Annotated in this window: 62 protein-coding genes and 1 pseudogene (2 of these 63 running past the window's edge); 43 read left to right on the top strand and 20 right to left on the bottom strand. The window is 65.1% G+C overall.

Annotated features, from left to right (window positions below; genetic code table 11):
* From glp to FFS68_RS07635, 8 genes are all read right to left on the bottom strand, one after another.
* A protein-coding gene (glp, locus tag FFS68_RS07670; RefSeq protein WP_137752587.1) for a gephyrin-like molybdotransferase Glp crosses the window boundary here: on the bottom strand, window positions 1-359 show its beginning. It extends 832 nt beyond the left edge of the window; the window shows 359 of its 1,191 coding nt (coding positions 1-359); its start codon is at window positions 357-359; its stop codon lies beyond the left edge, outside the window.
* The gene (gene moaC, locus FFS68_RS07665) at window positions 359-826 is read right to left on the bottom strand and encodes a cyclic pyranopterin monophosphate synthase MoaC (protein ID WP_137752586.1); all 468 of its coding nucleotides are present in this window, start codon (window positions 824-826) and stop codon (window positions 359-361) included. The genes glp and moaC overlap by 1 nt, the downstream gene beginning before the upstream one ends.
* Window positions 823-1,617, bottom strand: coding sequence for an indole-3-glycerol phosphate synthase TrpC (gene trpC / locus FFS68_RS07660; RefSeq protein ID WP_137752585.1), 795 nt, complete (start codon window positions 1,615-1,617; stop codon window positions 823-825). The genes moaC and trpC overlap by 4 nt, the downstream gene beginning before the upstream one ends.
* A gap of 127 nt (window positions 1,618-1,744) precedes the next feature.
* Window positions 1,745-2,743 carry an anthranilate phosphoribosyltransferase gene (trpD, locus tag FFS68_RS07655; protein ID WP_137752584.1) on the bottom strand — a complete coding sequence of 333 codons (999 nt, stop codon included), beginning with the start codon at window positions 2,741-2,743 and terminating at the stop codon, window positions 1,745-1,747.
* The gene (locus FFS68_RS07650; protein ID WP_137752583.1) at window positions 2,740-3,330 is read right to left on the bottom strand and encodes an aminodeoxychorismate/anthranilate synthase component II; all 591 of its coding nucleotides are present in this window, start codon (window positions 3,328-3,330) and stop codon (window positions 2,740-2,742) included. The genes trpD and FFS68_RS07650 overlap by 4 nt, the downstream gene beginning before the upstream one ends.
* A 151-nt stretch (window positions 3,331-3,481) precedes the next feature.
* The gene (locus FFS68_RS07645) at window positions 3,482-4,543 is read right to left on the bottom strand and encodes an alpha/beta fold hydrolase (protein ID WP_137752582.1); all 1,062 of its coding nucleotides are present in this window, start codon (window positions 4,541-4,543) and stop codon (window positions 3,482-3,484) included.
* A 35-nt stretch (window positions 4,544-4,578) separates the two neighbouring features.
* Window positions 4,579-6,096, bottom strand: coding sequence for an anthranilate synthase component I (gene trpE, locus FFS68_RS07640; protein ID WP_137752581.1), 1,518 nt, complete (start codon window positions 6,094-6,096; stop codon window positions 4,579-4,581).
* A gap of 2 nt (window positions 6,097-6,098) precedes the next feature.
* Window positions 6,099-8,045 carry a peptidylprolyl isomerase gene (locus FFS68_RS07635; RefSeq protein ID WP_137752580.1) on the bottom strand — a complete coding sequence of 649 codons (1,947 nt, stop codon included), beginning with the start codon at window positions 8,043-8,045 and terminating at the stop codon, window positions 6,099-6,101.
* Between the two features lie 179 nt (window positions 8,046-8,224).
* On the opposite strand from FFS68_RS07635, the gene tpiA reads away from it, so the two are divergent.
* From tpiA to FFS68_RS07585, 9 genes and pseudogenes are all read left to right on the top strand, one after another.
* Window positions 8,225-8,974, top strand: a complete 750-nt coding sequence (gene tpiA, locus FFS68_RS07630; RefSeq protein ID WP_137752579.1) for a triose-phosphate isomerase — start codon at window positions 8,225-8,227, stop codon at window positions 8,972-8,974.
* A gap of 296 nt (window positions 8,975-9,270) precedes the next feature.
* Window positions 9,271-9,726 (top strand): preprotein translocase subunit SecG, encoded by a 456-nt coding sequence (gene secG, locus FFS68_RS07625; protein WP_137752578.1) that lies wholly within the window; start codon window positions 9,271-9,273, stop codon window positions 9,724-9,726.
* A 107-nt stretch (window positions 9,727-9,833) separates the two neighbouring features.
* Window positions 9,834-11,465, top strand: a complete 1,632-nt coding sequence (locus tag FFS68_RS07620) for a CTP synthase (protein ID WP_137752577.1) — start codon at window positions 9,834-9,836, stop codon at window positions 11,463-11,465.
* Between the two features lie 27 nt (window positions 11,466-11,492).
* Complete coding sequence (locus FFS68_RS07615) at window positions 11,493-12,176, top strand: Crp/Fnr family transcriptional regulator (protein ID WP_137752576.1); 684 nt, start codon at window positions 11,493-11,495, stop codon at window positions 12,174-12,176.
* Between the two features lie 511 nt (window positions 12,177-12,687).
* Window positions 12,688-13,938: a lipoprotein-releasing ABC transporter permease subunit gene (locus FFS68_RS07610; protein ID WP_137752575.1), complete on the top strand. Its 1,251-nt coding sequence runs from the start codon at window positions 12,688-12,690 to the stop codon at window positions 13,936-13,938.
* Window positions 13,931-14,608, top strand: coding sequence for an ABC transporter ATP-binding protein (locus FFS68_RS07605; RefSeq protein WP_137752574.1), 678 nt, complete (start codon window positions 13,931-13,933; stop codon window positions 14,606-14,608). Before FFS68_RS07610 ends, FFS68_RS07605 begins: the two co-directional genes overlap by 8 nt.
* A 24-nt stretch (window positions 14,609-14,632) precedes the next feature.
* Window positions 14,633-15,289 carry a hypothetical protein gene (locus FFS68_RS17840; protein WP_171003776.1) on the top strand — a complete coding sequence of 219 codons (657 nt, stop codon included), beginning with the start codon at window positions 14,633-14,635 and terminating at the stop codon, window positions 15,287-15,289.
* Entirely contained in the window at window positions 15,286-15,762 is a 477-nt protein-coding gene (locus FFS68_RS07590) for a glutathione peroxidase (protein ID WP_137752572.1), read from the top strand. The genes FFS68_RS17840 and FFS68_RS07590 overlap by 4 nt, the downstream gene beginning before the upstream one ends.
* A 170-nt stretch (window positions 15,763-15,932) precedes the next feature.
* Window positions 15,933-16,037 (top strand): annotated as a pseudogene (locus tag FFS68_RS07585) (IS481 family transposase); the annotation flags it as partial.
* A 482-nt stretch (window positions 16,038-16,519) separates the two neighbouring features.
* On the opposite strand, the gene FFS68_RS07580 reads toward FFS68_RS07585, so the two are convergent.
* Both FFS68_RS07580 and FFS68_RS07575 read right to left on the bottom strand, forming a co-directional pair.
* A complete protein-coding gene (locus FFS68_RS07580) occupies window positions 16,520-17,515 on the bottom strand; it encodes an aldo/keto reductase (RefSeq protein WP_137752571.1) in 996 nt (331 codons plus the stop codon).
* Window positions 17,512-18,765, bottom strand: a complete 1,254-nt coding sequence (locus FFS68_RS07575) for a dicarboxylate/amino acid:cation symporter (RefSeq protein ID WP_137752570.1) — start codon at window positions 18,763-18,765, stop codon at window positions 17,512-17,514. The genes FFS68_RS07580 and FFS68_RS07575 overlap by 4 nt, the downstream gene beginning before the upstream one ends.
* A 118-nt stretch (window positions 18,766-18,883) precedes the next feature.
* On the opposite strand from FFS68_RS07575, the gene glmM reads away from it, so the two are divergent.
* The 8 genes from glmM (at window position 18,884) to FFS68_RS07535 (ending at window position 26,507) form a co-directional block, all read left to right on the top strand.
* Window positions 18,884-20,221 carry a phosphoglucosamine mutase gene (gene glmM / locus FFS68_RS07570; RefSeq protein ID WP_137752569.1) on the top strand — a complete coding sequence of 446 codons (1,338 nt, stop codon included), beginning with the start codon at window positions 18,884-18,886 and terminating at the stop codon, window positions 20,219-20,221.
* A gap of 35 nt (window positions 20,222-20,256) precedes the next feature.
* Window positions 20,257-20,481, top strand: a complete 225-nt coding sequence (locus tag FFS68_RS07565) for a DUF1272 domain-containing protein (RefSeq protein WP_088441675.1) — start codon at window positions 20,257-20,259, stop codon at window positions 20,479-20,481.
* A 106-nt stretch (window positions 20,482-20,587) separates the two neighbouring features.
* Window positions 20,588-21,730: a bifunctional hydroxymethylpyrimidine kinase/phosphomethylpyrimidine kinase gene (thiD, locus tag FFS68_RS07560; protein ID WP_137752568.1), complete on the top strand. Its 1,143-nt coding sequence runs from the start codon at window positions 20,588-20,590 to the stop codon at window positions 21,728-21,730.
* Window positions 21,731-21,801: 71 nt separating this feature from the next.
* Complete coding sequence (locus tag FFS68_RS07555; RefSeq protein ID WP_137752567.1) at window positions 21,802-22,356, top strand: ribonuclease HII; 555 nt, start codon at window positions 21,802-21,804, stop codon at window positions 22,354-22,356.
* Between the two features lie 16 nt (window positions 22,357-22,372).
* Window positions 22,373-23,269 carry an oxidoreductase gene (locus FFS68_RS07550; RefSeq protein WP_137752566.1) on the top strand — a complete coding sequence of 299 codons (897 nt, stop codon included), beginning with the start codon at window positions 22,373-22,375 and terminating at the stop codon, window positions 23,267-23,269.
* Window positions 23,270-23,670: 401 nt separating this feature from the next.
* Window positions 23,671-24,810: a site-specific DNA-methyltransferase gene (locus FFS68_RS07545; RefSeq protein WP_137752565.1), complete on the top strand. Its 1,140-nt coding sequence runs from the start codon at window positions 23,671-23,673 to the stop codon at window positions 24,808-24,810.
* 95 nt (window positions 24,811-24,905) lie between these two features.
* Window positions 24,906-26,036: a dihydropteroate synthase gene (gene folP, locus FFS68_RS07540; RefSeq protein WP_137752564.1), complete on the top strand. Its 1,131-nt coding sequence runs from the start codon at window positions 24,906-24,908 to the stop codon at window positions 26,034-26,036.
* A gap of 87 nt (window positions 26,037-26,123) precedes the next feature.
* On the top strand, window positions 26,124-26,507 hold the full coding sequence (locus tag FFS68_RS07535) for a host attachment family protein (protein WP_137752563.1): 384 nt from the start codon (window positions 26,124-26,126) through the stop codon (window positions 26,505-26,507).
* 5 nt (window positions 26,508-26,512) lie between these two features.
* Here the strand turns inward: FFS68_RS07535 and FFS68_RS07530 are convergent, their stop codons facing one another.
* Window positions 26,513-27,226, bottom strand: coding sequence for an SDR family oxidoreductase (locus FFS68_RS07530; protein ID WP_137752617.1), 714 nt, complete (start codon window positions 27,224-27,226; stop codon window positions 26,513-26,515).
* Between the two features lie 22 nt (window positions 27,227-27,248).
* Window positions 27,249-28,682, bottom strand: coding sequence for a sigma-54 dependent transcriptional regulator (locus FFS68_RS07525; RefSeq protein ID WP_137752562.1), 1,434 nt, complete (start codon window positions 28,680-28,682; stop codon window positions 27,249-27,251).
* 234 nt (window positions 28,683-28,916) lie between these two features.
* Here FFS68_RS07525 and FFS68_RS07520 point away from each other — a divergent pair, with 234 nt between their 5' ends.
* The 7 genes from FFS68_RS07520 to FFS68_RS07490 all read left to right on the top strand — a co-directional run bounded on the left by FFS68_RS07520 (window position 28,917) and on the right by FFS68_RS07490 (window position 34,345).
* Window positions 28,917-29,039 carry an aa3-type cytochrome c oxidase subunit IV gene (locus tag FFS68_RS07520; protein WP_137752561.1) on the top strand — a complete coding sequence of 41 codons (123 nt, stop codon included), beginning with the start codon at window positions 28,917-28,919 and terminating at the stop codon, window positions 29,037-29,039.
* 13 nt (window positions 29,040-29,052) lie between these two features.
* Window positions 29,053-30,174, top strand: a complete 1,122-nt coding sequence (locus tag FFS68_RS07515) for an NAD(P) transhydrogenase subunit alpha (RefSeq protein WP_137752560.1) — start codon at window positions 29,053-29,055, stop codon at window positions 30,172-30,174.
* Window positions 30,175-30,280: 106 nt separating this feature from the next.
* The gene (locus FFS68_RS07510) at window positions 30,281-30,946 is read left to right on the top strand and encodes a fasciclin domain-containing protein (protein WP_137752559.1); all 666 of its coding nucleotides are present in this window, start codon (window positions 30,281-30,283) and stop codon (window positions 30,944-30,946) included.
* A gap of 23 nt (window positions 30,947-30,969) precedes the next feature.
* Complete coding sequence (locus tag FFS68_RS07505) at window positions 30,970-31,587, top strand: fasciclin domain-containing protein (RefSeq protein WP_137752558.1); 618 nt, start codon at window positions 30,970-30,972, stop codon at window positions 31,585-31,587.
* Between the two features lie 166 nt (window positions 31,588-31,753).
* A complete protein-coding gene (locus FFS68_RS07500) occupies window positions 31,754-32,035 on the top strand; it encodes a proton-translocating transhydrogenase family protein (RefSeq protein ID WP_039573456.1) in 282 nt (93 codons plus the stop codon).
* A 1-nt stretch (window position 32,036) separates the two neighbouring features.
* On the top strand, window positions 32,037-33,542 hold the full coding sequence (locus tag FFS68_RS07495; protein WP_137752557.1) for an NAD(P)(+) transhydrogenase (Re/Si-specific) subunit beta: 1,506 nt from the start codon (window positions 32,037-32,039) through the stop codon (window positions 33,540-33,542).
* A 104-nt stretch (window positions 33,543-33,646) separates the two neighbouring features.
* Window positions 33,647-34,345 carry an amino acid racemase gene (locus FFS68_RS07490; protein ID WP_137752556.1) on the top strand — a complete coding sequence of 233 codons (699 nt, stop codon included), beginning with the start codon at window positions 33,647-33,649 and terminating at the stop codon, window positions 34,343-34,345.
* Window positions 34,346-34,452: 107 nt separating this feature from the next.
* Here the strand turns inward: FFS68_RS07490 and FFS68_RS07485 are convergent, their stop codons facing one another.
* Window positions 34,453-34,848, bottom strand: coding sequence for a DUF2147 domain-containing protein (locus tag FFS68_RS07485; protein WP_137752555.1), 396 nt, complete (start codon window positions 34,846-34,848; stop codon window positions 34,453-34,455).
* Window positions 34,849-34,965: 117 nt separating this feature from the next.
* On the opposite strand from FFS68_RS07485, the gene FFS68_RS07480 reads away from it, so the two are divergent.
* The 8 genes from FFS68_RS07480 to FFS68_RS07445 are packed head-to-tail and all read left to right on the top strand — an operon-like array spanning window position 34,966 to window position 42,559.
* Complete coding sequence (locus FFS68_RS07480) at window positions 34,966-36,177, top strand: parallel beta-helix domain-containing protein (RefSeq protein ID WP_137752554.1); 1,212 nt, start codon at window positions 34,966-34,968, stop codon at window positions 36,175-36,177.
* A 56-nt stretch (window positions 36,178-36,233) separates the two neighbouring features.
* The gene (locus tag FFS68_RS07475; protein ID WP_249340066.1) at window positions 36,234-37,202 is read left to right on the top strand and encodes an SO2930 family diheme c-type cytochrome; all 969 of its coding nucleotides are present in this window, start codon (window positions 36,234-36,236) and stop codon (window positions 37,200-37,202) included.
* Window positions 37,203-37,209: 7 nt separating this feature from the next.
* Window positions 37,210-37,842 (top strand): maleylacetoacetate isomerase, encoded by a 633-nt coding sequence (gene maiA, locus FFS68_RS07470; RefSeq protein ID WP_137752552.1) that lies wholly within the window; start codon window positions 37,210-37,212, stop codon window positions 37,840-37,842.
* 20 nt (window positions 37,843-37,862) lie between these two features.
* Window positions 37,863-39,929, top strand: coding sequence for a TonB-dependent receptor (locus FFS68_RS07465; protein WP_249340065.1), 2,067 nt, complete (start codon window positions 37,863-37,865; stop codon window positions 39,927-39,929).
* 36 nt (window positions 39,930-39,965) lie between these two features.
* Window positions 39,966-40,412: a MarR family winged helix-turn-helix transcriptional regulator gene (locus FFS68_RS07460; RefSeq protein ID WP_137752550.1), complete on the top strand. Its 447-nt coding sequence runs from the start codon at window positions 39,966-39,968 to the stop codon at window positions 40,410-40,412.
* A complete protein-coding gene (locus FFS68_RS07455) occupies window positions 40,405-40,686 on the top strand; it encodes an HPr-rel-A system PqqD family peptide chaperone (protein WP_137752549.1) in 282 nt (93 codons plus the stop codon). Before FFS68_RS07460 ends, FFS68_RS07455 begins: the two co-directional genes overlap by 8 nt.
* Window positions 40,683-41,549 carry an HprK-related kinase A gene (locus FFS68_RS07450; protein WP_137752548.1) on the top strand — a complete coding sequence of 289 codons (867 nt, stop codon included), beginning with the start codon at window positions 40,683-40,685 and terminating at the stop codon, window positions 41,547-41,549. Before FFS68_RS07455 ends, FFS68_RS07450 begins: the two co-directional genes overlap by 4 nt.
* Window positions 41,546-42,559 (top strand): nucleotidyltransferase family protein, encoded by a 1,014-nt coding sequence (locus FFS68_RS07445; protein ID WP_137752547.1) that lies wholly within the window; start codon window positions 41,546-41,548, stop codon window positions 42,557-42,559. The genes FFS68_RS07450 and FFS68_RS07445 overlap by 4 nt, the downstream gene beginning before the upstream one ends.
* On the opposite strand, the gene FFS68_RS07440 is transcribed toward FFS68_RS07445, so the two are convergent.
* Window positions 42,556-43,224, bottom strand: coding sequence for an HAD-IA family hydrolase (locus FFS68_RS07440; RefSeq protein ID WP_137752546.1), 669 nt, complete (start codon window positions 43,222-43,224; stop codon window positions 42,556-42,558). The two genes, FFS68_RS07445 and FFS68_RS07440, sit on opposite strands and share 4 nt — an antisense overlap.
* Before the next feature lie 59 nt (window positions 43,225-43,283).
* On the opposite strand from FFS68_RS07440, the gene glmU reads away from it, so the two are divergent.
* From glmU to FFS68_RS07405, 7 genes are read left to right on the top strand one after another with little or no spacing between them, the layout of a single operon-like run.
* Window positions 43,284-44,648: a bifunctional UDP-N-acetylglucosamine diphosphorylase/glucosamine-1-phosphate N-acetyltransferase GlmU gene (glmU, locus tag FFS68_RS07435; RefSeq protein WP_137752545.1), complete on the top strand. Its 1,365-nt coding sequence runs from the start codon at window positions 43,284-43,286 to the stop codon at window positions 44,646-44,648.
* A gap of 5 nt (window positions 44,649-44,653) precedes the next feature.
* Window positions 44,654-45,193: a GNAT family protein gene (locus FFS68_RS07430; RefSeq protein WP_137752544.1), complete on the top strand. Its 540-nt coding sequence runs from the start codon at window positions 44,654-44,656 to the stop codon at window positions 45,191-45,193.
* Window positions 45,190-45,504 (top strand): hypothetical protein, encoded by a 315-nt coding sequence (locus tag FFS68_RS07425; RefSeq protein WP_137752543.1) that lies wholly within the window; start codon window positions 45,190-45,192, stop codon window positions 45,502-45,504. The genes FFS68_RS07430 and FFS68_RS07425 overlap by 4 nt, the downstream gene beginning before the upstream one ends.
* 31 nt (window positions 45,505-45,535) lie before the next feature.
* Window positions 45,536-45,910, top strand: coding sequence for a CopG family transcriptional regulator (locus FFS68_RS07420; protein ID WP_137752542.1), 375 nt, complete (start codon window positions 45,536-45,538; stop codon window positions 45,908-45,910).
* A complete protein-coding gene (locus FFS68_RS07415) occupies window positions 45,907-46,287 on the top strand; it encodes a PIN domain-containing protein (RefSeq protein ID WP_137752541.1) in 381 nt (126 codons plus the stop codon). The genes FFS68_RS07420 and FFS68_RS07415 overlap by 4 nt, the downstream gene beginning before the upstream one ends.
* 15 nt (window positions 46,288-46,302) lie before the next feature.
* Window positions 46,303-48,126: a glutamine--fructose-6-phosphate transaminase (isomerizing) gene (gene glmS / locus FFS68_RS07410; protein ID WP_137752540.1), complete on the top strand. Its 1,824-nt coding sequence runs from the start codon at window positions 46,303-46,305 to the stop codon at window positions 48,124-48,126.
* A gap of 5 nt (window positions 48,127-48,131) precedes the next feature.
* Entirely contained in the window at window positions 48,132-48,449 is a 318-nt protein-coding gene (locus FFS68_RS07405) for a hypothetical protein (protein ID WP_137752539.1), read from the top strand.
* A gap of 163 nt (window positions 48,450-48,612) precedes the next feature.
* On the opposite strand, the gene FFS68_RS07400 is transcribed toward FFS68_RS07405, so the two are convergent.
* Genes FFS68_RS07400 through FFS68_RS07390 form a run of 3 tightly spaced genes read right to left on the bottom strand, consistent with a single transcriptional unit; the run spans window position 48,613 to window position 49,516 of the window.
* On the bottom strand, window positions 48,613-48,957 hold the full coding sequence (locus FFS68_RS07400; protein ID WP_137752538.1) for a transcriptional regulator: 345 nt from the start codon (window positions 48,955-48,957) through the stop codon (window positions 48,613-48,615).
* Window positions 48,954-49,274, bottom strand: a complete 321-nt coding sequence (locus FFS68_RS07395; RefSeq protein WP_249340064.1) for a DUF6516 family protein — start codon at window positions 49,272-49,274, stop codon at window positions 48,954-48,956. Before FFS68_RS07395 ends, FFS68_RS07400 begins: the two co-directional genes overlap by 4 nt.
* A 53-nt stretch (window positions 49,275-49,327) precedes the next feature.
* Window positions 49,328-49,516 carry a hypothetical protein gene (locus FFS68_RS07390; protein ID WP_137752537.1) on the bottom strand — a complete coding sequence of 63 codons (189 nt, stop codon included), beginning with the start codon at window positions 49,514-49,516 and terminating at the stop codon, window positions 49,328-49,330.
* 59 nt (window positions 49,517-49,575) lie between these two features.
* Between FFS68_RS07390 and FFS68_RS07385 the strand changes: the two genes are divergently transcribed.
* Together FFS68_RS07385 and FFS68_RS07380 are read left to right on the top strand one after the other, a co-directional pair.
* On the top strand, window positions 49,576-50,247 hold the full coding sequence (locus FFS68_RS07385; protein WP_137752536.1) for an HAD family phosphatase: 672 nt from the start codon (window positions 49,576-49,578) through the stop codon (window positions 50,245-50,247).
* 177 nt (window positions 50,248-50,424) lie between these two features.
* Window positions 50,425-51,294 (top strand): dienelactone hydrolase family protein, encoded by an 870-nt coding sequence (locus tag FFS68_RS07380; protein WP_137752535.1) that lies wholly within the window; start codon window positions 50,425-50,427, stop codon window positions 51,292-51,294.
* 118 nt (window positions 51,295-51,412) lie between these two features.
* On the opposite strand, the gene FFS68_RS07375 is transcribed toward FFS68_RS07380, so the two are convergent.
* The 3 genes from FFS68_RS07375 to FFS68_RS07365 all read right to left on the bottom strand — a co-directional run bounded on the left by FFS68_RS07375 (window position 51,413) and on the right by FFS68_RS07365 (window position 53,669).
* Window positions 51,413-51,880 (bottom strand): DUF411 domain-containing protein, encoded by a 468-nt coding sequence (locus tag FFS68_RS07375; protein WP_137752534.1) that lies wholly within the window; start codon window positions 51,878-51,880, stop codon window positions 51,413-51,415.
* Between the two features lie 64 nt (window positions 51,881-51,944).
* Complete coding sequence (locus tag FFS68_RS07370; RefSeq protein ID WP_137752533.1) at window positions 51,945-52,961, bottom strand: aldo/keto reductase; 1,017 nt, start codon at window positions 52,959-52,961, stop codon at window positions 51,945-51,947.
* 63 nt (window positions 52,962-53,024) lie between these two features.
* Window positions 53,025-53,669, bottom strand: a complete 645-nt coding sequence (locus FFS68_RS07365; RefSeq protein ID WP_249340063.1) for a LysE family translocator — start codon at window positions 53,667-53,669, stop codon at window positions 53,025-53,027.
* A 19-nt stretch (window positions 53,670-53,688) separates the two neighbouring features.
* On the opposite strand from FFS68_RS07365, the gene FFS68_RS07360 reads away from it, so the two are divergent.
* Both FFS68_RS07360 and FFS68_RS07355 read left to right on the top strand, forming a co-directional pair.
* Entirely contained in the window at window positions 53,689-54,141 is a 453-nt protein-coding gene (locus tag FFS68_RS07360; RefSeq protein WP_249340062.1) for an Lrp/AsnC family transcriptional regulator, read from the top strand.
* Between the two features lie 67 nt (window positions 54,142-54,208).
* A protein-coding gene (locus FFS68_RS07355; protein ID WP_137752532.1) for an LLM class flavin-dependent oxidoreductase crosses the window boundary here: on the top strand, window positions 54,209-54,760 show its 5' portion. The gene runs 435 nt beyond the window's last position; the window shows 552 of its 987 coding nt (coding positions 1-552); the start codon lies at window positions 54,209-54,211; the stop codon falls past the right edge of the window.

Below are 54,760 nucleotides of genomic sequence, written 5' to 3'. Positions count from 1 at the left end.
ATCGTCAGCGCGGCGCCATCGATCGCGACATCCTCCTGAACGATCACGGTGTCGGCGCCGTCGGGAAGCATCGCGCCGGTAAAGATCCGCATCGCCTGGCCCGCGCCCACCGCGCGATCGGGCGCGGCGCCCGCAGCGCTTTCGCCGATGACGGTCCAAGGCCCGGGCAGGTCGACGAACCGAATTGCATAGCCGTCCATCGCCGACAAGGGCGCCGCGGGCTGGTCGCGCTGCGCGATAACATCGTCTGAAATATAGCAGCCAAAGCATTCGGAAAAGGCGATTTTGTTGGAAGGCAACGCCCCCTGCAGCGCCAGTAAGCGGGCCTGTGCATCCTCGACCGGCAGCAGCGCCGCCATCAGGCGCGCCAGTCGCCCGAACGGCCGCCACTCTTTTCGAGCAAACGGATGTCGCCGAGCACCATCGCGCGATCGAGCGCCTTGGCCATGTCGTAGAGGGTAAGCAGCGCGACCGACGCGGCGGTCAGCGCCTCCATCTCGACCCCGGTCGGACCATTGGTCGCGGCGGTCGCGCGGACCGAAATGCCATCGGCTTCCCATTCAAAGTCGATGCCGACCTTGGTCAGCGCCAGCGGATGGCAGAGTGGGATGAGGTCGGCGGTGCGTTTGGCGGCCATGATGCCCGCGATCCGCGCGGTCGACAGCACATCGCCCTTGGGCACGTTGCCGCCGCGAATTGCGTCCAACGCGGCCGCCGACATGGTGATCCGCCCGCCCGCGACCGCGCGACGCTGGGTCGCGGGCTTGGCGCCGACATCGACCATCGACGCAGCCCCGGTTTCGTCGAGGTGCGTCGGGCGGGTCATGCGACTTTGCCTGTCAGTAGCGCCCTGGTTGCCGCCGTGACGTCAGCCTGTCGCATCAGGCTTTCCCCGACGAGGAAGGTGCGGACGCCGCTTTGCGCCAGTTTTTCGCAGTCGGCATGGCGCGTTATGCCGCTCTCGCCGACCAGCAACGTCCCCGGCGGGACGAGTTTGGCGAGGCGTTCGGTCACCCCAAGATCGGTCTCGAACGTGCGCAGATCGCGGTTGTTGACGCCGATCAGGCGCGATTTGAGCTGGGTCAGCGCGCGGTCGAGTTCGGCTTCGTCGTGGACCTCGACGAGGACATCCATGCCGCGGTCGGTCGCCGCCGCCTCGATCTCGCGCATCGCGCCGTCGGTCAGCGCGGCGACGATGATCAGGATCGCGTCGGCGCCGATGGCGCGGGCTTCGGCGACCTGCCAGGGGTCGATCATGAAATCCTTGCGCAGCGCGGGCAGGGGGCAGGCGGCGCGCGCGGCGACGAGATAATCCTCATGGCCCTGAAAATACGGCGCATCGGTCAGCACTGACAGGCAGGCGGCGCCCCCCGCGGCGTAGGCGCGGGCGTGATCGGCGGGATCGAAGTCGTTGCGGATCAACCCCTTGGATGGCGATGCCTTCTTGATCTCGGCGATCAGGGCATAGCCGCCCGCGTCGATTTTCGCCTGCAAGGCGGCGTAAAATCCGCGCACCGGGCCGGCGTCGATCGCGTCGAGGTCGGTGAACGAGCGCAGCGCGCGGCGCGCGGCGACCTCTTCGGCTTTGGTGGCGAGGATTTGGGTTAGTTTGTTCATTTCGGGCTCAACATCATCGTCATTGCGAGCGTAGCGAAGCAATCTCCAGCTAGCGATCTTGATGGACGAAAGCTGGAGTTTGCCGCGTCGCCTCCGGCTCCTCGCAATGACGTGGAACGCGCGGCGCTCATTTATAGGCGATCCAGCAGTTGAGCAGCGCGTTGGCGAGCCCCTTGTCGATCGCTTCGGCGGCGTCCTCGACCCCTGCGGTCAGCGTTTCAGCGGCGCCCGCGATGACGAGCGCCTCGGCGGCATTGTACAAAACTGCGTCGCGGTAGGCGCCGGGGGCGCCCTGCAGCAGTTCGCGCAGCGCCTTGGCGTTGTCGGCAGCGTCGCCGCCGCGGATCGCGGAAATGGGATGGGTGGGCAGCCCGGCGTCGCTCGCCTGGCTGCGCTGCATGAACACCCCCTCGGCGTTGACCACCGCGACCTCGTTGCCGCCCGCGAGCGAGAGTTCGTCGATGCCTTCGTCGCCCGACACGACGCGCGAATGATCAGTGCCCAGCCGGTGCAGCGCCTCGGCATAGACGGGGACATAGCCGGGGCGCGCGATGCCGATCAGCTGGCGGGTGACGCGCGCCGGGTTGGCGAGCGGTCCCATCAGGTTGAAGATGGTGCGGCGGGCGAGGCGGGTGCGGATCGGCTGGATGCGCTTCATCGCCGGATGATGGTTGGCGGCGAAGAGAAAGCAGATACCAAGATCGGCGAGCGTCGCTTCGGCAAGTCGCCCGGCGCGCTCCATGTCGAGGCCGAGGACTTCGAGCGTGTCGGCGGCGCCGGATTTTGAGGAGGCAGCCCGATTTCCGTGCTTTGCGACGGGAACCTCACATGCCGCGACGACAATGGCGACGGCGGTCGAGACGTTGAGGGTGTGATGGCCGTCGCCGCCGGTGCCGCACACATCGATCGCGCCGACCGGGGCGTCGATGGGGATCAGCCGGTCGCGCAGCGCCTGCGCCGCGGCGGCGATTTCGACCATGGTTTCGCCGCGATCGGACAGCGCGATGAGAAACTCGGCAATCTCATCCTCGCTGGTTCGCGCGTCGAGGATATCGGCAAACGCCTGCGCCGCCTCGTCATGGTCGAGCAGATGCGCGGGATCGGGGAGCGGGCCGAAACGGTTCATGCGGCCTGGCGCGCGCCGACTGACAGGCCCGCGGCGGTCATGAAATTGGCCAGCATCGCATGGCCATGCTCGGTCGCGATGCTTTCGGGATGGAATTGGACGCCATGGATCGGCAGCTCGACGTGACGGAACCCCATGACCGCGCCGTCGTCGCTGGTCGCGTTGATGATCAGGCAATCCGGAATGTCGACGACTTCGAGGCTGTGGTAGCGCGTCGCCTGAAACGGCGAGGGCAGGCCGGCGTACAGCCCGCTGCCGTCGTGGCACACCGGCGAGGTTTTGCCGTGCATCAAATGGCCGCGCTGGACGGTGCCGCCGAAATGCTGGCCGATCGCCTGATGACCAAGGCAGACACCGAGCAGCGGGCGCCGGGCTGCGGCGCAGGCGGCGACCAGGTCGAGGCTGATCCCGGCCTCGTTCGGGGTGCAGGGGCCGGGCGAGATCAGGATCGCATCGGCGCCGGTCGCCAGCGCCTCGGCGGCGGTCAGCGCATCATTGCGCTCGACGCGCACGTCGGCGCCTAGCTCGATCAGATAATGAACGAGGTTGAAGGTGAAGCTGTCATAATTGTCGATGACGAGGATCATGGGGGTCGCCGTAACGATTTTGCGCGAAAGGGGGAAGGGATAGAAGCTATTCGAGAAGCAAACTCACCTTCGTCATTCCCGCGAAAGCGGGAACCCAGTTGCCACGCCGGCTCGCTGGGCTCCCGCTTTCGCGGGAATGACGATGGCGGTTCTATTGCGCCATCAGCTTTGCCAGATCGGCTTTCCAGAATTTCGCCCAGGTGTGGGTGCTGTGGCCCTTGGTTTCCGGGCTTGCGGGGATGAGAATGAATTTCGTTGTCGGCATCCGTGCTGCCGCCTTTTCGGTGATGCCATAGGCGGGCGGGTTGATGAAATCGTCGGCCGAGTTGATCCACAAGGTCGGGACATCGATCTTTTCGAGCAGTGGCCACGGATTATAGGTTCGCGAGCTATCGAGTTGATAAATAGTGTCATTGGCATCGTTGCGACCGAACATACGGGCAAAGGCCTCGTCCTTATAGGCCTCGGCGGCGGCGCGGGTCGGATATTGTGCCTGTAGCGCATAGGGGTTGGCGCCCGCGATCAGCGTCAGCGATGCCGCGGTGCGCAGCCCGCCGCGCGGCGGATCGGTGTAATTGCCGTCCTGCCACAGCGGGTCGGCCTTGATCGCGTCGATCGTCAGCGTCCGCCACATGCGGTTTTGCCCCGCGATCTCGACCGGCAGGCAGGCGAAGGGGGCGAGCTTTTCGGCAAAGCCGGGGCGGGTGGTGCCCCAGACAAAGGCGTGCATGCAGCCCATCGAGGTGCCGAGGATCAGCTTGAGTTTATGCACCCCCAGCTTTTCGGTGAGCATCCGGTGCTGCGCGCTGACCATGTCGTCATAGTCATATTTCGGGAATTTCATCCGCAGGCCATCGCTCGGCTTCGACGAGCCGCCATGGCCGATATTGTCGGGCAGGATGATGTAATATTTCGCGGTGTCGAGCAGCTGGCCGGGGCCGAACAGCTCGCTGGCAAATTGCGGCTGAAAGAACTGCTTGCCGGTGCCGCCGGTGCCGTGGAGGATCATCACGGCGTTGGTGACATGGCCCTTTTTGTCGCGCTGTGGGGTGCCGAGCGTGGTGTAGTGCAGCTTGAGCTCGGGCAGTTTTTCGCCGCTGGCGAAGGCAAAATCCTTTAGGATGGCGTCGCCTTCGACGGCGCCCGCAGGGGTTTGAGCGTGGGCGGGAAGGCTGGCGAGCAGCAGGGCGAGCGGGGCGAGGATTTTGTGCATGGCGGGACGCTAGCGGACGTCCCGATCAGGTCAAGCTATTGCCCATATCCTGGCGTTCCCGCCAGCCGCACCGCTTCGCGCGCGGCGGCGAACAGCGCGCCGGCCTTGGCCTCGCATTCGCGCTGTTCATAGGCGGGGTCGCTGTCGGCGACGATGCCCGCCCCCGCCTGCACATGCATTTCGCCATCCTTGACGATCGCGGTGCGCAGCACGATGCAGCTGTCCATGTTGCCGTCGGGGGCGAAATAGCCGACGCCGCCCGCATAAGGCCCGCGCGCGTCGGCCTCGAGCTCGGCGATGATCTGGCAGGCGCGGACTTTCGGGGCGCCGCTGACGGTGCCCGCGGGGAAGCCCGCGAACAGCGCGTCGATCGCGTCCTTGTCGGGGGCGATGCGGCCGACCACGTTCGACACGATGTGCATGACGTGGCTGTAAAATTCGACCGTGTAGCTGTCGGTGACGGCGACGCTGCCGCCCACCGCGGCGCGCCCCACGTCGTTGCGGCCAAGGTCGAGCAACATCAGATGTTCGGCGCGTTCCTTGGGGTCGGCGAGCAGGCTTTCACGATTCTCGACATCCTCGGCGCTGGTGCGGCCGCGCGGGCGGGTGCCGGCGATGGGCCGGATCGTGATTTCGCCGTCGCGCACACGCACCAGGATTTCGGGCGACGAGCCGATCAGCGCAAAGCCAGGCAGGTCGAGGAAATACAGAAAGGGCGACGGGTTGATGCGGCGCAGCGCGCGGTAGAGATCGAACGGCGGCAAGTCGAAGGGGGTCGAGAAACGCTGCGACAGCACGACCTGAAAAATGTCGCCCGCGGCGATATAATCCTTGGCGGCGGCAACCATCGCGGCGAACTGCGCGGGGGTGGTTGCGGCGTGCGGTCCGATGTCGGCGGGCAGCGCGGCGGTGGCGGCGCGGTCGGCGTGGGCGCTGACGCTCGACAGGCGCGCGGCGATGGTTTCGACCCGGTCCTGCGCCGCCTCGATCATCCGGTCGATCGCGCCGCTCGCGTCGGGCCAGATTGGCGCGATCAGGAACAATTCGTCCGTCAGGCGGTCGAAGACAAGGATCGTCGTCGGGCGCACGAAGATCATGTCGGGCAGACCAAGCCCGGTTCCCGGCGCGCGCGGGATGCGCTCGACCAGGCCGATCGTTTCATAGGCGAAGAAGCCGACGAGCGTCGCGAGCGCCTTGGGCAAGCCCTCCGGCACGTCGAAGCGGCATTCGGCGACAAGGTCGCGCAGCGCCTGGAGCGCGGGGGCGGCCAGCGGCGCGAAAGCATCGCGGTTGCGGCGCCAGTCGCGGTTGATCCGCGCCGCATCGCCAGTGACCTCGAACATCAGGTCAGGGTCGAGCCCGATCAGGCTGTAGCGCCCGCGCGTTTCGCCGCTTTCGACCGATTCGAGCACCCAGTCGCCGCGTCCCGGCTCGATCAGCTTGAGCGCTGCCGACACCGGGGTTTCGACATCGGCGATCAGCCGCTGCCACACGACCGCGCCGCGCCCCTGGGCCAGCGCCTCGAGCGCGGCTGCTCTGCCTTCGAGGCTCACCCCTATTCGGCGACCGGCGCGGTGCCGGTGAGTTCTTTGCGCAGCTGGTCGACGAGTTCCTTGTTGATCGTCACCCCGGCGCGGCGCTTGGCTTCACCGGCGAGCTGTTCGATCAGCTCGTTGCCAAAGGCGGGGGCGAGCGGCTGGGCGATGCCGGCGACGCGCGCCGGGTCGATCGATTTGGGATCGGGGCGCTGGACGTCGGCGAGCGCGATCACCATCCACCCGCGATTGCCGGGGATTTCGAGCGTCTTGACGCTGTCCTTGGCCATCGAAAAGAGCAGCGCGAGTTCGGGCGGAACCGGCTTGCCGCCAGCGCCAAGTTCGGCGCGGCGACCACCGATCGTCTGGACGTTGCCAATGTTCGGCCCCGCCGCCGCGACGGCGTCGGGCAGGCTCTTGCCACCCTCGACCGCCTTGACGATGGCGCGCGCCTTGTCGCGGGCGATCTTTTGCCCCTGCGCGAACCGCCAGTCGGTCAGCAGGTCGGCGCGGATCTGCGCGAAGGGCGGCGGCGCGGCGGCGACGATCGATTTCACCGCATAGACGGCGAATTTTTCGTTCTCAACCAACGTCGCGAGCTGGCCTTCGCCCTCCGATCCGCCCTGGAATGCCTGGCCGACCAGCGGGGCGAGTTCGGGCGCCAGAGTGAAGCCGGGCTGACCGGGAACGCGGCCGCTGGGCAGCAACGCCGGCGTCGTCGCCAGCGTGAGCTTGCGGTCGGTGGTAATTTCTTCGATCGACGCGCCGCTGTTCACCGCATCCTGAATCGCATTGTAATAATCGACGATCGCCTCATTCGCCTTGTTCTTGGCAAGTTCGGTGCGAATTTCGGCGCTGGCGTCGGCAAGGCCGCGCGCCGGACGCGTCGTGACATCCTCGACCCGCGCCACGCTCCAGCCAAGGCCGGTCTGGATCGGGCCGATCAGGTCGCCGCGCTTGGCGGCAAAGGCGGCCTTGGCGGCGGCGGCGGTGCTGGTTGCGGCATAGGCCGATTGGGTGAGGTCGCCGGTCGTCGACGCCGACAGGCCGGCAGCCTGCGCCGCGGCGGTCAGCGCGGTCCCGCCGCGTACCTTGGCGGCAAGCGCATTCGCCGTCGCCCGATCGGGAACGATCACCTGGGCGAAACGGCGCGTTTCACTGGCGGTGAACTGGCTGGCATTGTCCTTGTAGACCTTGGCGATTTCGGCGTCGGTGACCGCCGGGACCGGCACCGCGGCGCGGTCGAACACGGCATATTGGATCACGCGCCGTTCGGGCACCGTGAACTTCGCGGCATTTTGGGTCAGATAGGTCTTGAGCGCCGCGTCCCCCGGATCGGCGGTGGGCGCGAACGGGCTGGACGGAATGAAGGTGGCCTGGCCGCGGCGCTGTTCGAGCAGCAGCGCCGCATAGGGTTGCGCCATGCCCTGTCCGATGCGCGGCATGGTCGCGATCGGCGCCGCGATCTGTTCGATCAGCAGCTGTTGGCGCAAGTCGCGGCGCAACTGCGCCTCGGTCATGCCATTTTCGCGCAGGAACGCCTCAAAGCGGGTCTGGTCGAAGCTGCCCGACACCCCGGCAAAGGCGGGGATGTCGGCGATGCGGCCGTCGATCAGCCGTTTGCTGACGCCAAAACCCATTTCGGTGGCGAACTGGTCAAAGGCCAGCCCTTCGACCAGCTGGTCGAGCACCTGGTCGAGCCCGCCCGATTCGACGAAAGCCGCCATTGTCATCCCGGGCTGGTTCTGGCGCGCTTGATTATAGGCCAGGCGAACGCGATCGCGCAGCTCGCCGACGCCGATTTCCTCGTTGCCGACTTTGGCGACATTGGCGCCGCCGATCCCGCCAAAGGTGGAATTGCCGGTGACGTCGCCGAGTGCGAAGGCGACACCGACGAGCGCAACGAACGCCAGCGCAAGGAACTTGCCGATCGTCGAGGAAAACATGCGGCGGATGGCGGTGATCATGGAACGGGCGGTCTTTCGGCGGGGCGCGGGGATGCGCGGTCGGGCGATGCTTTAGAGGCGCGGCGGCACGGCATCAAGGCGCGAAACAGGCTTTTCGTCGCCGTCCGACACGGCTTGCCTATCGCCCCCGCCCCCCGCTAGGGCACCGACATCGTTCGAACAACGGGAGAGGCAGGGCAATGGCACGGCGCAAATATGTGGTCGGCAACTGGAAAATGAACGGTCTGTCGGCGGCGATCGGCGATGCGCAGGCGATTTTTGCGGCGGCGGGGGAGCATCCCGGCGTCGATGTTGCGCTGTGCCCGCCGTTCACGCTGATCGGTGCGATGGTCGCGGCGGCGCCGGGTGCGGCCATCGGCGGGCAGGATTGTCATCATGCCGCGTCGGGCGCCTTTACCGGATCGGTCGCGGCGGCGATGCTGGCCGATGCCGGCGCGCGGCTGGTCATCGTCGGGCATAGCGAGCGGCGCGAAGGGTGCGGCGAGGGCGATGCCGATGTCCGCGCCAAGGCCGAGGCGGGCCTTTCCGCCGGGCTGTCGGTCATATTGTGCGTCGGCGAACCCCGCGAAATCCGCGAATCGGGCGGCGCAATCGACTATGTGCTGGCGCAGATTGCGGGGTCGGTGCCGGGCGATTTTGCCGCCGACCGGCTGGCGATCGCCTATGAGCCGATCTGGGCGATCGGCACCGGGCTGGTGCCGACGGTCGCCGATGTCGCGGCGATGCACGGCGCGATCCGCGGCGCGCTGGCGGCGCGCTTTGGCGGCGCGGCGGACGACATGCGGATCCTGTACGGCGGGTCGGTCAATGGCGATAACGCCGCCGAACTGCTGGATGCAAGCGACGTCGATGGCGCGCTGGTCGGCGGTGCCAGTCTGACCGCGGCGAAATTTGTGCCGATTGTGGCGGCGGCCGCGGCGTTGGGGTGAAACGGGATATGTCCTCCCCCTTTGATGGGGGAGGCAGTGAGACTTGCCAGCTTGCTGGCTTAGTCGCAGCGGAGGGGCTGCGGCCTCGGTCCGAGAGGACAGCGCAAGGACGCACCATCACCCCCATCCAACTTCGCCTAATCGCTTCGCGATAAGGCGTCGTATCCTTCCCCCATCGAGGGGGAAGGCTGGCGCGGCGGCCATGCGGCCTGTCCTTACGGCTTGAAGCCAAGCCGCTTCGTCTCTATGTGCGCCGCGGGCGTGGTCCGTGTGAGGCAGCGCAAGTTCGGGAAAATATGATGTCCAGCCTTTTCACCTTCATTCTCGTCCTGCAGGCGCTTGTTGCCGCGGCGATGATCGGCGTCATTTTGATGCAGAAGTCCGAAGGTGGCGGTTTGGGCGTTGGCGGCAGCCCCGCGGGCTTGCTCTCGGCGCGCGGTGCGGCGGACTTTATGACCCGGGCGACCACCGTTCTCGCGACGCTGTTTGTCGGCCTGTCGATCGTTCTTGCGGCGATGGCATCGGTTGGCCGCGGCGGTTCGACGATCGACACCTCGCTGTCGAAAACCGCGCAGACGAGCGGCGCCGCGCCGGCGTCGTCGCTGACCGGTCCGGCGCAGCCCGCGCAGGGCGGTCAAGCGCCCGCGGCCGCAGCGCCCGTCCCCGCAAGCGACGATCCGCTCGCGGCAGCGGCCGCCGCCGCAACGCAGGACGCCGCTCCGACCCCGGCGCAGGCACCCGCCAAGCAATAAGCATCGGCCCCGGCCGATACAGCAGCCCGCGCGGCGGAAATAAATTCCGCCGTTTGCGATTCGACGGCTTGCGCCGTCCCCCTCCCGTTGAGTAAGTCTTTCCTCCCATGGCGCGGTTCATTTTTATCACCGGCGGCGTGGTCTCCTCGCTTGGCAAAGGTTTGATGGCGGCTAGCCTCGCGGCTTTGTTGCAGGCGCGCGGCTATCGCGTCCGGATCCGGAAGTTCGATCCCTATCTGAACGTCGATCCGGGAACGATGTCGCCGTACCAGCATGGCGAGGTCTATGTGACCGACGACGGCGCCGAAACCGACCTCGACCTCGGCCATTACGAACGCTTTACCGGCGTCGCGGCGCGGCAGAGCGATAACATTACCTCGGGCCGCATCTATCAGCAGATCATCACCAAGGAACGCCGCGGCGATTATCTGGGCGCAACGGTGCAGGTCGTGCCGCATGTGACCGATGCGATCAAGGCATTCGCGCGTGCCGAACTCGACGACCTGGATTTCGTCCTGTGCGAAATCGGCGGCACGGTGGGCGACATCGAATCGCTGCCGTTCATCGAAGCGATCCGTCAGCTGCGTAACGAAGAGGGACGCGACAAGACGCTGTCGGTCCATGTCACGCTGGTGCCTTATATTGCCGCAGCGGGCGAGTTGAAGACGAAGCCGACCCAGCATAGCGTGCGCGAACTCGCCTCGCTCGGTGTCCAGCCCGAAATCCTGCTGTGCCGCTGCGAACGGCCGCTGCCCGACGGCGAGCGCGCCAAGATCGCGCAATTCTGTAACGTGCGCAAAGAGGCGGTGATCCCGGCGCTCGACGCCGACAGCATCTATTCGGTGCCGGTGCAATATCATGGCGAAGGGCTCGACAATGAAGTGCTGCGGCATTTCGGCCTCGATGATGCCCCGGCGCCCGACCTGTCGCGCTGGTACGACATCATGGACCGCAAGCAGCATCCCGAGGGCGAGGTCACAATCGGCGTCGTCGGCAAATATGTGTCGCTGCCCGACGCCTATAAGTCGCTCAACGAGGCGCTGGTCCATGGCGGTCTGGCGCACCGGGTGAAGGTCAATATCCGCTGGCTCGACGCCGAAATGTTCGAGCGCGACGAGGATCTGGCCGCCAATCTGGAGCCGCTGCATGGCATTTTGGTCCCCGGCGGGTTCGGCGAACGCGGGTCCGAAGGCAAGATTTCGAGCGTGCGTTTTGCGCGCGAACGGGATGTGCCGTTCTTTGGCATCTGTCTGGGAATGCAGATGGCGTGCATCGAGGCGGCGCGGAACACCAGCGGGATTGCGGACGCGTCGAGCACCGAATTCGGGCGCACCGATGAACCCGTCGTCGGCATGATCACCGAATGGATGAGCGCCGAAGGGCTGCAAAAGCGCGGCGCCGATACTGACTTGGGCGGCACGATGCGGCTGGGCGCCTATGACGCGAAATTGTCGCCGAACAGCCATGTCGCGGCCGTCTATGGCACCAACGACATCAGCGAGCGGCACCGTCACCGCTACGAGGTCAACAACGCCTATCGTGACCGGCTGGAAAAAGGCGGCTTGGTGTTTTCGGGCATGTCGCCCGACGGCATGTTGCCGGAAATCGTTGAGCGGCCCGACCATCCGTGGTTTATCGGGGTGCAGTTCCATCCGGAGCTCAAGTCAAAGCCGTTCGATCCGCATCCGCTGTTCGCGGGCTTTATCGAAGCGGCGGTGAAGCAGAGCCGGCTGGTCTGACCGTTCGGACAAAGGGGTATCAGGGGCATGGATCACGCGAAACTCGCCGAGTTGCAGGGCCCCGACAGCATTTTTTCGGGCCTGTCGGTCGAAGATTGGGCCGAGATCACCAGCCGCGCGGTCCAGGTCAATTTCGTCAAGGGCAAGGAATTGCTGGTCCAGGGCGATCCGGGCGACATGATGCTGATCCTGACGCAGGGCACGGCGCGCGTGTCGATGTTGACCGGCGGCGGGCGCGAGATCGTGCTCGCCTATGCCGAACCCGGCGCGGTGCTGGGCGAGATTGCGCTGCTCGATGGCGGCGAACGCACCGCATCGGTGACCGCGACGAGCGCCGGGAGCGCGCTGCAGCTTGGTCGCAATGCGCTGCGCGATTTTGCCGCCAGCCACCCCGAATTTGCCTGGTCGTTGATGCAACAGCTCGCACGGCGACTGCGCACCGCCGACCAGACGATCGAAAGCGACCGCGCCTATGCGTCGGGTCCGCGGCTGGCGCGCTATCTGAAGCGCCTGATCCGCAAGGATGTCGAGGCGTCGCACCGTGTCGAGCTGAGCCAGACCGAGCTGGGCAATTTTGCGGGGATGAGCCGCGAGCATATCAACCGCCAGCTGCGCAGCTGGGAGGAATCGGGGGTGATCTCGCTGGAGCAAGGGCGGGTGCGGGTGCTCGATACCGATATGCTGGAGGATATCAGCGAGAGCGAGGGGTGATTGCTCCCCTCCCTGCAAGGGAGGGGCTGGGGGTGGGTGCGAGCGCAGCGAGCGTCAGCGCTATCCAGCATACCCACCCCTAGCTGCGACTAGCGAACAAGTTCGCAAGTCTCGCTACCCCTCCCTAAGAGGGAGGGGGTATCAGTTCTTTTGCTTGAGCTTCGTGTCAGAATCACAACGCCCGGGCTTCGCTTTGCGAAACCCGGGCGCCTGTGACGAACACACGCCATCCCCCTTTGTTGCAGACCCGGCGAAAGGCCTGCACTCCCTGGAACCGGGCCTTGGGGCCGCTTGATCCAGAAGTCATCGGGCTAGGCGCAAGGGCGCGGTTTGTCACGCTGTGCAAACCATTCGGCGGCGCTTTTGACCCCCGCTGTGGCCGATGTGCAACATATTCTGCGACTCGGTCGCAAGATGACGTCATGCCAGCGGCCATTGCCAGCCGCGCCACCGCTCCTTAAAGCGGCGACATGCGTGTCATCCCCCATGCGCCGCAAAGGCCCATAACCCCATGATCCTGCGTCCTTACGAACGCACCATCTTCAAACGCTATATGCTTCCGCAGCGCGGCGAAGGGTTCATCTTCGTCGCCGCGGCGTTCAGCTTTGTTGCGGTGACGCTGGGCGTCGCGGCGCTGGTGATCGTGATGAGCGTGATGAACGGCGTGCGCGCCGACCTGTTCGACAAGATCGTCGGGCTGAACGGCCATGCGGTGGTGCAGGGCTTTGGCGGGCGGCTCGACGACTGGCGCGATGTGCTGAAGCAGGCGAAGGCAACGCCCGGCGTCGTGTCGGCGACCCCGCTGATCGAACAGCCGTTGCTCGCGACCTTTGGCGGGAGGGTCGAGGGTATTTTGGTGCGCGGCATGACGGTGCCCGACATCCGCAACAACCAGACGCTGGGCGGCAAGGTGTTGCAGGGCAATCTGAACACGCTGACCGCCAATGCGGGCAATATCGCGATCGGTAGCGAGCTGGCGCGCAATATCGGCGCGACGGTCGGATCGAACCTGACGATCATCAACCCCGCCGGGCGCTCCACCCCATTCGGAACAGTGCCGCGCGAGATCAGCTACCGGGTGACCGCGGTGTTCGAGATCGGGGTTTATGATTTCGACAAAATGTATGTCGTGATGCCGATGGAGGATGCGCAATTGCTGCTGCTGACCGGTGACCAGGTCGGGATGATCGAGGTCAAGGTCACCGACCCCGACAAGGTCGGCGAGATACTCGCGCCGCTGAAGGAAAAGGTCGCGGCGCAGGCGGTGGTATCGGACTGGCGGCAGATGAACAGCAGCCTGTTCGAGGCCTTGTCGATCGAGCGGGTGGCGATGTTCGTCATCCTGTCGCTAATCGTGCTCGTCGCGGCGTTCAATATCGTGTCGTCGCTGATCATGCTGGTGCGCGCCAAGACGCGCGACATGGCGATCCTGCGCACGATGGGGGCGCCGCGCGACGCGGTGCTGCGTATCTTCATGGCGATCGGGCTGTCGATCGGGATTGCGGGGACATTGATGGGCATGGCGCTCGGGTTCGGGCTGCTGTATTTCCGACAGGGGGTGCTGCGCGGGGTCGAGTTTCTGACCGGCCAGCCGCTCTGGGATCCGTCGATCCGTTTCCTGACCGAATTGCCGTCGAAGCCCGACCCGTTCGAGATTGCGGGGATTGCGTTGATGGCGGTGGTGTTCAGCTTCCTCGCGACGCTCTACCCCGCGTTCAAGGCTGCGAATACCGATCCGGTACAGGTGCTGCGTTATGAGTGACATGATCCTCGAACTGGCCGCGCTCAAGCGCAGTTTTACGCAGGGCGATGTGACGATTGATGTCCTGCGCGGGGTCGACGCGCATCTGAAGCGCGGCGAGATCGTCGCGCTGCTCGGCCCGTCGGGATCGGGCAAGTCGACGATGTTGCAGGCGGTCGGGCTGCTCGAAGGCGGATTCGACGGGACGATCCGCATCGATGGCGCCGACGTGACGCAATATGATCAGGGCGAGCGGACCAAGACGCGGCGCGAAAAGATCGGGTTCGTCTATCAGTTCCACCATCTGCTGCCCGATTTCAACGCGATCGAGAATGTCGTGCTGCCGCAGTTGATCCGCGGGACGGCGCAGGCCGACGCCGAGGAACGCGCGGCGGAGCTGCTCGGGCGGCTGGGGCTGGGCGAGCGGTTGCAGCACAAGCCGAGCAAGCTGTCGGGCGGCGAACAGCAGCGCGTCGCGGTGGCGCGCGCGCTGGCGAACCGGCCGATGCTGGTGCTGGCGGACGAGCCGACGGGCAATCTGGACGAGGCGACCGCCGACCGGGTGTTCGACCAGTTCGTGTCGCTGGTGCGCGATCACGGTTCGGCGGCGCTCGTCGCCACCCACAATGAACGGCTCGCGGCGCGGATGGACCGCGTGCTGCGCTTGCACGACGGGCGGATAGAGGCGTAGGCTGCATAAGCAGGGGGTGCGCGCATGATCCGGTACAGGCTGTTTTCGCTGATCGCGTTTCTGCTCGCGGTTGTTGCCCGGCCGATATACGCCCAGTCTCCGCCACCGCCGCCGCCGCCCATTCCGATGCCGCCGTCGCCGGCGCCGCCACCCCCGCCGATTCTGCTGCCGCCGTCACCGCCACCGGTATCGGCGCCTGCCACGCCGCCGCTCGTACAATCGGCCTGCGCTTCGCCGGATCATCGCGCGTTCGACTTCTGGCTCGGCGAGTGGGATGTTTTTGCAAACGGCAGCAGTACGCAGGTCGCGACGAGCAGCATCGAGGCGATGTTTGCGGGCTGCGCGATCCGCGAGACGTGGAAACCGCTGCAGGGTGGTGGTGGCGGATCGTTCAGCCATTTCGACGCCGAACGGCGTCGCTGGCGGCAGATGTGGGTCGACAGCAGCGGCGCGCGGGTCGATTTCGACGGCGGCCCTGCGGGCGACAAGATGGTGCTGACCGGCCATTGGGCGAATGTCGTCGCCAAGGGCCAGGACGGCCTGATCCGCATGACCTATAACAAGGAGCCGGGCGGGTCGATCCGCCAGCATGGCGAGCAATCGACCGACCATGGCCTGACGTGGGCGACCAGTTTCGATTTCATCTACAGACCGCGGAAAGCGGGGGAGAAAAAACCATGAGCCTTTATGATTTTTCGGCGCCGCTGCCCGGTGGGGCGCTCCAGTCGATGGCGGATTATCGCGGCAAGGTGCTGCTGATCGTCAACACCGCGTCGAAATGCGGCTTCACCCCGCAATATGAAGGGCTGGAGGAGCTGTACCGCGATTACAAGGATCGCGGGCTCGAGATCCTCGCCTTTCCGTGCAACCAGTTTGGGGCGCAGGAGCCGGGCGACGCGGCCGAGATCGCCAACTTCTGTTCGCTGACCTATGACGTCAGCTTTCCGGTGATGGCGAAGATCGAGGTCAACGGCGACGGCGCCGACCCGATCTTCAAGCATCTGAAGCAGGAAAAGACCGGGCTGCTGGGCAGCGGGATCAAGTGGAATTTCACCAAATTCCTCGTCGGCCGCGATGGCAAGGTGGTGTCGCGGCACGCGCCGACGACCAAGCCCGAGCAGTTGCGCAAAGAGATTGAGGAATTGCTGGGGTAGGCCCGTTCAACGTCAGGTGGCGCCGAGTCAATGGAGGGGCGTTGGGGCTTCGGCGTGGAGCCGGTGATCAGGCGATTCAGCCCGCTCTCGGGATACGAATATTCGCTTTCGCTGGCTCATCACCTCATCACCAACAATACGGCCGAAAATGGCAGGCATGATTGCTATGGCTGCGCGGCCTCACACCCTATGAATACATCTGCAAACTATGGGCAGCCGAGCCCGAAAGGTTTACACTCGATCCGCACCATCAAATGCCGGGACCAAACACCTAGTGCAGCGCCCGATTTGTCCTGTTCGGCGGACAGAGGGCGGCTGGAACCTGGCCGTGTCCGGAATCCGGTCGGCGGCCGCTCTTGCTTACAAATTGAAAGATATGGGAGGAAGGCTGGCACAGCGGAATAATGTAGGACAGCGTTTTTTTGAGCGGTGGATGGCGACTTTGGGGTGGCTACCTGTCATTCGTCATCCCGGACCCTTCGACACGCTCAGGACAGGCTTGATCCGGGATCCACCGCGGCGTTGAAGTCATGGATCCCGGATCAAGTCCGGGATGACGAGGAGGAGAAATCCTCCCTGTGGCGAAGCCATGGGGAGGGGGACCGTTCGCGAAGCGAAGGGTGGAGGGGCGGCAACGTCGCGCTATGGCCCCTCCGTCAGCGCTTCACGCTGCCACCTCCCCATCGCTGCGCGACAGGGAGGATTGATGTCCGCAATCGGTCGAAAGCTCCCGTTTCCGGCGGCCTCGCTTGTTCCACTATAACCGCACCATCCGCATGCCCATTTCGCCATAGCGCGGCCCGCTCGTGCCGCCTTTCGGCGCCGCCGCCTCGATCGCGGCGCGGTCGTCGGCGGTCAGCGTGACGTCGGCGGCGCCGACGCTGTCTTCCATCGTGACGCGGCGTTTGGTGCCGGGGATCGGGACGATATCGTCGCCCTGCGCGAGCAGCCAGGCGAGCGCGACCTGCGCTTTCGAGCCGCCATGCTTGTCCGCCACCGCGCCGATCGCATCGACGATCGCAAGGTTGGCGGGCAGGTTTTCGTCCGAATAGCGCGGGTCGTTGCGGCGCCAGTCATTGTCGGGCAGCTCGTCGCGGCTGCGCACCGCACCCGCGAGGAAGCCGCGGCCGAGCGGCGAATAAGGGACAAAGCCGATGCCGTTTTCGCGGCAGACGCCGAGGATTTCGTCCTCGATATCGCGTTCCCAGATCGAATATTCGCTTTGCAGCGCGGTGATCGGCGCAGCTTTCGCGGCGCGGCGCAGCGTTTCGGGGCCGGCTTCGGACAGCGCGATGTGGCGCACCTTGCCTTCGTTGACCAGCTCCATCATCCCGCCGACAACCTCCTCGATCGGGATCGAAGGATCGACGCGGTGCTGGTAAAACAGGTCGATGGTGTCGATGCCGAGCCGCTGGAGCGAGCCTTCGCATGAGCGCCTGGCGTTGGCGGGCGAGCCGTCGACGCCGACGATCTGGTTGCCGTCGAATTTGAAACCGAATTTGGTCGCGATGACCAGCCCGTCGCGCTTGCCCTTGATCGCTTCGCCCAGCAATTCTTCGTTGCTGAACGGACCATAGATTTGCGCGGTGTCGAAAAAGGTGACGCCAAGGTCGATGGCGCGGTGGATCGTCGCGGTCGATTCGTCGAGGTCGGCGGCCTCGCCATAGAGGATATTGCCGCCCTTGATCATCGGCATGCAGCCGATGCCGATGGCTGAAACTTCGAGGCCGTGACCGAGTTTGCGATATTTCATGGGTGAACTCCTGCCGGGGGATCATCGTCTTCTACACCATCGGCGGCAAATTTGGTCGCGGCGACATCGCCGACGACATTGCCCAGGGTGCGGAAAATATCGGGGAAGGTTTCGACCGCGACGAGCAGCCCGAGCGGCGCGACGGGGACTCCCATCGACACCGCAATCGGCGCGATCGAGGTGACGAAGCTGATCGATCCGGGCAGGCTGACCGAGCTCAAGGCCGCGGCCATCGCCACCGCGAGCCCGACCGCCATCTCCCACGGGGTTAGCTCGACCCCGAACAGCCACGCGACATAGACGACGACCGCCAGGTTCATCGCCGGGCTGGTGAAGCGGAACAGCGCGACCGCGAGCGGCAGCACGACGTCGGCCTTTTTGGGATCGACGCCGAGTTCTTCGGACGATTTGAGCATCGCGGGCAGGCTGGCGAGCGAGCTTTGGGTGCTGATCGCGACCGCCAGCGTCGGCACCATTGCACGAATGAAGCGCGGCAGCGGGATACCGACGACGAGCCAGGCGAGCAGCAGCCCGAGGATCAGGCAGCTGATCCCGATTCCCGACAGGATCAGCACATAGTGGATGAGGCCGCCGAACGCCGCGAGCCCAGCCTTCACCGCCAGCGCGTAGCCGAGTGCGAAAACCCCGATCGGTGCCAGCGCGAGCACCCACCCGATGACGATCAGCATCGCGTCGCCAAGGGCTTTGAACAGCCCCGATAGCGTGGCGCGCTGCACCGGTTCGAGCTTGGTGATCGCAAAGGCAAAGATGGTGGTGAAGACGATCAGCGGCAGGATCGCGGTGTCGGCGGCGGCGGCGATCGGGTTGGTCGGGATCAGCGACAGCAGGAAATCGGCAAAGGTCGGCGACGGCCCCGCTTCGGTGGTGCCGCCGAGTCCGTTCCGCAGCGCCGCCGCCGAGCCGGTCGACAGCGGAAACAGCCGCAGCAACAGCGGCGTCATCAGCAGCGACATCGTCCCCGACAGAAAGATGGCGCCGAGGAAGATCATCACCCCGCGCGCCGCGAGCTTGCCCGCGCGCGCCGCGTCGGCGGTTGCGGTGATGCCGGTGATGAGCAGCGCGACGACGAGCGGGACGATCGTCATCTTCAGCGCGTTGAGCCAGAGCAGGCCGATGGGTTCGACAAAGGGTAGCGATGCGGTGCCCGCGTCGGGCGCGACCAGTTCGATGCCGATTCCCAGCAGCATCCCGGCGACCAGCGCCGAGAGGATGATCCATGCCGATTTCAAGCTATATTCTCCCGGCGATGTTTCTGGCCAGCTTGCCAAGCAAAAGAGGGTGACTTAGGGCCATCCGGAAGAAGCCGGGCAGGCATTGGTCTCCCTCGGCTTAAGTAGCAGAGGTGGCATGCGCAAGTTTTTCGGAACCGACGGGATTCGCGGGCTGACCAACCAGATCCCGATGACGGTCGAGGTCGCGATGCGCGTCGGCATGGCGGCGGGCGCGCATTTTCTGCGCGGCGATCACAAGCATCGCGTGGTGATCGGCAAGGATACCCGTCTGTCGGGCTATATGCTGGAAAATGCGCTGGTCGCCGGGTTTACCAGCGTCGGCATGGACGTGGTCCAGGTCGGGCCAATGCCGACCCCGGCGATCGCGATGCTGACCCGCTCGATGCGCGCCGACCTGGGCGTGATGCTGTCGGCGAGCCACAATCCTTTTTACGATAACGGCATCAAGCTGTTCGGCCCCGACGGATATAAATTGTCCGACGAGGATGAGGTGCAGATCGAATTGCTGCTCGCGCAGCAGCCCAAGCTGGCCGATCCGGCGCATATCGGGCGCGCCAAGCGGATCGAGGATGCGCGCGGGCGTTACATCCATGCGGTGAAACAGAGCCTGCCCGAATCGGTGCGGCTCGACGGGCTGCGCATCGTGCTCGATTGCGCTAATGGTGCGGCATACAACAGCGCGCCGACCGTATTCTGGGAACTGGGCGCCGATGTCGTTGCGATCGGGATCACGCCGAACGGCACCAACATCAACGACAAATGCGGCTCGACCGCCCCCGCGCTGCTCCAGGAAACCGTGGTCGCGAGCGGCGCCGACATCGGGATTGCGCTCGACGGTGACGCTGACCGGCTGATCGTCGTCGATGAAAAGGGCCGACTTGTCGACGGCGACCAGATCATGGGGCTGATCGGCGCGAGCTGGGCGCGGCAGGGGCGGCTAAAAGGCGGCGGCGTCGTCGCGACGGTGATGTCGAACCTGGGCCTCGAACGCTTCCTTGAAGGCGAGGGACTGCGGCTCGAACGGACCAAAGTCGGCGATCGTTACGTGCTCGAACGCATGAAAGAGGGCGGCTTCAACGTCGGCGGCGAACAGTCGGGGCATATGATCCTGTCGGACTATGCGACGACCGGCGACGGGACGCTGGCGGGCTTGCAGGTGCTGGCCGAGCTGGTCGCGGCGGACAAGCCGGCGAGCGAATTGCTGCACCAGTTCGATCCCGTGCCGCAGTTGCTGAAGAATGTGCGCTTTGCGGGCGGCAAGCCGCTCGACGATGGCAAGGTTCAGGCGGCGATCGCCGAGGGCGAGGCAATGCTGGCCGGACGCGGGCGGCTGGTGATCCGTCCCTCTGGCACCGAACCGCTGATCCGCGTGATGGCCGAAGGCGACGATGCCGGACAGGTCGAGCGCGTCGTCGACATGATTTGCGACGCGGTGCGCGTCGCGGCGACATGACCATTTGATTTTTTTAGAACTGAAAGAGACTTACCATGCTTGAAATGCGACCCGATTGCGAAAAATGCGGCCGCGATCTGCCCGCGAATGTCCATGGCGCCTTCATCTGCTCCATGGAGTGTACCTTTTGCGCGAATTGCGCCGACCGGATGGACGAGCGCTGCCCGAATTGCGGCGGCGACCTGCTCGACCGGCCGCTGCGTGAGGGCGCGATCCTGGCGAAATATCCCGGCTCGACGGTGCGGAAATACAAGGTTTGACGCCTTGCCCGCTTCGTCACCCCGGACTTGATCCGGGATCCACAACGCCCGCGCGGCGAGGGATGCCGGATCAAGTCCGGCATGACGAAGATGTGGAGATACTATCGTGACCGCCCGCGTGTTGATCATTGCCGGGTCGGATAGCGGCGGCGGCGCGGGCGTTCAGGCCGATATCAAGACGGTCACGATGCTCGGCGGTCACGCGATGACCGCGATCACCGCGATCACGGCGCAGAACACGCTGGGGGTGCAGGGCGTCCATCCGGTGCCGACCGACATGGTGCTCGCGCAGATCGACAGCGTGGCATCCGACATCGGCGTCGACGCGGTCAAGATCGGCATGATCGGCAGCGCCGAAACCGCGGCGGCGGTGGCCAAACGGCTGTCCCGGCCCGATCTGGCGCCAGCGGCGGTGGTGTTCGACCCGGTGATGGTGGCGACCAGCGGATCGGTGCTGGCCGACGCGGCGACGATCGATGCGTTCCGCGCTTTGCTCGGTCGCGCGATGGTCGCGACGCCCAATTTGCCTGAACTGGGCGCGCTGGGCGGCGAAGAGGCGGTGCTGGCGCACGGCTGTTCGTTGCTGGTCAAGGGCGGTCATGCTGCAGGCGAGACAGTGATCGACCGCTTGCTCGAAACGGGCGAGGGCGAGGTGGCGCGCTGGGAAGCGCCGCGCATCGACACGCCGCACAGCCACGGCACCGGCTGCACGCTGGCGAGCGCGATTGCATGCGGTTTGGCGCAGGGCATGCCGCTGGAACCCGCGATCGCCCGGGCGCGCGATTTCGTCCGGCTGGCGCTGATGGGCGCGCCGGGGCTGGGCGCGGGGCATGGCCCGATGGGGCAGCAATTTGTGCGCAACGACGGACTGTTTACTGGCCCGGCGCTCAATCAATTCACCTTACCCGCGCGCGATTATGCAGCGTCGGTCGCGTTCTACAAACAGATGGGGCTGACGTTGATCGTCGATAGCCCGGACAATGGCTATGCGCGGTTCGAGGCAGCCAATGGCGTCACCTTGTCGATCCACGTCGGTGACGGCGCGGCGGGCGGCGCGACGACCTATCTGGAAAGTGGCGCGCTCGATGCCTGGACCGCCTATCTGGCGCGGCGCGGGGTGCGGTTCGAGCAGATGCCGCAGGATGAGTCATGGGGCTGGCGCGAGGCGCGGCTGAGCGATCCGGCGGGGAACCGGCTGTGCCTGTATCAGGCGGGGGAATATCGGAGGTATCCGCCGTGGCGCGTGTAGCTTCGCACGGCGTTGCTTTGTCCCGTTCGACACGAACGGAAACTGGGATACGGTTTGCTGGGCAGCGGTCGATGATCGCCGGCGTCGACGAGGCCGGGCGCGGGCCGCTGGCCGGGCCGGTGGTCGCTGCGGCGGTGATCCTGTGCCCCGACGGTGTCGCGGGGCTCGACGACAGCAAGAAACTCAGCGCCAAACGCCGCGCCGAGCTGGAAACCCAGATCAAGGCGCGCTGCCGCTGGGGGGTCGGCGAGGCGAGCGTTGCGGAAATCGACAGCATCAACATCTTGCAGGCGACCCTGCTCGCGATGACCCGCGCGGTCGAGGCGCTGGGGGTGGAGCCCGACGAAGTGCTGGTCGACGGCAATCGGCTCCCGAACTGGCGTTATGCGGCGCGGGCCATCGTCGGCGGCGACGCGCTGCACCCGTGCATTTCGGCCGCGAGCATCATCGCCAAGGAGCATCGCGACCGTTTTATGACCGCGATGGCGCGCGAGTTTCCGGGCTTTGGCTGGGAACGCAACATGGGCTATGGTACCGCGCAGCACCTTGCGGCGCTGCGCCAATATGGCCCGACGCCGCTTCACCGGACCAGCTTTGCCCCGGTCGCACAAATGCAGCTGGTCTGATCAACAGGAGGGCGCGATGAGCAGGGGATTCACGGCGGACGATGTGTCGGCCCAGACCGGTCGCACGTTCCTGGTCACCGGTGCCAATGCCGGCATCGGTTTTGAAACCGCGAAAATATTGGCGGCGCGCGGCGCGCATGTGATCCTGGCGTGCCGCGATCCGGGTCGCGCGACCGCGGCGATGAACCGGATCCGCGCCGATGTGCCCCATGCCGAGCTGTCGTTTCAGCCGCTCGACCTCGCCGATCTCGATCAGGTGCGCGAGGCGGCCGCGGCGGTGCTGGCGGGACCGCGGATCGATGTGCTGGTCAACAACGCGGGGGTGATGATTCCGCCGAAAACGCTGACCAAGCAGGGTTTCGAGCTGCAATTCGGGGTCAATCACCTCGGCACTTTTGCCTTCACCGGTTTGGTGCATGGCCATGTCGAGGATCGCATCGTCATCACCGCCAGTCTGGCGCACAAGGGCGGCGCGATCGACTTCAGCGACCTGTCGGCGGCGCGCAGCTATCATAAATTGTCGCGCTATCAGGCGAGCAAGCTCGCCAATCTGCTCCATATGTTCGAGCTTGACCGGCGGCTGGGCGCTGCGGGACGTTCGACACAGGCGATCGGATGCCATCCCGGGGTCGCGATCACCGAACTGACCCGCCACCTGCCGATGCCGCTGCGCACCATGACGCCGCTCGCCGCGCCGTTTTTCAACAGTGCGGCGCAGGGCGCGTGGCCGAGTTTGCAGGCGGCGACCGGCGCGCATGTCCAGGGTGGCGATTATCTGGGGCCGCAGGGGCTGGGCGAGGTGTCGGGGCGATCGGGTCCGGCGCGCGCGACGCGCACCGCGCGCGATCCCAAGCTGGCGCGCGAGCTGTGGGAACGATCGGTGGCGCTGACGGGGGTCGATCCGGGGATTTGATTCATTGTACCCTCTCCCCTTGCGGGAGAGGGTTGCGAAGACTTGCGAACTTGTTTGCTAGTCGTAGCTGGGTGAGGGGGCGCGGTCGCCTTGCGACCGCGCGAGCCTGCGGCTCGCAACCCCTCATCCAACTGCGCCTAGTCGCCAAGGCGACAAGGCTTCGTATCCTTCTCCCGCAAGGGGAGAAGGGATTATGATTATTTTCCACCACTGAGTCCTCTTCGTCACACCACCACCTGTTGAGTCCCCGAGTCGCGCCAGACTCCATATGCTGTGTCAGACTCGTTTCGTTCTCATCGCGTTAACCAGTTAGTGACGCGGAATCCCTAGACTTCTGCGCTTGACGGCGGACTCTGCCGGACTCATCAGGGGCTTCTTTCGGAACGGCACAGGGGCAAAACATGGGTGTGATGGAACGGGTCAAGACCCCGGCGGTGAAGCAGCGGGCGGTGAAGATTTCGCCCGCGGACCTGCCGCTCGACAGCATCCTGCAGGGCGACTGCATCGCGATGATGCGCTCGCTCCCTGCCGCGTCGGTCGACATGATCTTTGCCGATCCGCCGTACAACCTCCAGCTCGGCGGCGACCTGCATCGCCCCGACGGCAGCCAGGTCGACGCGGTCACCGACGAATGGGACAAGTTCGACAGCCTCGCCACCTATGATCGCTTTACCCACGCCTGGCTGAAGGAAGCGAAACGCATCCTGAAACCCGGCGGAAACATTTGGGTAATAGGCAGTTATCACAATATCTTCCGGGTTGGAGCTGCGTTGCAGGATCAAGGTTATTGGATCCTCAACGACATCGTGTGGCGCAAGGCGAACCCGATGCCCAATTTCAAGGGCACCCGCTTTACCAACGCGCATGAAACGCTGATCTGGGCGTCGATGGGCGAAAAGGCGCGCTACACGTTCAACTATCGCGCGATGAAAACGCTCAACGATGAATTGCAGATGCGCAGCGACTGGCTGATCCCGATCTGCGGCGGTCAGGAGCGGCTCAAGAAGGGCGGGACCAAGGTTCACCCGACGCAAAAGCCCGAGGCGTTGCTCTATCGCATCCTGCTCGCGTGCTCGAACCCCGGCGATGTGATCCTCGATCCCTTTTTCGGCACCGGCACCACCGGCGCGGTGGCGAAGCGGTTGGGACGGCATTTCATCGGCATCGAGCGCGAGGATGATTATATCGCCGCGGCGCTGGAACGCATCGGAATGGCGCTGCCGCTCGACGAAAGCGCGGTGAAGACGATGATGGCGCCGCAGGCAGCGACGCGCGTCGCGTTCGGCATGCTGGTTTCGGACGGCCTGATTGCACCGGGAACACTGCTGACCGACGCCAAGCGGCGCTGGAAAGCGAAGGTGCGCGTCGATGGCAGCCTCGATTGCGACGGCCAGCCCGCGGGGTCGATCCACAAGGTCGGCGCCGGGGTGCAGGGCGCGCCAAGCTGTAACGGCTGGACCTTCTGGCATGTCGATAATGGCAAGGAATTGCGCGTGATCGATGCGGTGCGGCAGGATTGGTTGCTGGCCAACGAGGCATGAAAACCGTCATCCCAGCGAAAGCTGGGATCGCTATCGTCGTGTCGGCACGCCAGCGATCCCAGCTTTCGCTGGGATGACGAATATCAGAGGATCGCATGTTCCAACCGCTAACCAAACCCGACCTCGGCGCTGCATCCGCCACCGCGCAAATCTATTGCCGCCCCACCTGTTTCATCGACCGCCCGCACGAACTCGACGACAATTGTCTGCGGATCGCCGACACGATGGTCTGGTTCGCCGCGTGGCACATCAGCCTGCGTGATGGCGCCAGCGTCAAATCGGCGATCGTGATGGTGGCCGAATGGGCCGACTGGATCGCGGCGATGCCCGACCGCTTGGCAGAGGCGGCGACGGCGCAGCGCGCCGGGGTGCTGCGGCCGCGCGGCGCGTTGCACCTGGGTGAACGCACGGTGCGGCTGAACGAACCCCAGCTGATGGGCATCCTCAACGTCACCCCCGACAGCTTTTCGGACGGCGGCAAGCATGTCGATGCCGAAGCTGCGGCTGACGCGGGCTTTGCGATGGCGAGCGCGGGCGCCGCGATCATCGACGTCGGCGGCGAATCCACCCGCCCCGGCGCGCCGCTGATCTGGGACGGCGACGAAATCAAGCGCATCGAGGGAGTCGTCGCGGCGCTGGCGAAGGGCGGCGTCGCGGTGTCGATCGACACGCGCAAGGCCGCGGTGATGGAGGCGGCGCTGTCCGCCGGGGCGCGGATCGTCAACGATGTGTCGGCGCTGCGCTATGACGATCGCGCGATGGAGGTGGTGGTGGCCGCGGGCTGCCCGGTGGTGCTGATGCACGCACCGTCGGCCAAGAGCGACCCGCACGAGGGCGGCGGTTACGCCCACGTCCTGTTCGACGTCTATGACATGCTCGCTGAGCGCGTCGCAGCGTGCATCGCGGCGGGGATCGATCCGGCAAAGATCATCGTCGATCCGGGGCTGGGGTTCGGCAAGGGGGTTGCCGACAATCTGGCGATCATCAACGGGCTGGCGCTGTTCCACACGCTGGGCTGTCCGATCCTGTTCGGCGCCAGCCGCAAGCGTATGATCGGCGCGCTGGACAATGAAGCCGCGCCCGACCAGCGGCTCGGCGGCACCGTCGCGCTGCACTATCAGGCGGCGGCGCAGGGCGCGCAATTGCTGCGTGTCCATGACATTGCCGAGAACCGGCAGGCGCTGCGCGTATGGCGCGGGCTGCGCGATGCGGCGCTGACCGGCTGAAGCGAAGCGAGGCAACCCTCATCCTCCTCTCGCGTATCTCTGGGGACCAGAGGCGCCAGCACGGCGCCGATCCCGCAGGAGATATTTATGCAACTTCCCCCCGGCTCGCATGTCGTTGTCGCCGACGGCACCCAGTTCCAGCTGTTCCGCAACAGCGGCAGCGAACAGGAGCCCAGCCTAAAAGCGGTCGATCTGCCGACCAGCGACGAATCGGCGCACAACGCCGGACAGGGCGATACCCCGCGCCAGAACGCGGAAGCGGGGCATGCGGCATCGGTTGCCGAAGCATTGAATGCCGCGGTCCTGTCCAACAAGATCAAGCAGCTGGTGGTGATCGCGGATCCGTCAACGCTCGGCGAAATGCGCAAATTATATCACAAGACGCTGGAAACGGCGCTGGTCGGCGAGATTGCCAAGACGCTGACGAGTCAGTCGAGCGACGATATTTTGAAGTCGATCGCCAACGCCTGACCGATTTAGAGGCTGTAGCCGCCATCGCTGGTCAGCACGCTGCCGGTGATGGTGGCGGCGGCATCGGACAGCAGGAACAGAATCTGCGCGGCGATTTCGTCAGCGGTCGCCCAGCGGCCGAGCGGGGTGGCCATTTGCGCCATCGCCGTGGTCGCGGCGGCGCGGCTGCCGAGATCGGCGACCATCTGGCCGAAGAAATCCATCGCGTCCCAGATCGGCGTATCGACCCCGCCCGGCGCGATGGCGTTGACACGGATGCCATGCGGCGCGCCTTCCTTGGCCGCGACGCGCGCGAGGTGGATCGCGCCGGCTTTGGAGGCGGCGTAGGCGGCGGTGCCGGGCTCGGCCTTCAGCCCGGCGATCGACGCGGTGATGACGATTGCGCCGCCGCGACCATGGCCGATCATCGCGCGCATCGCCGCCTGCACGCTGAGCATCGCGCCGTCGAGATTGACCGACAGGGTGCGGCGCCAGTCGGCAAAGTCGAGATCGACGATCGGCGCGGCGGTTGCGATTCCCGCGTTGACCACCGCGATGTCGATGTTGGCGAGCTCGGCCGCCAGTTCCTGCCACAGCGGGGGATCGGCGACGTCCTGCCCCTGCGCCAGGTCGACCCCGACGACCTGCGCCCCTTCGGCCGCGAGCAGGGCGGCGGTCGCGGCGCCGATGCCCGAGGCATGGCCGGTGACAAGGGCGGTTTTGGTATAGAAACGGCGGATCACCCCGCCGCGATTAATCGGTTCAGGCGGCAGTGTCGATGCCCAGATCGCTGAGCTTGCGATACAGCGTCGAGCGGCCGATGCCGAGGCGGCGCGCGACTTCGCTCATCCGGCCGCGATAATGACCGATCGCGAGACGGATGACGTCGGCCTCGATTTCTTCGAGCGGGCGCAAATTGCCGTCGGGCAGGTAAAGCGTGACCCCGATCGCTTCACCGTTGATCGCGATTTCGCCTTCGCCGGTCATGCTGCCGCCGCCCAGCGTCGCCTCGAGCGCGCGGAAATCGGCGCTGGTCAGCACGTCGGTCTTGCTGCCGACTGCGGCGCGGAACAGCACGTCCTGCAACTGGCGGACATTGCCCGGCCAGGCATAGGCGGCGAGCAGGCGCAGCGCGTCGTCGGTGACCCCGATCGGCCCCATGCCGGGCAGGCCGCCGATCCGCGCCAGCAGGTGGCGCGCCAGCGGGCCGACGTCGCCGCGGCGTTCGGACAGCGAGGGCAGGGTGAATTGCGCGCTCGACAGCGCATAGAACAGGTCTTCGCGGAAATGCCCCGCCTCGATCAGCTTTTCGAGTGGGCTGGTGCTGGTGGCGATGATGCGGACATCGACGCTCTGGCGGATCGTGCCGCCGATCATCTGCACTTCCCCAGTGTTGAGGAACTCGACGAGCTTGGCCTGGGTTTCCAGCGGGATACATTCGACATGGTCGATGATGACGCTGCCGCCGTCGGCCTGGACCAGCCGCCCGACCTGCCGGTCGAACGCGCCGGCAAAGGCGCCGCGTTCATGCCCGAACAGCCCCGATCCGATCAGCCCCGGCGACACCGCCGAACAATCGACCATCACCAGCGCGCCGCGGGCGCGCGGGCTGGCACTGTGGATCGCGCGGGCAAAGACTTCCTTGCCGGTGCCGGGGCGGCCGTTGATCATCACCGGCACGCGGGCCCGCGCCGCTTTGGCAGCGATCGCGAGCGCGCTGCGGAAATTGGGGCTCGACCCGATGATTTCTTCAAAGGCCAGCGGCGCGCGCAATTTTTCGGTCAGCGGGCGCAACTCACCCTGCGGGCCGCTGGTCGATACGATCCGGTCGAGTGCTTCGAGCAACCGGTCGGGGGCGATCGGTTTCTGGACAAAATCGCTGGCACCGGCACGCATTGCGCCGACCGCAACCTCGACCCCGTTGCGCATGGTGATGACGATGAGCGGCAGGGCGGGGCGCCAACGGCGCAGTTCGGCGACGAATTCGGCCATGTCCATGCCCGGCGCGCCCTGATCGACGAGCACCGCGTCGAGCGCCATGCCTTCCTGGGTGCCGAGCTTGGCCAGCGCGGTGTCGGTATCGCCGGCGATAACGCTTCGCCAACCGCCGCGCGACACCAGCGCCGCCAGAAAGCGTTGCTGCGCCGGCTCGCTGTCGACGATCATCACTGTTCGCGTGTCGCGCGTGCTTGCCATCGTTTCGAATCTGCCCTTGTTCGGCGCCTTCGTGCCGTTTCCTCCGCTCAAGCGCAGTGATGTACGCCACACGGGTAAAGGGGCGATTAAGGCCGTTCGCTTTTGGCGCCATGCACGGCTTTTCGCGCCCGCGCCCCTTGAGCATGGCGCGGCGCGTGGCTAAGACCGGGGCGATAGCCGATTCTGGGTGCGCTGACGCGCGCCCGGCGAGTGAACAGGTAAAGGGGACAGGTCATGGCGGAACAGGAAATGAAGGCAGCGAGCGAAACCTATTCGGGTTTTATCAGCCTGCTGAAAGTCGGATCGATCATCACCGCGATCGTCACCGTTTTCGTCGTTCTCCTCATCGCATCCTGACCGGGCTTCGCGCATGCGCATCGCTGTCCTGAAGGAACTCGCCGTCGGCGAGACCCGCGTCGCCGCTACGCCCGAAACCGTGAAGAAATTCATTGGCCTGGGTGCCGAAGTTGCCATTGAATCGGGGGCAGGCGAGGCCGCTTCGGTCGCCGATGCAGACTATAGCGCGGCGGGCGCCAGCATCGGCAGCCGCGCCGACGTGCTGAAGGGCGCCAACATCATCCTCGCGATTCAAGGGCCGGATCCCAAGGGGCTGAGCGGCTTTGCCGATGGCGCCTGGCTTGCCGCCGGGCTGAACCCGTTCGGCGAGCGCGCCCGCATCGATGGCTATGCGGCGCTGGGGCTTGAGGCGCTGGCGATGGAATTCATGCCGCGCATCACCCGCGCGCAATCGATGGATATCCTGTCCAGCCAGGCAAACCTGGCGGGTTACAAGGCGGTGCTGATAGCGGCAAATGCCTATGGCCGCGCTTTTCCGATGATGATGACCGCCGCCGGCACCGTGAGCGCCGCCAAGGCGTTCGTGATGGGGGTCGGTGTTGCGGGCTTGCAAGCGATCGCCACCGCGCGCCGTCTGGGCGCGCAGGTCAGCGCGACCGACGTCCGCGCCGCGACCAAGGAACAAATCCTGTCGCTCGGCGCCAAGCCGATCTTCGTCGAGAGTGTCGCCGGGATCGAAGGCGAGGGCGCGGGCGGCTATGCCACCGAAATGTCCGATGAATATAAGGCGGCGCAGGCCGAACTGGTGTCGTCGCACATCGCCAAGCAGGACATCGTCATCACCACCGCGCTGATCCCGGGGCGACCCGCGCCGCGGCTGATTTCGGACGCGCAGCTGGCGACGATGCGCACCGGCAGCGTGATCGTCGATATGGCGGCCGAAAGCGGCGGCAATGTCGAAGGGTCGGTTTCCGGCGAAGCAAAGCGCATCCACGGCGTCACCGTCATCGGCGCGAGCAATATCGCGGCGCTGATGCCCGCCGACACCAGCGCGCTGTTCAGCCGCAACCTGTTCAACTTCCTGTCGGCCTTTTGGGACAAGGAAGCGGGCAAGCCCGTGCTCGACGAGGAAATCGGGACCGCCATCCGCCTGACGCAGGGCGGCAAGGTGGTGAACGAGCGGCTTTTGACGTAGCACCAGTGCAAAAAAAGGCTGATTTCGGCCTTTTCTTGCAACTTCCACCGGTTACGATGCGTTCAGGGTGTGAAACCCTGTGCTTTCAACAACCGGAGATTGATCGATGTTGCGTGCGAAGTTTTTTGCCCTTCCCTTGTTTGCCCTGACCGCCGCGACGATGGTCGCCCCGGCGCATGCACGCGCTGCCGACGAGGCCGCTGAGGCGACGACCGCCGAGGCCGAAGCCGCAGCAGGTGCGATGGTCGAAGGCTGGAATATCGTGCAGAACGCTACGAAATCGCCCGAGCATAAGACGCTTGTGCAGGCGCTTGCCGCCGCCGGACTGGTCGAAACGCTGAGCGGCACTGGCCCGTTCACGGTCTTCGCGCCGACCGATCAGGCGTTTGCTGCCGTACCGCAGCCGATGACAGCCTATCTGATGGACCCGGGCAATAAGGCCGCCTTGGCACAAGTGCTGACCTATCATGTGGTCCCGGGTACGGTTACCTCGACCGACCTGTATGCCAAGATCAAGGCGGGCGGTGGTAAGGCAACGCTGACCACGGTCGAAGGTCAGCCGCTGACGTTCACCGAAGTGTCGGGAAACATCAAGGTCGATGGCACCCAAGGCAGCAGCGGCTATGTCACGCAGGCCGACGTCGCGCAGTCCAACGGGATGATCCATATCCTCAACGGCGTACTGATGCCCGAACTCAAGCCCGTCGTGGCGGCGTCGCCCGCTGCGCCTGCCGAGGCGGCGCCCGCCGCCAAAGCGACCCCGGCATCATAATGCCGACCCCAAAGGAGAATGTTATGAAGCGCGCCCTCTTGATGACCGCCGCTGTTACCATCGGCCTTGGCCTTGCCGGTTGCGGTAAATCCGAGACCCCGACTGAAACGACCACCGTCGCTGGCGGTGAGACCACCCCGGTCGAAACCGCGGGGGCCAACCCGACGGTCGGCGGCGCCGAAATGCTGGCGACCAGGAATATCGTCGAAAACGCGTCGGCCTCGCCGATCCACAAGACGCTGGTCGCCGCGGTGACCCAGGCCGGACTAGTCGAAACGCTGTCGGGCGCAGGGCCGTTTACGGTTTTTGCCCCGACCGACGCGGCTTTCTCGCAAGTCGCGCCGGTGACGCGTGATGGCTGGATGCGCCCGGCGCAAAAGGAAGTGTTGGCGGGCGTGCTGAAATATCATGTCGTCCCCGGCAAGCTGACCGCCGCTGATCTCGCCGCGCAGATCACCGCGGGCGGCGGCAAAGCGATGCTGAAGACCGCCGACGGCCAGGATCTGACCGCGACAAAGAACGGCGATGCTATCCTGCTGACCAGCGCCAGCGGCAACAAGGCGACGGTGACGCAGGCCGACGTCGGCCAGTCGAACGGCGTCATCCACGTGATCGACGCGGTGCTGGTGCCGAAGATGTAAGTCCTCGGGCGCATTTGCCCGGCCCCACGACATTTTATGTCCCGACAGGCCCGCATTTCTCACTTTTGAGAGATGCGGGCCTTTCTTTTTGACTGCTTTGGAGTCGACAGGGTGGGATGCGCGCGGCAAGAGGTGCGCGAAACGGAATCAGCAGGGGAGCGAGCCCGTGGATTTTATCGCGATTTTTTCGATTTTCGTCCTGGCGTGCTTCGTCGGTTATTTTGTCGTGTGGTCGGTGACCCCGGCGCTGCACACGCCGCTGATGAGCGTCACCAACGCCATTTCGTCGGTGATCATCGTCGGCGCGCTGATCGCCAGCGCCGCCGCGGGTTCGGCATCGTCGAAATGGCTCGGCCTCGCCGCGGTCGTCATGGCGAGCATCAATATCTTTGGCGGCTTTGCCGTCACCGCCCGCATGCTGGCGATGTACAAGAAAAAGGAGCGCTGAGATGGACATCCAGTCGATCCTTTCCGCCGCCGCCGCTGACAGCCATGGCATCGCGGTCAACCCCTGGGCCGCCGTCGCCTATCTGATCGCCGGGGTGTTTTTCATCCTCGCGCTGCGCGGGCTGTCGAGCCCGGCGTCGGCGCAGCGCGGCAACCGCTATGGCATGGCGGGCATGACGATCGCGGTGGTCACCACGCTGGTGACCCATGTGCCGATGAAGTTTGGCGATGCCACCAACAGCTATACGGGCGTCGATCCTGTCGGGCTGATCGAGATTCTCGCAGCCATCGGTATCGGCGCCGTCATCGGTATCGTGATGGCGCGGCGCATTGCGATGACCGCGATGCCGCAGCTGGTCGCCGCGTTCCACAGCCTCGTTGGCCTGGCCGCCGTCGCGGTCGCAGCCGCCGCCTATCTCAATCCGACGGCGTTCGGCATTGCCGATGCCGCGGGACAGATTTACACGGTCAGCCGCGTCGAGATGGGGCTGGGCATCGCGATCGGTGCGATCACCTTCTCGGGATCGGTCATCGCCTTCCTCAAACTCAACGGCAATATGTCGGGCGCGGCGATCATGCTGCCCGGGCGGCATATCATCAATCTTGGCACGCTCGCCGCGATCATCGGGCTGGTCGCCTATTTCACCGTCGATCAGTCGCCGTGGGTGTTCTGGACCGTTACCGGGCTCAGCTTCCTGATCGGGTTCCTGCTGATCATCCCGATCGGCGGCGCCGACATGCCTGTCGTCGTGTCGATGCTCAACAGCTATTCGGGCTGGGCGGCGGCGGCGATGGGCTTCACGCTCGGCAACACCGCGATGATCATCACCGGCGCGCTCGTTGGCTCGTCGGGTGCGATCCTGTCGTACATCATGTGCCGCGCGATGAACCGCAGCTTCATCAGCGTCATTGCCGGCGGCTTCGGCGCCGATGCCTCGGCCGCGAGCAGCGGATCGACCGAACAGCGGCCATGGAAACCCGGCAGCGCCGACGACGCCGCGTTCCTGATGAGCCAGGCCGACACGGTGATCATCGTCCCCGGTTACGGCATGGCGGTCGCGCAGGCGCAGCATGCGCTGCGCGAAATGGGCGACCTGCTCAAGAAAGAGGGCGTCACCGTCAAATATGCCATCCATCCGGTCGCGGGGCGTATGCCCGGCCATATGAACGTGCTGCTCGCCGAAGCGAATGTCCCTTATGACGAGGTGTTCGAGCTGGAGGACATCAACGGCGAGTTCGCGCAGGCCGACGTCGCTTTCGTGATCGGCGCGAACGACGTGACCAACCCGTCGGCGAAGACCGACAAGACATCGCCGATTTACGGCATGCCCGTGCTCGATGTCGAAAAGGCCAAGACGGTGTTGTTCGTGAAGCGGTCGATGGGCGGGGTCGGTTATGCCGGGGTCGATAACGACGTGTTCTACATGGACCAGACGATGATGCTGCTCGGCGATGCCAAGAAGATGACCGATGATATCGTGAAAGCGCTCAACGGCGGCGGACACTAGAATTACGCGTCGCCCCCGCGAAAGCGGGGGCCGCTATCAGCCATGCGCAAGGTTGCCAGCGGCCCCGCTTTCGCGGGGGCGACGTATTTCGATTAGGAGAATTCATGCGTAAAATCGGCCTGATCGGCGGGATGAGCTGGGCGTCGACCGAGCTCTATTACCGGCACCTCAACAAGGGGGTGCAAAAGCGGCTGGGCACGGCATGCTCGGCGCCGATCATGCTCGAAAGCCTGAATTATTGCGACCTGTCGCGGCTGACCACGCCCGAGCAATGGACCCATGCCAAGGACGTGCTGATCGCATCGGCGCAGCGGCTGGAAGCGGCGGGCGCGACCGCGCTGATGATCGCCGCCAATTCGATGCACAAGGTGGCTGAGGATGTCGCCGCCGCGGTGTCGATCCCGCTGCTCCATATCGTCGATGAAACCGGCGAGAAGATGAAGGCCGACGGGATCAAGGCGGCGGCGGTGATCGGCACCCGCAACGTGATGACCGAAGCGTGGTTTCGCCAGCGGCTCGTCCGTCACGGGCTGACCCTGGCGCCTTATGACATGAGCCGCGCCGACGAGATCGACCGGATCATTTACGAAGAGCTGATGCAGGGCAAGGCGAGCGAAAACTCGCGGCGCACGATGAAGACCTTCATCACCGACATCGCCAAGCAGGACATTCAGGCGATCGTGCTGGCGTGCACCGAATTGGTAATGCTGGTCGACCCCGACGCCAATGTGCTGCCGATTTACGACACGACGCGGATTCACGTCGCGGCGGGGATCGACTGGATTTTGGGGGATGAAGCCTAGCTAAACCACCAATTCCGTTCGCATCGAGCGAAGTCGAGATGCCCATCGGTCGGGTACGACTTCGGGGTGTCTCGACTTCGCTCGACACGAACGAAAATTCGCGAAGACTATCCCATCCTGGTCCATGTCACGGTGCGGCAGAACAGGCTGACGCAGCCCTTCATCGTCAGCTTGCCGCCCTTTACGCGCAGGTGCGCCTTGTAATAGCGGCCGTCTTCGGGGCTATAGCCTTCGCCCTTCCACCCGTCGCCATGCGGGACCAGATCCCAGTATATTTGCAGGCCGGTGATCTGGCGGGTGCGTTTCGCCTTGTCGGGATTACGCTCGTCGAGCTGGCCGCCCGTGGGCTGTTTGACCAGGATGCGCTCGACGCGCCCGCACATTTTGGCGCCGCATGCGGCCATGACGACGACACCCTTGCCATCGTCGGTCTTCCAGCGTCCGGCAATCGGCGCGGGCGCCGCCGCCATCGACGGCACCGCGACCAAGGCGACAAGCGCCAAAGCAAATCTTGTAATCAAAGCGACCTCTCCCCGGGTTAGCTACACGCATGTCAGCAACATCGCTTGGCATCCGTCAAGTCTTGCCGCATGTTCCCCCGAAAATCAGGGGAGAGACCTATGCGATTCCATGGCCTTCACGCGGCAACGCTGACTGTCCTGGCGGCGCTTGCCGCCAATCCGGCGGCCGCCAAGACGATCAGCGTCAGTGCGACAACGCCCGATGCCAATGAAAAGCTGCAAGAGGCGCTGATCCTGGCCCAGCCCGGCGATGTCGTGCAGCTGGGCGCGGGAGTGTGGAAGCTGGTCGATGGGCTGTCGCTCGACGTGGCGGGGGTCACGGTGCGCGGCGCCGGGGCGGGCGAGAGCGGATCGATCCTAGACTTCACCGGGCAGCAGGGCGCGGGCGAGGGGCTGCTCGTCACGTCGGATGATGTGTTCCTGACCAATTTTGCGGTGCTCAACACCAAGGGCGACGGCATCAAGTCAAAGGGTGCCGACCGCATCGTCTATCACCAGCTGCGCGTCGAATGGACCGCGGGGCCGAAGGAAACCAATGGCGCCTACGGCATCTATCCGGTCGAAAGCAGCGATGTGCTGATCGACAGCGTCTTTGTGCGCGGGGCGTCGGACGCCGGCATTTATGTGGGCCAGTCAAAGAATATCGTCGTGCGCGATTCGATTGCGACCGAGAATGTCGCTGGGATCGAGATCGAGAACAGTTTCGACGCCGACGTCCACGACAATATCGCGACGAAGAACACCGGCGGCATCCTGGTGTTCGACCTGCCCAGCCTGCCGATGCAGGGCGGGCATAATGTCCGGGTGTTCGAAAATATCGTCAATGACAACAGCACGCCCAACTTCGCGCCAAAGGGCAATATCGTCGCGAGCGTGCCGACCGGCACCGGGGTGCTGGTGATGGCGAACCGCAACGTCGAGATTTTCGACAATGTGTTGGCCGACAATGGCACCGCCAATGTGATGATCGTCGGTTATCGCTACGCGCATAAGGATCCGAAATATCAGCCGCTGCCGCGGGCGATCGTCGTGCGCGACAATATGCATGGCAAGGCGGGTTACGCCCCAGCGTTCGAGGGCGGGGCACAGATTGCCGCGGCCTTTGGCGGCGCGATCCCGCCGGTGCTGTGGGATGGCGCGGGCGATGCGGTGGTGCTGGACCCGGTCGGGGTGCTGTCGCTGAACCTGCCCGACGTCGCGACCCCGCGCGATCAGGCGAAGCCCGCTCCCGCCGACCTGTCAAAGGGGACACCGGCCGCGGCGCTCCCCGCGATCAAGCTGCCCGAAGCGATGGAGGCAAAGGTCCGGTGAGACGCGCATTTGCGACTCTGGCAGCGGCGCTGTGCTGCGTCAGCGGCGCTGCCACCATGACCGCTCCGACCGTCGATCAGGCCGCGATCGAAGGCGAAGCGATCCCGCAAAAGCTGTCGGCGTTCGGGTTCGGCATGACGGCGGGCGGCTATCGCCCGATGGCTGCGGTCGGCTATACGCTGCGTACCCCGTTGTTCAGCGACTATGCCGACAAGCAGCGTTTCTTTTACATCCCGACCGGCCGCGAGGCGCGCGTGATCGCCGACGGGACGATCGAGTTTCCGGTCGGCACGGTGTTGTTCAAAAGTTTCGGCTGGCCCGACCATAATGGCGGCAAGCCGGTCGAGACACGGCTGCTGATCCACCGCGCGTCGGGCTGGGTGGCGCTGCCCTATATCTGGGATGCCGACGGCAAGGACGCGACGTTGGCGCTCGGCGGGCGGCGGGTGCCGGTGACGTTCAAAAGCCCCGACGGCGAAACGCACAGCATCCGCTACGCGGTGCCGAACAAGAATCAGTGCAAGGAATGTCACAGCAAGAATGGCGTGATCGAACCGATCGGGCCAAAGATGCACAACTTCCGGGTCGATCTGATCGGTACACAGGAAGCGCCGCCGATCCGCGTTCGGGGCATCCCGGCGCGCAGCGTCGCCATGCCGATATGGGATGATCGGGCGTCGGGAACGGTGGCACAGCGCGCCCGCGCCTATCTCGACGTCAATTGCGCGCATTGCCACAATCCCGCGGGCAGCGCGTCGAACAGCGGGCTGTTCCTGCGCTGGACCGACGATCCGACGGGGGTCAATTATGGCATCGGCAAGCGCCCGACCGCGGCAGGCCGCGGCAGCGGCGGCATGGATTTTGCGATTGCGCCGGGCGACGCGGCGCACAGCTTCATGATCTACCGGCTCGAAAGCACCGACCCCGGCATCGCGATGCCCGAGGTCGGACGGTCGACGGTGCACAAGGAAGGCGCCGCGCTGCTGCGGCAATGGATTGCCGAGATGCCAAAAGCATCGCATTAGGCTGCCCATGACAAATCTCGTCCTTCACGATTATTTCCGCTCGTCGGCCAGCTATCGCGTCCGGATCGCGCTGAACCTGAAAGGGCTGGACTATGAGCGGGTCGAGATCAGCCTGATCGCGGGCGAACAGCGCAGCGACGCCTATCTCGAACTTAACGCGCAGGGCTTTGTCCCGATGCTGGTCGCCGATGGCGAGCCGATCATTCAGAGCATGGCGATCATCGACTGGCTCGACCGCGCCTTTCCCGAGCCGCGGTTGATCCCCGAGGCCGCGATGCCGCGCGCGGTCGCGCTGGCGCAGGCGCAGGTGGTGGCGAGCGACATCCATCCGCTCAACAATCTGCGGGTTCTGAAATATCTGACCCGCGATCTGGGGCTGAACGAACAGACCAAGGACCGCTGGATCGCGACGTGGATCGCGCAGGGGTTCGAGGCGCTGGAAGCGATGGCGGGCGACGAAACCTTTCTGGGCGGCGACACACCGAGCATCGCCGATTGTTGCCTGGTGCCGCAAATGTACAACGCGCGCCGGTTCGAGGTGCCGCTGGACGATTATCCGCGGTTGGTGGCGATTGATGCGGCATGCATGGAGTTGGAAGCGTTTCAGAACGCGCATCCCGACGCGGTCAAGGCGGCGTGATCCGCCCGCTCGTGGGGGTCATGGCCCTGGCTCTGCCGACAGCGGTGATGGCGCAGGACGGCGCCATCGACGAACAGGCTGCCGTTGCCATCGAGCAGGCGGCCGCCGACGAAGCCGGTGGCTGCTGCAGTTTCTGGGTTTCGCGGCGTCCGCCCGAAGTGATTATAGTCAATGGCAGCGGCATGCTGCGCCGCCCCGAAAGCGATGCCGTACAGGGCTCCAGCCTGATCGCCAACATCGATCCCGGGCTGGGGGCGCGCGTCGAAAACCGTTTGCGCGACGAAGCCGGTATCGTTCAGTTCCGTCGATCGGACGGGCGCTCCGCCCATCCGACGAGTCAGGGCATCACGTTACGCGGCCTTGGCGGCAATGCATCGAGTCGCGCGTTGGTGACGCTCGACGGGGTGCCGCAGGCCGATCCGTTCGGCGGTTGGGTCGCGTGGACTGCCTATGACGCGATCAATCTGGGCGGCGTCGCGATCACCCGTGGCGGAGGCAGCGGCGCCGATGGTCCGGGCGCGCTTGCGGGCACAATCGGCCTCTATTCGACCATGACCGACGGAGTAACGGCGAGCGCGGCTTATGGCAGCCGCGGCAGCTGGGACGCTTCGGCAAGCGTCGGCGGCGATCTTGGCAATGGGCAGATTGCGGTCGATGGTCGTTACGGCCGCGGCGATGGTTTCATTCCGGTTGCCAAGGGCCAGCGCGGTTCGGTCGATCGCGCGCCGCCTTATGAGCAGGGCGGGCTCGGCTTGCGCTTGCGGTTCGACGCGGGGGACGACAGCCGGATCGAAGCGAGCTTGCGCGGCTTTTCGGATCGTCGCGACCGCGGCACCAATTTCACGGCGAGCAAGGTCGATGGCGTCGATGCCAGCCTGCGCTTCGTCCATGACCCGGCGGGCCAGACGCAATGGCTCGCGCTGGGGTATGTGCAGGTCCGCGACCTGGAGAGCGGTTTTGCCAGCGTCGCGGCGGGCCGGGGCAGCGTTGCCCCAGCCCTTTTTCAGCGCGTGCCCGCCACCGGCCTGGGAGCTCGCTTCGAGTTGCGCCCCGCGATCGACGGCAACAATCCGCTCCGGGCCGGCACCGATTGGCGGCGCACGACGGGGCGGACCGAAGAGGATTTCTTCTTCAGCGGCGTGACGCCGGGTCGCCACCGCATCGCGGGCGGCAGCAGCGATACAATTGGCGCGTTTGCCGAATGGACCGCGGGTGAGGCCGACGATGGGTTCCTCTGGACGCTGAGCGGGCGCGTCGATCGCTGGTGGCTGGGCGAGGGATATCGGCTCGAACGCAATATAGGCGGTTCGACGATCACCAACCTCCGCTTTGCCGCCCGGCAAGGATGGGAAGGCAGCGGGCGCGCCGGGGTGCGTTGGACGTCGGACGCATTGTCGCTGCGCGCCGCCGCCTATCGCGGCTGGCGCCTGCCGACGCTGAACGAGCTTTACCGCCCCTTCCGTGTCGGCGCCGAGGTGACGACCGCGAATGAGGTGCTCGAACCCGAACGATTGTGGGGCGGCGAGGTCGGGGTCGATTGGGACGGCGGCGATACGAAGCTGTCGGCGACGTTGTTCGCCAATCATCTGACGAACGCGATCGCCAATGTGACGCTGGCGCCGAACCTGAACCAGCGGCAGAATCTGCGCGCGATCGACAGCAAGGGTGTCGAGCTGACCGCCGAACAGCGGATCGGCCCCGCGACACTGCGCGCCACCTATGCCTTCGCCGACGCCAAAGTCGATGCGTCGGGCAGCGCGGCGCGGCTCGACGGGCGTCGTCCGGCGCAGATTGCCAGGCATGGCGGCAGCGTTTCGCTGCACAGCCATGGCGACGGCCCGTTCGGCGGCTTTGCGACGCTGCGCTATGTCGGCAAACAAAATGAGGATGATCTGGGGCTGCTGGTGCTGGATGATGCGCTGACGCTCGACGCCGGGCTGTCGTGGCGGCTCGCCGACGCGATCCGTATCGAGGCGCGCGGCGAAAATCTGTTCGACGAACTGGTCCCCGCGGCAATCTCGTCGGCGGGGATCGTCGAGCGCGCGACGCCGCGGACTTTGTGGATCGGCGCGCGGCTGTCGTTCTGATCTTCACAGGACGGCGATTGTCGATAAGAACGACGCATGGCCGCCAAAAAACTGAACCTCGACAATTTCCTGCCCTATCGCCTGTCGATCGCGTCGAACGCCTTGTCCGAACGCATCGCGGCGGAATATCAGAACCGCTTCGGGCTGAAGATTCCCGAGTGGCGGTTGATGGCGGTGCTGGGCGAGGGAAAGCCCAAGACGCAGCGCGAGCTGGTCGAAGCGACGCGGATGGACAAGGTGACGGTGAACCGCGCTGCCAAAGCTCTGGCCGACCGGCAATTGATCGCGCGGCAGGCGCATGAGGTCGACGGGCGGTCGCATCATCTGGAGCTCACCGCCACCGGATGGTCGTTGTACGACGCGATCGTCCCCGCCGCGCTGGCGAGCGAGGCGCAGCTGGAATCCAAGATCAGTGCTGCCGAGCGCGCAACGATGATGGCGATCCTTGCCAAGCTGACCGCCGCCGCCGAAGATTATGCCTGACCCCGCCTATCGCGCCGCGCCGCCGGGCGCGCTGCGCGTCGAGCCGCTGGGCGAGCTGACCGCGATCTTCGATCGGCGGTCGATGCAGACGCATTTGGTGGTGTCGCCGATGCCCGAAATATTGGCGGCGCTGGGCGCGGGCGATTGCGATGCGGCGACGCTGACGGCGCGGCTGGCCGAGAGCTTCGATCTGGGCGGCGCGGACGATGCGACGCCGATCGTCGCCGAACGGCTGGGCGAGCTAGCCGCGATGGGGCTGGTGGCGCGCGCGTGAGGCACAGCATCCGCATCGCGGTCGGCCCCGTGCAATTCCGGATCGGCAGCGACTGGGCGGCGCCGATCGCCGCGCTTGAGCGCTTATACGCAGGCTATCCGCAGGACGACGCGCGCCCCGCCGAGGCGACGGTGCGGCTGTTCGCGGCGCGGCCGTGGCGGCGCTGGGTACGGCCTTCGGTGCATATCGGCGGCGATTTTGTCGTGCCCGACGCGCTGCCGCTGCCCTTGTCGATGGGGCTGCTTGCCGCCGAAATGGGGATGAATTTGCAGGTCGCGCTGGGGTGGCGGCGGCATATGCTGCTCCACGCCAGCGCGGTCGCGCGCGATGGCCGCGCGCTGATCATGTCGGGCGAATCGGGGTCGGGGAAATCGACCCTCGCGGCGCTGCTCGGCGAGGATGAGTGGCGGTTGATGGGCGACGAGTTCACGCTGATCGATCCGGTCGGCGGCGATGCTTTCGCTTTCCCGCGCGCGGTCAGCCTGAAGAATGAAGCGATCGCCGCGGTGGCAGGGCGGGTTGATGCGGCGCGGCTGGGGCCGCTGATGGCCGGCACGCCCAAGGGCGACATCCGCCACCTGATCCCGCGCGCCGACGCGATCGCGGCGATGCACGAACCCGCGCGCCCCGCGTTGCTGCTGTTCCCCCGCTTTGGCGGCGGCACCGCGATCGAGCCGATGGGCGAGGGCGAGGTGTTTGTGCGGCTGACCGAGGCGTCGACCAACTATGTCGCGCTGGGCGAGGCAGGCTTTGCGGCGCTCACCCGGCTGGTGCGCGAGACGCCGGCGTTTGGCATTTCTTATCCCGACAGCGCGACCGGCATCGCGTTGGTCGAGCAATTGTGGGCGGAGACGCTCAAGTGAGCGCGGTGCTTACCTTTGTCGACTTGCTTGCCGGACGCCGCGACGCCGCCGCGTTAGCCCCACGCGAGTGGGACGGTGTGATCGGCGTCGCGCGCAGCGAGGCGATGCTGGCGACGCTGGCGCACCGGCTGGAGGGCGTCGACCTGCCGCCGAGCGTTGCGGCGCTGTTCGCCGACCAGCGCGCCGCCGCCGCGGTCGCACAGCGCCAGGCGCTGTGGGAGGCCGAAATGGCGCGGCGCGCGCTGGCGCCGGTGGGGATCGAATTCGTGCTGCTGAAGGGCGCCGCCTATGCCGCCGCGGGCATGGCCTGCGCGGCGGGGCGGCAGATCGGCGACCTCGACATTTTGGTGCTGGCGTCGGACATCCGGCGCGCGGAGAACGCCTTGCTCAACGCAGGGTGGGAGTGGGTCAAGTCTGACCCCTATGACGATTTCTATTATCGCGAGCATATGCACGAGCTGCCGCCGCTGATCCACAAGCTGCGCGACCGGATGATCGACGTCCACCACACGATCCTGCCGCGCACCCACCGGATTACCCCCGACGCGCTGGCGCTGGTCAGCGATGCGGTGGCGAGCGCGGATGGTTTTGCGGTGCTGAACCCCGCCGACATGGCGTGCCACTGTGCCGCGCATATGCTGGCCGACGGCGATTTGCAGGGGGGGCTACGCAATCTGTGGGATTTCAATCTGATGACCGGCGATTTTGCCGCGGCGGATCAAGGTTTCTGGGACCGGCTGGACGCGCGGGCACGCCTGCATGGGTTGCAGGAGTCGGTGCGCCGCGCGGCGCGGCTGTCGCGTGATCTGTATGGCGCAGTGCTGCCGGCGGGCTGGGACGGGCATGATCCCGCCGATCGCTGGTTTCGCCAGCGCCTGCTCGCCCGCGACGATTGGGGGCGGGTGACGCAGCCGCTGCTCGAACAGGCCTTTTACATCCGCTCGCACTGGCTGCGGATGCCGGCTGCGATGCTGGCGAGGCATTTGTGGACCAAGTGGCGGAAGCGTTAGAAGCGATCGAGCAGCGGGATCAGCGCGTCATAATGGTCGATGACATGATCGGCGCCCAGATCCCGGGCCGGCCGATCAAGAAAGCCGAAGCTGACCGCGACGCTCATCACTCCGGCGGCCTGTGCGGCGAGGATGTCATAGATGCTGTCGCCGACAAACGCCGCGCGTCCGCCGCCGCAGCGGTCGATCATCTCGACGATCGGCGCGGGCGATGGCTTGGCGTTGCCCGGCCCCAGCGTGTCGCCGCCGATGATCGTCGCCATCCGGTCCGCCAGCCCGAGTTCGCCGAGCAGTTTGCGCGCCATATCCTCACGCTTGTTGGTGACCACCGCGGTCTTCACGCCGAGGGCATCGAGCTGGTCGAGCGCGGCGATCAAGCCAGGGAAAACGCGGCTGTGGACCGCGATATGGGCTTCGTAGAACCGCAGCAGCTCGCGGTAGAGCCGCTCAAAATCGCCGCCCGGCACGCCGCCGGTTGCGGCGAATCCCTGTTCGAGCATATGCCGCGCGCCCAGCCCGATCATCGGCCGCACCTGTGCCTCGGTCAGCGGCGCGCGCGCGGCGAGGCTCAGCCCGTGATTGACCGCCGCGGTCAGGTCGCCCGCGGTATCGACCAGCGTGCCATCGAGGTCAAAGCCGACGATCGTAAAAGGAAATCCGTTCATCGGCCCCGCATGGCGCGACGCTCTGGAATCCGCAATCATTTGCTGGCAAGGGGACGCGCATGACCACCCAAAAATCACCCGCCCGCCCGATCGCCGCCGTCATCCTTGCCGCGGGCAAGGGGACGCGGATGAAATCCGATCTGCACAAGGTGCTGCACCCGATCGCGGGGCGACCGATGCTGCTCCATTTGATGGCGAGCTTTGCCACGCTGCCCCCCGCAAAAACGGTGGTCGTCGTCGGCGACAAGCGCGACCAGGTCGAGGCGGCGGTGGCCGCAAGCGGCGCGCTGGTCGCGGTTCAGGATCCCCAGTTCGGCACGGCGCATGCCGCGCTCCAGGCGAAGGCGGCGCTTGCCGGTTTCGATGGCCTGGTCCTTGTCTGCTTCGGCGACTGCCCGATGCTGACCGCCGACACCGTGCGGCGCCTGTGTGCGCCGCTCGACACCGGCGCGATGGTGGCGGTGCTGGGTTTCCGGCCGAGCGACACCGCCGCCTATGGCCGGATCATCGCCGACGCCGACGGCAATGTGGCGAAGATGGTCGAACATAAGGACGCAAGCCCGGCCGAACGCGCGGTTAATCTGTGCAATTCGGGGGTCATCGTCGCCGCGGCGCACGATATGTGGCGCCTGCTCGAAGCGGTCGGCAACGACAATGCCGCCGGGGAATATTATCTGCCCGACGTCGCCACCGGCGCGATCGCCGAGGGCAGCCGCGTCGCCGTTGTCGAGGCCGACGCCCAGGAAGTGGCGGGCATCAATAGCCGCGCCGAACTCGCGGCGGCCGAAGCGATATGGCAGGGCTATAAGCGCGAAGAGGCGATGGCGGGCGGCGCATCGTTGAAGGCGCCCGACACCGTCTGGTTCTCGTGGGACACGCAGCTGGGCCGCGACGTGACGATCGAGCCGAACGTCTTTTTCGGCCCCGGCGTGACCGTGGCTGACAATGTGAAAATCCGCGCCAATTGCCATATCGAGGGCACCGCCATCGGCACCGGCTGCGAGGTCGGCCCCTTCGCCCGGCTGCGCCCCGGCACGGTGCTGGGCGAACAGGCCAAGATCGGCAATTTTGTCGAAACCAAAAAGGCGGTGCTGGGCAAGGGCGCCAAGGCGAACCACCTGACCTATCTGGGCGACGCGACGATCGGCGCGGGCGCGAACATCGGCGCGGGCACGATTACCTGCAACTATGATGGCTATTTCAAATATCAGACGGTGATCGGCGAAAATGCGTTCATCGGCAGCAACAGCGCGCTGATCGCCCCGGTCACCATCGGCCGCGACGCGATCGTCGCCGCGGGCAGTGCGGTATCGCGCGACGTCGGCGACGGCGATCTGCGCATGGTCCGCGCCGAACAACTGATCAAACCCGGCTGGGCCGACCGCTTTCACGACGCGATGCGCAAGAAAAAGGCAGGCAAATAGGCGTCATGCCGGTGCCGACCCTGACCACGCCGCGCCTCGTGCTGCGTCAGATCCGCGCGGGCGATGCCGCCGCGCTGTTTCCGGTGCTGTCCGATCCCGACGTGATGACATGGTGGTCCAGCGGCCCGCATCAGTTGCCTACCGAGACTGCGAACTATGTCGCGTCGAACGCCGCCGAAGGGCAGGGCTTTGCCTGCTGGGCGATTACCCTGGGCGACGATGTCGCGATCGGATGGGTGATCCTGATCGATGGCAAGCCCGATGTGAAAGAAATCGGCTATATCCTGCACCGCGACCATTGGCGCGGCGGGATCGCGCGCGAAGCCGTGGCGCGCGTCATCGACTATGGTTTTGCCGAACTGAAGCTGCGCCGCATATGGGCCGACACCGACCCGGAGAACAGCGGATCGATCGCGCTGCTCGATCGGCTGGGATTTCGGCGCGAAGGCCATTTGCGCGGCGAATGGGAAACGCATATCGGGGTCCGCGATGCGCTGATTTTCGGCTTGTTGCGCGACGAATGGACGATGGAGACGACCAAGTGAGCGACCGCTACACCGACAAACCCTTTCTGCGCTTCGTCGACGCCTATGTGCTGAAAGCGATCGGCCATCTCGACGATGCCACCGAAAGCTATTGCCAGGCGATGGTGCCGCAGCTGAAACAGAGTTTCGGCGTCACCGGCAGCTGGGAGCAGATCGTAGAGCAGCAGATGAAATTCGGGCCTGATTTGCCGGAGCAGATCCGGAAAATCTGGACCGACGGCAAGGCGCGGTTCGAGGCGGGCAACGGCACCGCGCCCGATCCGGTGCAATTTGCCTATCTGTTCGTCGACAAAAACCTGCAAAATGGTTGACCTGATATCATGATATGATATCAGTATATCAATGACCCGCATTCTCGCCGATCTTCCCGATGAGGAAATCAAACGCCTCGACCGTATCGCCCATGAACAGGGCAAAAGCCGGGCGGCGGTGCTGCGCGATGCGGTTGCGGCCTATCATGCGCAGCCTGCGGACGGCGATGGCGACTGGATCGAACGGGGCTTCGGGCTGTGGTTGCGCCACGGCATTTCGATCGATCCGCACGACTATGATCGCCAGCGGCGCGCCGAATGGACGCGGCCCTGGGACGATGATTATGAGGCGGTGCGCGCCGAATCGCCCGACATGTTCGATGCCGAGGACGATCGCCAGCGGCAAATTTATCTGGATATGATCGCCGGGAAATATCCGGCACCCAAAAGTCCGGGTGCCCGGTGAGCGGCTATATTTTCGACGCGAACATCGTCATCGATGCCCTCGCCGGTTATCCGCCTGCCCGGGCGGAAATCCGACGCGCGACGCACAATGGCGCCCGCCCCTGGATCAGCCGCATGGCGTGGATCGAAGTGCTGTCCAAGGGCGACGAGCGCGTTGTCAGCGAGGCAATGGCGTTTCTGGCGCATTTCGGTCTTGATGAAATCGACGACGAAATTGCCTCGCGCGCTGCGGCATTGCGCCGCGATCGTCCGCGGCTAAGGTCGCCAGACGCCATTATCCTCGCCACCGCCCAAACCCGTGGGCGCGTTCTCATCACCCGCAATACCAAGGATTTCCCGCCCAATATGCCGGGTATCCGTGTCCCCTATATTCTTTAACGAAAGCCAGAATTCATGTGCGGAATTATCGGAATCATCGGCACTGCCCAGGTCGCGGATCGCCTCGTCGACGGGCTGAAGCGCATGGAATATCGCGGCTATGACAGCGCGGGCGTCTGCACGGTCGAAGGCGGTCAGCTGATCCGCCGCCGTGCCGAGGGCAAGCTGGGCAATCTGGTCAAGGAACTCGCCGGCAATCCCGCGCCCGGCACCGTCGGCATCGCGCACACGCGCTGGGCGACCCACGGCGCCCCGACGACGAGTAACGCGCACCCCCATGCGACGGGCGAGGTGGCGCTGGTCCACAACGGGATCATCGAGAATTTCAAGCCGCTGCGCGAGGCGCTGACCGCGCGCGGGCGCCGGTTCGAGAGCGAGACCGATACCGAAGTCGTCGCGCATCTCGTGTCCGAACAGGTCGAGGCGGGCTTGTCGCCGCAGGACGCGGTGCAGGCGGTGCTGCCGCAGCTGCGCGGTGCCTTTGCGCTTGCCATCGCGTTTCGCCAGCATCCCGACCTGCTGATCGGCGCGCGGCTCGGCTCGCCGCTGGTCGTCGGTTATGGCGAGGGTGAAACCTATTTGGGCTCCGATGCCTTGGCGCTCGCGCCGCTGACGCAAAAGATCGCCTATCTCGAGGAAGGCGACTGGGTCGTCATCACGCGCGAAGGCGCACAGATTTTCGACAGCGCGAACAACCCCGTAGCGCGTGAGATTACGACTTCGGGCGTCACCGCCGCGGCGGTCGAAAAAGGCAATTACCGCCACTTCATGCAGAAGGAGATTTTCGAGCAGCCGACCGTGGTCGCGCAGACGCTGTCCTCCTACATCCGACCGCTCGAACAGACGGTCGCGCTGCCGCAGATGGATTTCGACCTCAGCAAGATCGACCGCATCACCATCGTCGCGTGCGGCACCAGCTTCTACGCCGGCATGGTCGCCAAATATTGGTTCGAGACCTTCGCGCGCGTTCCGGTCGACATCGATGTCGCGAGCGAGTTTCGCTATCGCGACCCGGTGCTGCAACCCGGCGGGCTGGCGCTGTTCATTTCGCAGTCGGGCGAGACCGCCGACACCCTCGCGGCGCTGCGTCATTGCAAGGCAAACGGCCAGACGATCGCGGTTGTCGTCAACGTCCCGACCAGCAGCATGGCGCGCGAGGCCGACCTGTTGCTGCCGACCCACGCGGGGCCGGAGATCGGCGTCGCGTCGACCAAGGCGTTCACCTGCCAGCTCGCGGTGCTCGCGGCGCTCGCGGCCCATCTCGCGCTCAAAAAGGGCAAGCTCAGCGCCGCCGACGAGCATGAGATCGTCGAGCATCTGATCGAAGCACCCGCGGCGCTCAACGCCGCGCTGGCGCATGACGATGACATCGCGGCGATGGCGCATCTCGTCGCCCCGGCGCGCGACGTGCTCTATCTTGGCCGCGGTCCCGACTATCCGCTGGCGATGGAGGGTGCGCTAAAACTCAAGGAAATCAGCTATATCCATGCCGAAGGTTATGCGTCGGGTGAAATGAAGCACGGCCCGATCGCGCTGATCGACGAATCGGTCCCGGTCATCGTCCTCGCGCCCAGCGGCCCGCTGTTTGAAAAGACCGTCAGCAACATGCACGAAGTGATGGCGCGCGGCGGCAAGGTCGTGCTGATCAGCGATGCCGTGGGGATCGCCGAAGCCGGCGACGGCTGCATGGCGACGATCGAAATGCCCAAGGTCCACCCGCTGATCGCGCCTTTGGTGTATGCGGTTCCGGTGCAGCTCTTGGCGTATCATGTTGCGGTGGCGAAGGGGACGGACGTCGATCAGCCGCGGAATCTGGCGAAGTCGGTGACGGTGGAGTGAGGGAAATGGAAGGGTTTTGGCTTGGAATATTGGGGTCCGTAGTTGGCAGCGCGGTCACGCTGGCAGGTCAGTTTGCGAAACATCGCTGGGAAACGGGTAAATCGCGCCTGCAAAATGAAAAGCGCAAAGCCCTCCTCAAGCAGATGCTCGACAAGGCGGGGCGCGATGGTTGGCGCAAGATGGAGACATTGTCGGGGGTTATTGGCGCAAGTCGAGAAGAAACGGCGCAGCTTTTGATCGAGCTTGATGCGCGTTCCAGCGAAAGCGGCACGGATGTATGGGCGTATGTTGCGAACCAACCTTTGCCGGAACCTTCAAAGTGAAAATCGCTTGTCAGCTCTGAACCTGTTGAACAGGACGTCATCGCCTTGAATCGTCATTGCGAGGAGCGAAGCGACGCGGCAATCCAGAGTGTGCGTAAACCGCTCGGGATTGCTTCGCTTCGCTCGCAATGATGGGAAGGTGGTTACCTTGGAATCATCGCCGTCACGCCGCCTCACCCAGCATAAAATCCACATGCACTGCATCATAGGGAAACACGACACCGCCCTTCACCTGATCGACAACACCCGCACTCAACAACGCATGGACATCACCATGCACCGCTTTCACGTCGCGGCCGACACGGCGGGCGACTTCGCGGATCGGCATCGCGCCTTGGCCCGCCATGATGCTCAGGATTTCGGCACGCTTCGGGCTCAACGTCTTCCACATCTGCTCGACGGTCAGGAAGGAGATCCGGTTGCCCTGCGGCTCGCCGCGAAAGGCGGCGGCAAGGCGATCCTTCGCGTCATCGAGCGACGAAATACCGACCGTGACAATATTTTTCATGGTTTTCTCCATCGTTCGACATCGGCCCAAAAATCACGCTGCAATTGCTCAAGGCCGTCGAAGGCATAGTCGATCTCGGTCTCGCCCAGATGTTTGTGGTCGCCCTTGCCAGCCTCGTTGTCGTAACGCATCACGCAGATATTCTGGCTGACGAGGGCGAGGCGATATTTGAAATCATGCGTGCTACCGGCGAGTGGATGCGGCAATTTCCAGACGACCAGTTCGACGAAGCTGTCATCGTCGAGCGATATGCGTTCCCGCAAGATCGAGACAGCCTTCATGTTGGAGTAAGTACCATCGGCAAGCAATGTTGTCAATTGCTCCAACGATTAAGCCGTGGCGACGCATCTAAAACGCTATCTGCCGTTTGCTACGCCGCGGCATTTGCCTGCGCCAGGATCGACGCCGCGATGTCCTCGATCTTGCCCGCCACCAACAGCGGCGCGCCGCCGACCATGCCGACCTGGGTCTGGCCATTTTCATAGTCGCGGAGCCAGGCGACATTTTCGGCGACGACCAGATAATTGCCGCCGCGCGACTTGAGTTCGATGAATTTCATGCCGATGTCTCCTGTTGGTCGGGGCTCTAGGTGCGAAGTATGAAGATTGTAGGATTGTCATGAGTTTCGCCGCGATCATCTTCGATTTCGACGGCGTCATTGCCGACAGCGAGGTGCGGGCGAACCAGTCGCTTGCCGAGAGCCTGACCGCGGTCGGGATGCCGTCGACCTATGACGAGTGCCTGCGCGACTATTATGGCCACAACTGGCAGGAGACCCAGCGGCGGATCGAGGTGCGTTTCGGTCGTCCGCTGCCCGCCGATTTTCGCGAGCAACACCGCGAGCGCGCCCGGGGCCGGTTCATGGAGGGCTTCGACGCCGTCCCCGGCGCCGCCGATTTCTTGGCCGGGCTGGGGCCAATGCCGCGCGCGATCGCCTCGTCCAGCCGCGTCGAATATATCGCCTGGGCGCTCGGGCTGTTCGGGCTGGACCATCATTTCGCCGATCATGTGTACAGCGCCGACGGCTGGGATCGCGGCAAGCCGTTTCCCGACGTCTATCTTGCCGCCGCCAAGGGGCTGGGCGTCGATCCGGCACGCTGCCTTGCGATCGAGGATTCGCCGACCGGGGCGCAAGCGGCTTTGGCGGCGGGGATGACCGTCGTCGGCTTTTGCGGCGCCGGGCATATCGTCGATCGCGCCGCGCATGGCGAAGTGCTGCGCGCAGTTGGCGTGCATCATGTGGCGCTCACATTTGGTGAATTAGAGAGGCTGACGGAGGTCGCACGATAATCCTCCCCATGGCTTCGCCACAGGGAGGATCGACCCCCTCAAAAACCGCTGTCCTACGCGGCATCGCTGGATTAGCTTCGCGCCAGTTCGATCCCGAGCACGGGACGAAAATAGGAAATCGCGCGTGAAGTTGCGGAGTTTTCCGCACTTTTCGAAAACGCCCCAAGGAGAGCCAGCATGTGCACCGAAGATACCGAAGCCGATCTCGACCGCGCCGGGATGGCTGTCGGTCGCCGCAGCTTTGCCGCATTGGCCGGAGCCGGCGCGCTGATCGCGGCGCTGCCGGCGCGGGCGATGGCGGGCAAGCCGGTGAAGGGCCGCGACGTCGAGATCAAGACGGCCGACGGCACCTGCGACGCCTATTTCGTCGCCCCGACGGGCGGAAAACATCCGGGCGTGCTGATCTGGCCCGACATTCGCGGCCTGCGCCCCGCCTTTCGCCAGATGGCCGACCGGCTGGCGGGCGAGGGTTATGCCGTGCTGTGCGTCAATCCCTTTTACCGCTGGCAGAAATCGCCGGTCGTCGATGCCGCGAATGATTGGGGCAATCCCGCGGTGCGCGAAAAGCTGTTTGGGTATCTGAAGCAGCTGACCAAGCCGGTCGTCGAGACCGACGCGATCGCGCATCTCGCCTTTCTCGACGCGCAGAAAGAGGTCGATGCGCGGCGCAAGCTCGCGACCACCGGCTATTGCATGGGCGGCGCGATGACGATCTATACCGCGGCGCTGAAACCCGACCGCGTCGGCGCGGCGGCGAGTTTCCATGGCGGCGGGGTGGGAACCGACAAGCCCGACAGCCCGCATCTGCTGATCCCCGGCACCAAGGCGGGCTATTTGTTCGCGATTGCCGATAATGACGACAAGGAAGCGCCGAACGAAAAAATCTTGCTCAAGGCCGTGCTGGAGCCGCGTAAGCAGTGGCACGAGGTCGAGGTGTATGAAGGTGCGATGCACGGTTGGTGCCCGCCCGACGGACGCGCTTATAATGAAGCGGCGGCCGAGAAGGCGTGGGGACGGATGCTGGAATTATTCAAGGCGAGTTTGTAATAGCCAACCGCTCTGATCCGTTCGTGTCGAGCGAAGTCGAGACACCTCGATGCCGCGCGCTATCGATGGGTGTCTCGACTTCGCTCGACACGAACGGAAATGAACCAGGCTGTGCCGCTCAGTGCGCGTGCGCGCCGCCGCTCGCTGCATAGCTCGCATAAACGCGCTGGCCGCCAGTGCCGAAGGTCATGACCTTATACGCGTCGCGGTGACCGCCATGTTCCATGCCGGGCGAGCCCGTCGGCATCCCGGCAACCGCCAGGCCTTTGACGCCCTTGGGTTTTTCGCGGAGCAGGCGGGCGATTTCCTTGGCGGGGACATGTCCCTCGATCACATAGCCGCCGACCAGCACGGTGTGACAGCTGCGCAGCGCCTGCGGCACGCCCTGCTTGTCCTTGATTGCGGCCATGTCGGGGGAATTGACGATGACCGCCTTCTGCCCGAACGACGCCTTTACCTGCTCCAGCCATTTTAGGCAGCAGCCGCAACCGGCGTCGCGGAACATCACCGGGTTTGCGGCATGCGCGGTGCCGATGACGGCGGCAAAGGCGGCGAGGGCAAAAAACGCGCGGCGGGCGGGGAGCATGGTGGAGTTCCTTTTCGGTGATTTCGAGCGAAGAGTAGCAGCCCCCACGCGCCGCACAAGCCGTTCAACCCATCGGATAGAGGATGTCTTTGCTCACCTTATGGAGCGCGGTCATCACTTCGTTGCTCAGCACCAGATCCATGGCATCGAGGATCGGCTGGAGCTGGTCGTCGGCGCTGACCCCGACGATCGTCGAGGCGACGAAGTCATGCTGTTTCGACCAGGCGGTCGCCATCGTCACCGGGTGCAGCCCGGCATCGGCGGCGATTTGCAGATAGCGTGCGGTCGCGGCGAGGCTCTTTTCGTTGACGAAGCGCTGGCCCATCGCGGCCTGCCGCCCTTCCATCGCCAAATAGCGCGAGAAACGAGCACCCTCAGGCGCCGCCCCGCCCTGATATTTGCCCGAGAGCACCCCGCCGGCGAGCGGCGAATAGGGGATCAGGCTGACGCCTTCCTGGCGGCACACCTGTTTCAGTTCGTCCTCGAAGCGGCGGTTGTTCAGGCTGAAATTGTTCTGGATCGTGTGGTAACGCGCCACGCCCAGTTTCTCCGACGCGGCGAGCGATTTCATCAGCCCCCAGCTCGTTTCGTTCGAGCAGCCGAGGATGCGGACTTTGCCGGCGCGGACCAGCTCGTCGAGCGCGTCCATGATCTCGTCATAGGGCGCGTCATGGTCAGGCCAGTGCGTCTGGTAGAGGTCGACATAGTCGGTTTGGAGGCGGGTCAGGCTGTCGTCGATCGCCTGGAAGATGTTCTTACGGTCAAGCGCGGTCATGCCATTTCGGCACGGCGATTTGAACCAGACATGGCTCGGCCCCGACACCTTGGTGGCGAGGATGATCGCATCGCGCGGCTTGGTCTTCAGCCAGCGGCCGACGATTTCTTCGGTGCGGCCGACCCATTTGACGTCGGGCGGCACCGGATAGCCCTCGGCGGTGTCGTAGAAATTGATCCCGGCGTCGAAACAGCGGTCGAGGATGCGGAACGCCGCCGCCTCGTCGGTCTGGCTGCCAAAGGTCATCGTCCCCATGCAGATGTCGGACACATGGATGGCACTCAGGCCCAGGCGGCGGCTTGGCATGGTTCGGTTCTCCGGTCAGCGGAAGGGAGCGCCGTGCATAGGTTGCGGATCGCAACCTTGCAATCAGATCAGCAGCGCCAGCGATCCAACCAGCAAGGCCGCCATCGTCCAGTTAAAAGCGCGCAGCCGCGCCGGGCTCGACAGCCAGCCGCGCAGTATCTGACCCATTACCGCCCACAGGCTGGTCGAGGGCAGGTTGATCAGGCCAAAGACCACCGCGACCAGCAGCACCGCGCCGAGATTCCGGTCGGGGGCATAGAGTGCGATCGCGGTCAGCGCCATCGACCACGCCTTGGGATTGACCCACTGGAACAGCATCGCCTGGACAAAGGTCATCGGCTTGCCGCGCGCGCCGGTTTCGGTGTCGGGGGCGGCGGCATTGGCGATCTTCCACGCGAGCCACAGCAGATAGGCGACGCTCACGACCTTGAGCACGCTGTTCAGGATCGGGAACAGGTCGAACAATCCCATCAGCCCGAGCCCGACGAGGATGATCATCAGCGTGAAGCCGATGCCAACGCCGAGCGCGTGGGGCACCGTGCGGCGGAGGCCGAAATTGGCGCCCGACGCCATCAGCATCATGTTGTTCGGCCCCGGCGTGATCGACGAAACAAGCGCGAAGGCGGAGAGCGCGAGGAGCGTGGTCTGGTTCATGCGTGCAACATAACGTGTTTCAGCAGTGCGCGGGTTGCAAATTATGGCGCTCATCACCTATCATATGCAATCTATGAGCAAGATGGACGATCTTGGCCGCAAGATATTGCGCGAACTGGCGCGGGACGGGCGAATCTCGAACCTCGAACTCGCCGAGCGCGTCGGGTTGTCGCCCTCGGCCTGTCTGCGGCGGGTCCAGGAACTGGAACGCAGCGGGGTGATCACCGGTTATCGCGCCAACATCGACCCGGCGAAGCTGGGACTGACCTTTCTCGCTTATGTCACCGTCGGGCTGTCGACCCACACCAAGAAGGCGCAAGCCGATTTCGAGGCGGCGATGGCCGGAGCGCCCGAAGTGCGCGAGTGCCACAATATCACCGGCGCGATCGAATATCTGCTGCGGATCGAGACCGCCGATTTGGCGGCGTACAAGCATTTCCACACCGAAGTGCTGGGCGTGCTGCCGCAGGTGCATTCGATCAGCACTTATGTGGTGATGGATTCGACGAAGGATGAGCGGGCGTAGTTTTTCTTTTTAGTGGCTGTGAAGCGGTGCGGTTGAACCCGCCGCCACTCAACCGCATATCCGTTGCATGACGAAACTTTCCTTCCTCGACCTCGTGCCCGTGACCGACACCGGCACGATCGCCCAATCGCTCGCCAACGCCGCCGATCTGGCACGCCACGCCGAGGCGCTTGGTTATGGGCGCTATTGGGTCGCCGAGCATCATGGCATGACGGGGATCGCGAGCGCGGCGACCGCGGTCGTGCTGGCGCATATCGGGCAGGCGACGTCGACGATCCGGATCGGGTCGGCGGGCATCATGCTGCCGAACCACGCGCCGATGGTAATCGCCGAACAGTTCGGAACGCTCGAAGGCTTGTTTCCGGGCCGCATCGACTTGGGGCTCGGGCGCGCGCCGGGGTCGGACCAGCGGGTCGCGCGCGCGCTGCGCCGTACCCTCGCCAGCGACGAGCGGCAGTTTCCGCAGGATGTGCTGGAGTTGCAGGCCTTTCTGGCCGGCGACGAGCAGTTGGGGATTACCGCGGTGCCGGGGGCAGGGACGCATGTTCCGCTGTGGATATTGGGATCGAGCACCTTTGGCGCGCAGCTCGCCGCGATGCTCGGGCTGCCCTATGCCTTT

It is taken from the genome of Sphingopyxis sp. L1A2A, assembly GCF_005502465.1.
GTDB lineage: Bacteria > Pseudomonadota > Alphaproteobacteria > Sphingomonadales > Sphingomonadaceae > Sphingopyxis.
This window is presented reverse-complemented; position numbering and strand designations above follow the sequence as displayed.

Coding starts and splice junctions, on each gene's coding strand:
- FFS68_RS07610 (WP_137752575.1), top strand. CDS start 12,688: ATGATCCTGCGTCCTTACGAACGCACCATCTTCAAACGCTATATGCTT.
- FFS68_RS07525 (WP_137752562.1), bottom strand. CDS start 28,682: ATGGCAAGCACGCGCGACACGCGAACAGTGATGATCGTCGACAGCGAG.
- FFS68_RS07465 (WP_249340065.1), top strand. CDS start 37,863: ATGGCCCTGGCTCTGCCGACAGCGGTGATGGCGCAGGACGGCGCCATC.
- FFS68_RS07455 (WP_137752549.1), top strand. CDS start 40,405: ATGCCTGACCCCGCCTATCGCGCCGCGCCGCCGGGCGCGCTGCGCGTC.
- FFS68_RS07480 (WP_137752554.1), top strand. CDS start 34,966: ATGCGATTCCATGGCCTTCACGCGGCAACGCTGACTGTCCTGGCGGCG.
- glmS (WP_137752540.1), top strand. CDS start 46,303: ATGTGCGGAATTATCGGAATCATCGGCACTGCCCAGGTCGCGGATCGC.
- trpD (WP_137752584.1), bottom strand. CDS start 2,743: ATGAACCGTTTCGGCCCGCTCCCCGATCCCGCGCATCTGCTCGACCAT.
- FFS68_RS07375 (WP_137752534.1), bottom strand. CDS start 51,880: ATGCTCCCCGCCCGCCGCGCGTTTTTTGCCCTCGCCGCCTTTGCCGCC.
- FFS68_RS07460 (WP_137752550.1), top strand. CDS start 39,966: ATGGCCGCCAAAAAACTGAACCTCGACAATTTCCTGCCCTATCGCCTG.
- tpiA (WP_137752579.1), top strand. CDS start 8,225: ATGGCACGGCGCAAATATGTGGTCGGCAACTGGAAAATGAACGGTCTG.
- FFS68_RS07430 (WP_137752544.1), top strand. CDS start 44,654: ATGCCGGTGCCGACCCTGACCACGCCGCGCCTCGTGCTGCGTCAGATC.
- FFS68_RS07590 (WP_137752572.1), top strand. CDS start 15,286: ATGAGCCTTTATGATTTTTCGGCGCCGCTGCCCGGTGGGGCGCTCCAG.
- FFS68_RS07420 (WP_137752542.1), top strand. CDS start 45,536: ATGACCCGCATTCTCGCCGATCTTCCCGATGAGGAAATCAAACGCCTC.
- FFS68_RS07400 (WP_137752538.1), bottom strand. CDS start 48,957: ATGAAAAATATTGTCACGGTCGGTATTTCGTCGCTCGATGACGCGAAG.
- FFS68_RS07385 (WP_137752536.1), top strand. CDS start 49,576: ATGAGTTTCGCCGCGATCATCTTCGATTTCGACGGCGTCATTGCCGAC.
- moaC (WP_137752586.1), bottom strand. CDS start 826: ATGACCCGCCCGACGCACCTCGACGAAACCGGGGCTGCGTCGATGGTC.
- FFS68_RS07505 (WP_137752558.1), top strand. CDS start 30,970: ATGAAGCGCGCCCTCTTGATGACCGCCGCTGTTACCATCGGCCTTGGC.
- FFS68_RS07520 (WP_137752561.1), top strand. CDS start 28,917: ATGGCGGAACAGGAAATGAAGGCAGCGAGCGAAACCTATTCGGGTTTT.
- FFS68_RS07580 (WP_137752571.1), bottom strand. CDS start 17,515: ATGAAATATCGCAAACTCGGTCACGGCCTCGAAGTTTCAGCCATCGGC.
- FFS68_RS17840 (WP_171003776.1), top strand. CDS start 14,633: ATGATCCGGTACAGGCTGTTTTCGCTGATCGCGTTTCTGCTCGCGGTT.
- FFS68_RS07440 (WP_137752546.1), bottom strand. CDS start 43,224: ATGAACGGATTTCCTTTTACGATCGTCGGCTTTGACCTCGATGGCACG.
- FFS68_RS07475 (WP_249340066.1), top strand. CDS start 36,234: ATGACCGCTCCGACCGTCGATCAGGCCGCGATCGAAGGCGAAGCGATC.
- FFS68_RS07365 (WP_249340063.1), bottom strand. CDS start 53,669: ATGAGCGCCATAATTTGCAACCCGCGCACTGCTGAAACACGTTATGTT.
- FFS68_RS07605 (WP_137752574.1), top strand. CDS start 13,931: ATGAGTGACATGATCCTCGAACTGGCCGCGCTCAAGCGCAGTTTTACG.
- FFS68_RS07545 (WP_137752565.1), top strand. CDS start 23,671: ATGGGTGTGATGGAACGGGTCAAGACCCCGGCGGTGAAGCAGCGGGCG.
- FFS68_RS07615 (WP_137752576.1), top strand. CDS start 11,493: ATGGATCACGCGAAACTCGCCGAGTTGCAGGGCCCCGACAGCATTTTT.
- FFS68_RS07515 (WP_137752560.1), top strand. CDS start 29,053: ATGCGCATCGCTGTCCTGAAGGAACTCGCCGTCGGCGAGACCCGCGTC.
- FFS68_RS07645 (WP_137752582.1), bottom strand. CDS start 4,543: ATGCACAAAATCCTCGCCCCGCTCGCCCTGCTGCTCGCCAGCCTTCCC.
- FFS68_RS07490 (WP_137752556.1), top strand. CDS start 33,647: ATGCGTAAAATCGGCCTGATCGGCGGGATGAGCTGGGCGTCGACCGAG.
- FFS68_RS07405 (WP_137752539.1), top strand. CDS start 48,132: ATGGAAGGGTTTTGGCTTGGAATATTGGGGTCCGTAGTTGGCAGCGCG.
- FFS68_RS07535 (WP_137752563.1), top strand. CDS start 26,124: ATGCAACTTCCCCCCGGCTCGCATGTCGTTGTCGCCGACGGCACCCAG.
- folP (WP_137752564.1), top strand. CDS start 24,906: ATGTTCCAACCGCTAACCAAACCCGACCTCGGCGCTGCATCCGCCACC.
- FFS68_RS07390 (WP_137752537.1), bottom strand. CDS start 49,516: ATGAAATTCATCGAACTCAAGTCGCGCGGCGGCAATTATCTGGTCGTC.
- FFS68_RS07360 (WP_249340062.1), top strand. CDS start 53,689: ATGAGCAAGATGGACGATCTTGGCCGCAAGATATTGCGCGAACTGGCG.
- FFS68_RS07370 (WP_137752533.1), bottom strand. CDS start 52,961: ATGCCAAGCCGCCGCCTGGGCCTGAGTGCCATCCATGTGTCCGACATC.
- secG (WP_137752578.1), top strand. CDS start 9,271: ATGATGTCCAGCCTTTTCACCTTCATTCTCGTCCTGCAGGCGCTTGTT.
- FFS68_RS07550 (WP_137752566.1), top strand. CDS start 22,373: ATGAGCAGGGGATTCACGGCGGACGATGTGTCGGCCCAGACCGGTCGC.
- FFS68_RS07650 (WP_137752583.1), bottom strand. CDS start 3,330: ATGATCCTCGTCATCGACAATTATGACAGCTTCACCTTCAACCTCGTT.
- FFS68_RS07565 (WP_088441675.1), top strand. CDS start 20,257: ATGCTTGAAATGCGACCCGATTGCGAAAAATGCGGCCGCGATCTGCCC.
- glmU (WP_137752545.1), top strand. CDS start 43,284: ATGACCACCCAAAAATCACCCGCCCGCCCGATCGCCGCCGTCATCCTT.
- maiA (WP_137752552.1), top strand. CDS start 37,210: ATGACAAATCTCGTCCTTCACGATTATTTCCGCTCGTCGGCCAGCTAT.
- FFS68_RS07620 (WP_137752577.1), top strand. CDS start 9,834: ATGGCGCGGTTCATTTTTATCACCGGCGGCGTGGTCTCCTCGCTTGGC.
- glmM (WP_137752569.1), top strand. CDS start 18,884: ATGCGCAAGTTTTTCGGAACCGACGGGATTCGCGGGCTGACCAACCAG.
- FFS68_RS07510 (WP_137752559.1), top strand. CDS start 30,281: ATGTTGCGTGCGAAGTTTTTTGCCCTTCCCTTGTTTGCCCTGACCGCC.
- FFS68_RS07635 (WP_137752580.1), bottom strand. CDS start 8,045: ATGATCACCGCCATCCGCCGCATGTTTTCCTCGACGATCGGCAAGTTC.
- FFS68_RS07555 (WP_137752567.1), top strand. CDS start 21,802: ATGATCGCCGGCGTCGACGAGGCCGGGCGCGGGCCGCTGGCCGGGCCG.
- FFS68_RS07495 (WP_137752557.1), top strand. CDS start 32,037: ATGGACATCCAGTCGATCCTTTCCGCCGCCGCCGCTGACAGCCATGGC.
- trpC (WP_137752585.1), bottom strand. CDS start 1,617: ATGAACAAACTAACCCAAATCCTCGCCACCAAAGCCGAAGAGGTCGCC.
- FFS68_RS07380 (WP_137752535.1), top strand. CDS start 50,425: ATGTGCACCGAAGATACCGAAGCCGATCTCGACCGCGCCGGGATGGCT.